At 40.4% G+C, this 57,671-nt stretch carries 54 protein-coding genes and 1 tRNA gene (2 of these 55 only partly in view); 27 read left to right on the forward strand and 28 right to left on the reverse strand.

The window, feature by feature from the left end; genetic code table 11:
* From ABJN95_RS11375 to ABJN95_RS11400, 6 genes are all read right to left on the reverse strand, one after another.
* Window positions 1–2,093: the 5' portion of a PIG-L family deacetylase gene (locus ABJN95_RS11375; RefSeq protein WP_348371730.1), read on the reverse strand. Its footprint begins 442 nt before the window's first position; the window shows 2,093 of its 2,535 coding nt (coding positions 1–2,093); its start codon is at window positions 2,091–2,093; its stop codon lies beyond the left edge, outside the window.
* A gap of 78 nt (window positions 2,094–2,171) precedes the next feature.
* Complete coding sequence (locus ABJN95_RS11380; RefSeq protein ID WP_348370521.1) at window positions 2,172–2,732, reverse strand: mechanosensitive ion channel family protein; 561 nt, start codon at window positions 2,730–2,732, stop codon at window positions 2,172–2,174.
* A 5-nt stretch (window positions 2,733–2,737) separates the two neighbouring features.
* Window positions 2,738–3,685: a septum formation inhibitor Maf gene (locus ABJN95_RS11385; protein WP_348370522.1), complete on the reverse strand. Its 948-nt coding sequence runs from the start codon at window positions 3,683–3,685 to the stop codon at window positions 2,738–2,740.
* A 37-nt stretch (window positions 3,686–3,722) separates the two neighbouring features.
* Complete coding sequence (locus tag ABJN95_RS11390) at window positions 3,723–4,310, reverse strand: Maf-like protein (protein ID WP_348370523.1); 588 nt, start codon at window positions 4,308–4,310, stop codon at window positions 3,723–3,725.
* Window positions 4,311–4,342: 32 nt separating this feature from the next.
* Entirely contained in the window at window positions 4,343–4,870 is a 528-nt protein-coding gene (locus tag ABJN95_RS11395; RefSeq protein ID WP_348370524.1) for an HAD-IIIA family hydrolase, read from the reverse strand.
* Window positions 4,871–4,966: 96 nt separating this feature from the next.
* Window positions 4,967–5,713 (reverse strand): DUF2520 domain-containing protein, encoded by a 747-nt coding sequence (locus tag ABJN95_RS11400; RefSeq protein WP_348370525.1) that lies wholly within the window; start codon window positions 5,711–5,713, stop codon window positions 4,967–4,969.
* A gap of 338 nt (window positions 5,714–6,051) precedes the next feature.
* Here ABJN95_RS11400 and ccsA point away from each other — a divergent pair, with 338 nt between their 5' ends.
* From ccsA to bshB1, 4 genes are all read left to right on the forward strand, one after another.
* Window positions 6,052–9,234 (forward strand): cytochrome c biogenesis protein CcsA, encoded by a 3,183-nt coding sequence (ccsA, locus tag ABJN95_RS11405; RefSeq protein WP_348370526.1) that lies wholly within the window; start codon window positions 6,052–6,054, stop codon window positions 9,232–9,234.
* Between the two features lie 244 nt (window positions 9,235–9,478).
* A complete protein-coding gene (locus ABJN95_RS11410; RefSeq protein WP_348370527.1) occupies window positions 9,479–10,888 on the forward strand; it encodes an MATE family efflux transporter in 1,410 nt (469 codons plus the stop codon).
* Window positions 10,889–11,006: 118 nt separating this feature from the next.
* On the forward strand, window positions 11,007–12,182 hold the full coding sequence (locus tag ABJN95_RS11415) for a PLP-dependent aspartate aminotransferase family protein (protein ID WP_348370528.1): 1,176 nt from the start codon (window positions 11,007–11,009) through the stop codon (window positions 12,180–12,182).
* Between the two features lie 29 nt (window positions 12,183–12,211).
* Window positions 12,212–12,934: a bacillithiol biosynthesis deacetylase BshB1 gene (gene bshB1, locus ABJN95_RS11420; protein ID WP_348370529.1), complete on the forward strand. Its 723-nt coding sequence runs from the start codon at window positions 12,212–12,214 to the stop codon at window positions 12,932–12,934.
* On the opposite strand, the gene ABJN95_RS11425 is transcribed toward bshB1, so the two are convergent.
* Window positions 12,931–15,027, reverse strand: a complete 2,097-nt coding sequence (locus tag ABJN95_RS11425) for a tetratricopeptide repeat-containing sensor histidine kinase (RefSeq protein WP_348370530.1) — start codon at window positions 15,025–15,027, stop codon at window positions 12,931–12,933. The genes bshB1 and ABJN95_RS11425 overlap by 4 nt on opposite strands.
* Before the next feature lie 296 nt (window positions 15,028–15,323).
* Here ABJN95_RS11425 and ABJN95_RS11430 point away from each other — a divergent pair.
* Window positions 15,324–15,399 (forward strand) — tRNA-His (locus tag ABJN95_RS11430).
* Between the two features lie 247 nt (window positions 15,400–15,646).
* Here the strand turns inward: ABJN95_RS11430 and ABJN95_RS11435 are convergent.
* Window positions 15,647–17,209, reverse strand: coding sequence for a M28 family peptidase (locus ABJN95_RS11435; protein ID WP_348370531.1), 1,563 nt, complete (start codon window positions 17,207–17,209; stop codon window positions 15,647–15,649).
* 131 nt (window positions 17,210–17,340) lie between these two features.
* Here ABJN95_RS11435 and ABJN95_RS11440 point away from each other — a divergent pair, with 131 nt between their 5' ends.
* Window positions 17,341–18,510 (forward strand): aldose epimerase family protein, encoded by a 1,170-nt coding sequence (locus ABJN95_RS11440; protein ID WP_348370532.1) that lies wholly within the window; start codon window positions 17,341–17,343, stop codon window positions 18,508–18,510.
* Window positions 18,511–18,542: 32 nt separating this feature from the next.
* On the opposite strand, the gene ABJN95_RS11445 is transcribed toward ABJN95_RS11440, so the two are convergent.
* On the reverse strand, window positions 18,543–19,385 hold the full coding sequence (locus tag ABJN95_RS11445; RefSeq protein ID WP_348370533.1) for an AraC family transcriptional regulator: 843 nt from the start codon (window positions 19,383–19,385) through the stop codon (window positions 18,543–18,545).
* Window positions 19,386–19,529: 144 nt separating this feature from the next.
* On the opposite strand from ABJN95_RS11445, the gene ABJN95_RS11450 reads away from it, so the two are divergent.
* The 7 genes from ABJN95_RS11450 to cydB all read left to right on the forward strand — a co-directional run bounded on the left by ABJN95_RS11450 (window position 19,530) and on the right by cydB (window position 27,100).
* Window positions 19,530–20,453: a dihydrodipicolinate synthase family protein gene (locus tag ABJN95_RS11450; RefSeq protein WP_348370534.1), complete on the forward strand. Its 924-nt coding sequence runs from the start codon at window positions 19,530–19,532 to the stop codon at window positions 20,451–20,453.
* A complete protein-coding gene (locus ABJN95_RS11455) occupies window positions 20,447–20,713 on the forward strand; it encodes a DUF1272 domain-containing protein (RefSeq protein WP_348370535.1) in 267 nt (88 codons plus the stop codon). Before ABJN95_RS11450 ends, ABJN95_RS11455 begins: the two co-directional genes overlap by 7 nt.
* Entirely contained in the window at window positions 20,710–22,293 is a 1,584-nt protein-coding gene (locus ABJN95_RS11460; protein WP_348370536.1) for an aldehyde dehydrogenase (NADP(+)), read from the forward strand. The genes ABJN95_RS11455 and ABJN95_RS11460 overlap by 4 nt, the downstream gene beginning before the upstream one ends.
* 9 nt (window positions 22,294–22,302) lie before the next feature.
* Window positions 22,303–23,310, forward strand: coding sequence for a 4-hydroxyproline epimerase (locus ABJN95_RS11465; RefSeq protein ID WP_348370537.1), 1,008 nt, complete (start codon window positions 22,303–22,305; stop codon window positions 23,308–23,310).
* A gap of 24 nt (window positions 23,311–23,334) precedes the next feature.
* The gene (locus ABJN95_RS11470) at window positions 23,335–24,585 is read left to right on the forward strand and encodes an FAD-dependent oxidoreductase (protein ID WP_348370538.1); all 1,251 of its coding nucleotides are present in this window, start codon (window positions 23,335–23,337) and stop codon (window positions 24,583–24,585) included.
* A gap of 92 nt (window positions 24,586–24,677) precedes the next feature.
* Window positions 24,678–26,057: a cytochrome ubiquinol oxidase subunit I gene (locus tag ABJN95_RS11475; protein ID WP_348370539.1), complete on the forward strand. Its 1,380-nt coding sequence runs from the start codon at window positions 24,678–24,680 to the stop codon at window positions 26,055–26,057.
* Window positions 26,058–26,062: 5 nt separating this feature from the next.
* Complete coding sequence (gene cydB, locus ABJN95_RS11480) at window positions 26,063–27,100, forward strand: cytochrome d ubiquinol oxidase subunit II (RefSeq protein ID WP_348370540.1); 1,038 nt, start codon at window positions 26,063–26,065, stop codon at window positions 27,098–27,100.
* Window positions 27,101–27,107: 7 nt separating this feature from the next.
* Here cydB and ABJN95_RS11485 read toward each other — a convergent pair whose 3' ends face one another.
* Window positions 27,108–27,542 carry a nuclear transport factor 2 family protein gene (locus ABJN95_RS11485; protein ID WP_348370541.1) on the reverse strand — a complete coding sequence of 145 codons (435 nt, stop codon included), beginning with the start codon at window positions 27,540–27,542 and terminating at the stop codon, window positions 27,108–27,110.
* Between the two features lie 92 nt (window positions 27,543–27,634).
* Window positions 27,635–28,342 (reverse strand): Bax inhibitor-1 family protein, encoded by a 708-nt coding sequence (locus tag ABJN95_RS11490; RefSeq protein ID WP_348370542.1) that lies wholly within the window; start codon window positions 28,340–28,342, stop codon window positions 27,635–27,637.
* 169 nt (window positions 28,343–28,511) lie between these two features.
* Between ABJN95_RS11490 and ABJN95_RS11495 the strand changes: the two genes are divergently transcribed.
* A complete protein-coding gene (locus tag ABJN95_RS11495; RefSeq protein WP_348370543.1) occupies window positions 28,512–30,095 on the forward strand; it encodes a sulfatase in 1,584 nt (527 codons plus the stop codon).
* A 42-nt stretch (window positions 30,096–30,137) separates the two neighbouring features.
* Window positions 30,138–30,968: a fumarylacetoacetate hydrolase family protein gene (locus tag ABJN95_RS11500; RefSeq protein WP_348370544.1), complete on the forward strand. Its 831-nt coding sequence runs from the start codon at window positions 30,138–30,140 to the stop codon at window positions 30,966–30,968.
* A gap of 9 nt (window positions 30,969–30,977) precedes the next feature.
* Here ABJN95_RS11500 and ABJN95_RS11505 read toward each other — a convergent pair whose 3' ends face one another.
* From ABJN95_RS11505 to ABJN95_RS11555, 11 genes are all read right to left on the reverse strand, one after another.
* Window positions 30,978–31,739: a hypothetical protein gene (locus tag ABJN95_RS11505; protein WP_348370545.1), complete on the reverse strand. Its 762-nt coding sequence runs from the start codon at window positions 31,737–31,739 to the stop codon at window positions 30,978–30,980.
* Between the two features lie 185 nt (window positions 31,740–31,924).
* Window positions 31,925–33,613, reverse strand: coding sequence for an NAD(P)/FAD-dependent oxidoreductase (locus tag ABJN95_RS11510; protein WP_348370546.1), 1,689 nt, complete (start codon window positions 33,611–33,613; stop codon window positions 31,925–31,927).
* Window positions 33,614–33,684: 71 nt separating this feature from the next.
* A complete protein-coding gene (locus ABJN95_RS11515) occupies window positions 33,685–34,815 on the reverse strand; it encodes a Gfo/Idh/MocA family oxidoreductase (protein ID WP_348370547.1) in 1,131 nt (376 codons plus the stop codon).
* A gap of 14 nt (window positions 34,816–34,829) precedes the next feature.
* Complete coding sequence (locus ABJN95_RS11520) at window positions 34,830–35,525, reverse strand: SGNH/GDSL hydrolase family protein (protein WP_348370548.1); 696 nt, start codon at window positions 35,523–35,525, stop codon at window positions 34,830–34,832.
* A 59-nt stretch (window positions 35,526–35,584) separates the two neighbouring features.
* The gene (locus ABJN95_RS11525) at window positions 35,585–35,998 is read right to left on the reverse strand and encodes a hypothetical protein (RefSeq protein WP_348370549.1); all 414 of its coding nucleotides are present in this window, start codon (window positions 35,996–35,998) and stop codon (window positions 35,585–35,587) included.
* 78 nt (window positions 35,999–36,076) lie between these two features.
* Complete coding sequence (locus ABJN95_RS11530; protein WP_348370550.1) at window positions 36,077–37,366, reverse strand: dienelactone hydrolase; 1,290 nt, start codon at window positions 37,364–37,366, stop codon at window positions 36,077–36,079.
* A gap of 133 nt (window positions 37,367–37,499) precedes the next feature.
* A complete protein-coding gene (locus ABJN95_RS11535; protein WP_348370551.1) occupies window positions 37,500–38,318 on the reverse strand; it encodes an EcsC family protein in 819 nt (272 codons plus the stop codon).
* Between the two features lie 19 nt (window positions 38,319–38,337).
* The gene (locus ABJN95_RS11540; RefSeq protein ID WP_348370552.1) at window positions 38,338–39,258 is read right to left on the reverse strand and encodes a carbon-nitrogen hydrolase family protein; all 921 of its coding nucleotides are present in this window, start codon (window positions 39,256–39,258) and stop codon (window positions 38,338–38,340) included.
* 118 nt (window positions 39,259–39,376) lie between these two features.
* Complete coding sequence (locus tag ABJN95_RS11545; RefSeq protein WP_348370553.1) at window positions 39,377–39,652, reverse strand: hypothetical protein; 276 nt, start codon at window positions 39,650–39,652, stop codon at window positions 39,377–39,379.
* Window positions 39,653–39,657: 5 nt separating this feature from the next.
* Window positions 39,658–39,927 carry a hypothetical protein gene (locus ABJN95_RS11550; protein WP_348370554.1) on the reverse strand — a complete coding sequence of 90 codons (270 nt, stop codon included), beginning with the start codon at window positions 39,925–39,927 and terminating at the stop codon, window positions 39,658–39,660.
* Between the two features lie 146 nt (window positions 39,928–40,073).
* A complete protein-coding gene (locus ABJN95_RS11555; RefSeq protein ID WP_348370555.1) occupies window positions 40,074–41,561 on the reverse strand; it encodes a carboxypeptidase in 1,488 nt (495 codons plus the stop codon).
* Between the two features lie 147 nt (window positions 41,562–41,708).
* Here ABJN95_RS11555 and ABJN95_RS11560 point away from each other — a divergent pair, with 147 nt between their 5' ends.
* From ABJN95_RS11560 to ABJN95_RS11575, 4 genes are all read left to right on the forward strand, one after another.
* On the forward strand, window positions 41,709–42,848 hold the full coding sequence (locus ABJN95_RS11560; protein WP_348370556.1) for a Gfo/Idh/MocA family oxidoreductase: 1,140 nt from the start codon (window positions 41,709–41,711) through the stop codon (window positions 42,846–42,848).
* Between the two features lie 354 nt (window positions 42,849–43,202).
* Window positions 43,203–44,756, forward strand: coding sequence for a phosphatase (locus ABJN95_RS11565; RefSeq protein WP_348370557.1), 1,554 nt, complete (start codon window positions 43,203–43,205; stop codon window positions 44,754–44,756).
* An 84-nt stretch (window positions 44,757–44,840) separates the two neighbouring features.
* The gene (locus ABJN95_RS11570) at window positions 44,841–46,703 is read left to right on the forward strand and encodes a cytochrome c peroxidase (protein WP_348370558.1); all 1,863 of its coding nucleotides are present in this window, start codon (window positions 44,841–44,843) and stop codon (window positions 46,701–46,703) included.
* Between the two features lie 93 nt (window positions 46,704–46,796).
* The gene (locus ABJN95_RS11575; protein ID WP_348370559.1) at window positions 46,797–48,374 is read left to right on the forward strand and encodes a fasciclin domain-containing protein; all 1,578 of its coding nucleotides are present in this window, start codon (window positions 46,797–46,799) and stop codon (window positions 48,372–48,374) included.
* A gap of 12 nt (window positions 48,375–48,386) precedes the next feature.
* Here the strand turns inward: ABJN95_RS11575 and ABJN95_RS11580 are convergent, their stop codons facing one another.
* The 3 genes from ABJN95_RS11580 to ABJN95_RS11590 are packed head-to-tail and all read right to left on the reverse strand — an operon-like array spanning window position 48,387 to window position 50,402.
* Window positions 48,387–49,151: a TIGR02757 family protein gene (locus ABJN95_RS11580; RefSeq protein WP_348370560.1), complete on the reverse strand. Its 765-nt coding sequence runs from the start codon at window positions 49,149–49,151 to the stop codon at window positions 48,387–48,389.
* Window positions 49,148–49,705 (reverse strand): CPBP family intramembrane glutamic endopeptidase, encoded by a 558-nt coding sequence (locus ABJN95_RS11585; RefSeq protein WP_348370561.1) that lies wholly within the window; start codon window positions 49,703–49,705, stop codon window positions 49,148–49,150. Before ABJN95_RS11585 ends, ABJN95_RS11580 begins: the two co-directional genes overlap by 4 nt.
* A 10-nt stretch (window positions 49,706–49,715) precedes the next feature.
* Window positions 49,716–50,402, reverse strand: a complete 687-nt coding sequence (locus ABJN95_RS11590; protein WP_348370562.1) for an ABC transporter ATP-binding protein — start codon at window positions 50,400–50,402, stop codon at window positions 49,716–49,718.
* Window positions 50,403–50,747: 345 nt separating this feature from the next.
* On the opposite strand from ABJN95_RS11590, the gene folE reads away from it, so the two are divergent.
* The 3 genes from folE (at window position 50,748) to ABJN95_RS11605 (ending at window position 52,306) form a co-directional block, all read left to right on the forward strand.
* Window positions 50,748–51,347, forward strand: coding sequence for a GTP cyclohydrolase I FolE (folE, locus tag ABJN95_RS11595; RefSeq protein WP_348370563.1), 600 nt, complete (start codon window positions 50,748–50,750; stop codon window positions 51,345–51,347).
* Between the two features lie 83 nt (window positions 51,348–51,430).
* The gene (locus ABJN95_RS11600) at window positions 51,431–51,934 is read left to right on the forward strand and encodes a DUF2807 domain-containing protein (RefSeq protein WP_348370564.1); all 504 of its coding nucleotides are present in this window, start codon (window positions 51,431–51,433) and stop codon (window positions 51,932–51,934) included.
* A gap of 69 nt (window positions 51,935–52,003) precedes the next feature.
* On the forward strand, window positions 52,004–52,306 hold the full coding sequence (locus ABJN95_RS11605) for a hypothetical protein (protein WP_348370565.1): 303 nt from the start codon (window positions 52,004–52,006) through the stop codon (window positions 52,304–52,306).
* On the opposite strand, the gene ABJN95_RS11610 is transcribed toward ABJN95_RS11605, so the two are convergent.
* The gene (locus ABJN95_RS11610; protein WP_348370566.1) at window positions 52,303–52,515 is read right to left on the reverse strand and encodes a DUF2892 domain-containing protein; all 213 of its coding nucleotides are present in this window, start codon (window positions 52,513–52,515) and stop codon (window positions 52,303–52,305) included. The two genes, ABJN95_RS11605 and ABJN95_RS11610, sit on opposite strands and share 4 nt — an antisense overlap.
* A 200-nt stretch (window positions 52,516–52,715) precedes the next feature.
* Here ABJN95_RS11610 and ABJN95_RS11615 point away from each other — a divergent pair, with 200 nt between their 5' ends.
* Genes ABJN95_RS11615 through ABJN95_RS11635 form a run of 5 tightly spaced genes read left to right on the forward strand, consistent with a single transcriptional unit; the run spans window position 52,716 to window position 56,640 of the window.
* Window positions 52,716–53,936, forward strand: coding sequence for a sulfite oxidase (locus tag ABJN95_RS11615; protein WP_348370567.1), 1,221 nt, complete (start codon window positions 52,716–52,718; stop codon window positions 53,934–53,936).
* 1 nt (window position 53,937) lies between these two features.
* The gene (locus tag ABJN95_RS11620) at window positions 53,938–54,339 is read left to right on the forward strand and encodes an ACT domain-containing protein (RefSeq protein WP_348370568.1); all 402 of its coding nucleotides are present in this window, start codon (window positions 53,938–53,940) and stop codon (window positions 54,337–54,339) included.
* A gap of 9 nt (window positions 54,340–54,348) precedes the next feature.
* Window positions 54,349–54,798: a monoheme cytochrome C gene (locus ABJN95_RS11625; RefSeq protein ID WP_348370569.1), complete on the forward strand. Its 450-nt coding sequence runs from the start codon at window positions 54,349–54,351 to the stop codon at window positions 54,796–54,798.
* Window positions 54,782–55,738, forward strand: coding sequence for a sulfurtransferase (locus ABJN95_RS11630; protein ID WP_348370570.1), 957 nt, complete (start codon window positions 54,782–54,784; stop codon window positions 55,736–55,738). The genes ABJN95_RS11625 and ABJN95_RS11630 overlap by 17 nt, the downstream gene beginning before the upstream one ends.
* A gap of 20 nt (window positions 55,739–55,758) precedes the next feature.
* On the forward strand, window positions 55,759–56,640 hold the full coding sequence (locus ABJN95_RS11635; protein ID WP_348370571.1) for a sterol desaturase family protein: 882 nt from the start codon (window positions 55,759–55,761) through the stop codon (window positions 56,638–56,640).
* A gap of 87 nt (window positions 56,641–56,727) precedes the next feature.
* Here ABJN95_RS11635 and ABJN95_RS11640 read toward each other — a convergent pair whose 3' ends face one another.
* Window positions 56,728–57,306 carry a type 1 periplasmic binding fold superfamily protein gene (locus ABJN95_RS11640; RefSeq protein WP_348370572.1) on the reverse strand — a complete coding sequence of 193 codons (579 nt, stop codon included), beginning with the start codon at window positions 57,304–57,306 and terminating at the stop codon, window positions 56,728–56,730.
* A gap of 15 nt (window positions 57,307–57,321) precedes the next feature.
* Window positions 57,322–57,671, reverse strand: partial view of a TonB-dependent receptor gene (locus tag ABJN95_RS11645; protein ID WP_348370573.1) — the final stretch only. It continues 2,047 nt past the right edge of the window; 350 of the gene's 2,397 nt are visible here — the last part of the coding sequence; its start codon lies off the right edge, out of view — the gene reads right to left on this strand; the stop codon is at window positions 57,322–57,324.

A 57,671-nucleotide genomic window follows, 5' to 3' on the forward strand; every position in this document is an offset into this window, starting at 1 on the left:
TTGCCTCCATCCTTGACGTAATCTAATATAAAGCGTTGTTTAAACTGCAGTTCTTTAACCACATTATAGCCGCGTATGCCAACCACCACCGCATCAAACTTATCTAGGCTACCTGCTTGGATGGTGCTCGGATCGACAGCAACAACATTGTATCCGATTTGTTTCAGACTTGTTGGAACATCATCGCCAGCACCCATAATATATCCTATATGCTCTCCTAAACGCTGAATATTTAAACGAACAACCTTTGCTTGAGCAGGCAGTAAAACCGACTGTGTGGGCACGTGGTCGTAGGCAATGGTTACCAATTCTTTGGTGATTTGTTTGTCATCTATTTTAATGATGGGGGAAATGTAACTCTCATCCTCATTGGTGGGAGGCGTCAAGGTAAACAGTAAAATTTGCTCGTCATTTTTCTTGGCAATTTCAAAGGGCTTGGTTTCTTCATCAACGGTCCAGCCTTTAGAATAACTAAATTGCACATCACCTTTTACATTGTCTTTATGAGCTTTTACAGTAATCGCAATCTGTTTGGGTTTTCCATCGGCAAAAATCACCACTTTATCATCAAAGCGCGCTGTGGCTTCTGGCAGTACTTCAAAAGGTTGGTATAGCTCACCCTTGTCATTTCGCGCATATTTGTACACCACGGGTTTCTGAAACGTGATTTCATAACCATCAAAATTCAAAACAAAATTCGCATGAAAGGCTCTCGGGGTCTCGGGTTTGCCAATTAAGCTTTTGTTCGCAACTTTGTATATGCCTAGTGTACCTTTCTCATTTAACCAATACGGACTCGTAAATTCTGTCGTTTCTGGAACATTCAAATCAAGCTCGAAATTATGCTTCTTATTATTTTCGAGGATGATGTTTTGATCAAGGCTTGCATCTACTTCAGTTAAACCAACTGACTTCAGCCTGATCATAGAGGCGCTCCGATTCAAAACATCAATCTTCACCTTGGTGCTGTTTCCAGGATTGGTTATGGCCGTTTCGGCGGAAGCTTCCAAATACAATCCCGCTACTCCCTGTATGATATTTTCAATTTCTTCAAGTTTGATGTCTTTCCAATGCACATCAGAAAGTGAATTGATAAGCTTATGTGCTTCTAGTAGTTGTGGAAGGTGTTTTGAGGGATTCTTAAAATCAAAATCTGCCTCCACCTTGGTGAGCAATTGACCTATAGCTTCTCCGCCCTCGATTCTTGACCAAGTTGTATTAATGCCATCAAAAATGTTTGTTTTGTTTTTGGGTAAATCACCCTTTAGTAATTCGATGTACTCGTTTTCACTTCCACGCGACGTAATTCGACCAAAACCTTGACATAAATGTTGACTACTAGCCCAAGAAGCAATTTCATTATTGGAAACGCCAAGGGTAGGGTAAAAGACCCCAACATCCATACTCATCATTGCCGACTTATCAGCCTTTTCAAAATTTTCTCTGCTTCCGTAAAACCACCAAGAAGTGTTAAAAAATAAACGTTTGGGTTGCCATACTGCTGTTGAAGTCAATTGTTCAGGATATGCTTTTGGATCATTGACCAAATCAAAGGCTTCATAACTCAACATGGCCGATGAGGTATGATGCCCATGTGTTGAACCAGGCGACCTGTGGTCAAAACGATTTATGATTACATCGGGTTTAAATGCTCGTATTATTTGTACAACATCGCCTAATATTTCCTCTTTATTCCACAATTTGAGCGTTTCATCAGGATGCTTAGAATAACCAAAATCATTGGCGCGACTAAAAAATTGCTGCCCACCATCTACTCTTCTTGCCGCCAAAAGTTCTTGAGTTCGAAGAACGCCAAGCAATTCACGTAACTCAGGCCCAATTAAATTTTGGCCACCATCACCTCGTGTAAGAGATAAATACGCTGTGTTTGCTTTAACCTTATTTGATAAATAGGATATCAGACGCGTGTTTTCATCATCGGGATGGGCGGCAACGTAAAGCGCTTTTCCCAAGAAATTGAGTTTTTGAATGGAATGATATATTTCAGCTGAAGTCTCTTTTTTAGGGGCTTGAGCTAGAATCTGTGAAGCAAAAAATAAAAGGGTAATGAATAATACAAGGTATTGACGCATCATTATAATTGTAAGTTGGCGCTCAAATATAGAAAGATAAAGAGCGAACCCTTGTTTTTTTACAACTTCTTTAACAAATCAAATTGCATCTGAACCATCGTCTGATGTACCCGGAGTGGCTATCAAAGCAATAGCTTTTTGAAGCATCATATTATTTGGATACGTAATTAATTCTCCAGTACTCCTTCTTAGATGTACATGGAAGGCCTTGATATCTTCAATGACGAATATAGGATCGCTTTCTTCTTGCTCGTCTCTTATTTCTTTATCCATGATTTTAATGCGATCTCCAATTTTAAAAGGAAAGGAGAAAAAAAGTATAACACCTGAGGTAACATTACTTAAGATAGACCATTGGGCAAAAAGTGCTACCCCGATTACTGCAAAAATCGACGAAAACAATAAGCCAAGATCTTGGAAGTTTACCCCCCAAATAAAAGTAATGGCACCTATTCCTAAAAAGTTTAAAATAGCATAGATGTACTTCGTAATCAGAACAGTTCTTGCTTCCGCTATTCCACTGATACGTCCGATTCTGCGTACTGTGGTACTCCCAATAACTCGCGAGATTACAACAATAAGAACGATAGCTGACGTCCAAATCAGTTCTTTTTGATAGGTAACAAAAAAATCTTCCATAAAACTTACAGTCCTAAACTATCACGCAAAGGTAAATATTCATTGCTATTTTTTTGCCAATACGGACTCTTAATGGACTTCAATTTAGTTGCTGTTGATGTCAATAATTTGGCTTTTGGTCCGTAGCCATCTTTAAAAGTATCAGACCAGCTCTCAATGGTATGAGGGAAGGAAGTACTAAAACTAATTTTCAGGCTGCGGCCTAGCTCAGGATAGTTGATATTATAGGTGGTGATACCGTTATTTTTAGTTAAACTAACATCTGCATTGTATGACTTTAACTCTTTATGAGTCAATCTAATATACTCCATAGAAGGAATGATTTGCATATTTCCTGTAGGTAGGCCCTCTGGGTTGATTCGAATCTTGTTCCAGAGCTCGTTTTCTAATAAGGCTTTTTCTAGATTTAAGGCAACATCTGCTTCAGATTCAAAGTACGAATGCGACATAATTTCAAAAGCTTCCCTATTGTTCAATTGGGCATATACCTGTCCACACCATTCTTGTGAGGAAAACGAAACTTTGAGAGCATGCTGATTATCATGAACGGGGTAAAAACTGCTGCTCATTATAGAGTACGGATAAATACCAGTTAAGTATTTTTTAGTACTGTTTAGCTTTAAAACAGGAATGTTGTCAGGGTTATTGCCATCGGCCTTCACCTGTTTTTGATTATGAAAAGGTTCGGTCACATAGATCATCACCGCATTTCCTTCGCGTATCTCACCATATCGAGCCTGTTCGAGCTTGTAGGATGTAATTTCTGCTTCCCCGGCATACCAATAGTGTTTGAACTCTTCAGATAATGGTTTTTTGTCTGCAGCGCTTGTAATCGCCGTACTCATAGCCAAATTGTTCTTCTGAGCAGCAACTTGTTCATTACAAGATTGGAGAAACAGCGTTAGAGCAGCAAAAGTCAACAGGCTAATTACAACTTTGAGGTAATTTTTCATAGTACGATTTTCTTTCTATAAAGTTACTTAAAACCAACTAGTTTACCATTTCAATTAACGTTTTGTAGACTAAATGTGTAGGTAAACCAACGACATTGGTGTATGAACCTCTTATTTCTTCAATGGCTATGAGTCCAATCCATTCTTGAATGCCGTATGCTCCTGCTTTATCAAAGGGCTGGCATGTATTGATATAGAACCAAATTTCATCGTCTGATAATTCCTTTAGCTTAACCTCAGTGGAATGGTGTACCGTTTTTTGCCCCTGATGCGTAGTAAATGTAACTGAAGTAATAACCTCATGCCAATCACCCGATAATGTTTTTAGCATTTGAAAGGCTTCGGTAGCATTGGAAGCTTTGGCCAATGATTTGTCTTTATGCCAGACGACCGTATCGGAGGTTATTAGTATTTCTTGAGGTAACAAACCGCCTTGAAAAGGGGTTGCTTTTAAAGCCGCTAAATAGTCAGATATCTCACTTCCCTGAAGTTCTTTTGGGTACACTTCATCAACAGGTTTCAAGCGTACTTCAAAATCAAGTTGCAATTCTTTGAAAAACTGCTGCCTTCTGGGCGAACCAGATGCCAGAATGATTTTATAGTCAGCTAAATTGTTCTGGAGCATGTTTTATCTTTTTTACAAGCTATGAACTGCCATCAATCATTCGCAGCACTGAAGTTACCATACCAATCACCTCTTACCTTGAGTACCTGTTCAATAACATCGCGAACACAGGCATTTCCGCCATTTCGATGCGATATGTATTTGGCGACTTCCTTTACCTCTTGAATGGCGTCTTGAGGACAAGTCGGAAGGCCCACTACTTTCATAGGTGGAATATCGGGCATATCATCACCCATATAGAGCACATTTTCGGGCGCTATATCGTGTTTTGATAAATATTCTTGAAGCGGCACCTCCTTATGGTGGGCTCCCAAATAAATATCGGTCACACCTAAGCCGGCAAGCCGCAATCGTACCCCTTCGTTTGTACCTCCAGTGATGATACATACATTGTATCCTTTTTGTAAAGCTGTTTTTAGCGCATAGCCATCTTTTACGCTCATTTTGCGCAACATTTCGCCTTGGGTTGTGATCAATAAAGTTCCATCTGTAAACACGCCGTCTACATCGAAAACAAAGGTGGTAATATGCTTTAGGTATTCTTTATAGCTTTTCTCCAAAGTATCTGATTTTGTTGGTTATTTTACAATAGCCCATAATAAAGCAAAATAGGCTGGTATTTTTATGCGTTTCCTTTGTCATCTGTGTTTTTATGTCTACTGCTTACTTTCGTAAGTTTCTTTGATTGATTTGGTTAGCATGCGATAGACCTCTTTATGTGTTTTGCTTTTTAATTGACTTAGATGGCTGTCAATGGTGCTATCATCATTGCGTTTTGCTGGCCCCGTCTGTGCGTCGATAGGAGAGAGCGTATTTATTTTATGAGCCGTTTCTGTAATAAGTGGCTTCAAAGCGTCAAACGGAACTCCGTTTTCTAGGCAAATATCGTTTCCGATCTGGTAGATGTGATTGGTAAAATTATTTACAAAGACGGCAGCCAGATGCAGTGATTTTCTTTGTTTGGAGGATAGCTCGTAAACGGATTGTGAAATGGCCCTTGCCAGTGTACGAAGCAACTCAAGATCGTTCTTATGTTCTGCTTCAATGCAAAGCGGAATTGTTTGGAAATCTACTTTTCTTCCTTTTGAAAACGTCTGTAAAGGGTAAAAAACCCCTCTGCGAACTTCCTTGGGTAAAGCGTGCATTGCAACACTTCCTGAAGTATGAACAAGCAATGCATTTGACTTTACAAAGTGTTCTGAAACGGTGGCAATAGCATCATCACTTACAGCGATAATATAAATATCGACTTCCTCGTCGCGGCTTCGCATCCTTTCTAACGCCTGCGATAATTGGTCTCCTCGACTGGCTATTTGTAACACCGCAACACCATTCGTATTAGAAAAGACATCCAATAAGTGGTTGGAGACCGCGCCTGTGCCAACAAGGGTTACGTTAATCATGCCGTAAATTTAGGCATATATTCCATGTAATGAAATATCAGACTGCACGCATGTTTACGTATCGAAGGTGAAAGTTTGATTACAAAAGTCTAAAGAACACGCTGAAGGCGTTGTGTTATGAAATAACCACCATGAATAGGAGTGTATTGGCCTTAGGAAATTGCAAGTGCAGTGCGATTATAGATGCTATCATTTGAGTAGTTCTTTAAAGGACGACATGGCTATACCTTGCTCCGCTTGAATATTAACAATTCTGTTTAACTTTTTAAGCGTTTAGAGCGTCGTAAAAACCATAAAAAGGTGGTATTTTTGCATGCTGAAAACCAATTCATCTGCTGATGACAGAATTGCTCAAGAAATTTTTCTTCTCCACCCGCTTAATGGCCATTTTGTTTTTGGTGTTTGCACTTGCCATGGGTATCGGCACTTTTGTAGAAAGCAAGTATAGCACGGAAACGGCCCGAATTTGGGTTTATAACACCACCTGGTTTGAAGCGATAATGGTCTTTTTTGTTATCAATTTTATCGGAAATATGTTCCGATACAAGCTCTTTACCTGGAAAAAATGGCCCGTACTCACCCTGCATCTATCATGGATTCTTATTATAGTTGGGGCCTTTGTAACCCGATATATTAGTTTCGAAGGCATGATGCCGATACGTGAGGGCAATTCAGAAAAGGTTTTCTATTCTGATAAAACCTATTTAACAGCGTTTGTTGATGGGGAGATTAATGGCGAGCCCAAAAGAAAATTTTTAGAAGATGATTTAATCGTTACACCCGAAGCCTTAAAATCGAATCTTCCTTGGAATTCAGATTATAACGGACAAGACTTCTCCGTAACCTACGTAGATTTTCTAAAAGGAGCTAAAGAAGGTTTAATTCCTGATGAGAACGGAAAGGAATTTTTAAAAATAGTAGAGGCGGGTAGTGGTCAGCGTGAGGAGCATTATCTTGAGAATCATAAAGTGAACAATGTTCACAATGTTCTTTTTGCTTTGAACCTTCCAACAGAGGGCGCTATAAACCTTTTTACTACCGATTCTACCTATCAAATCAAATCACCTTTTGAGGGCAACTTTATGCGTATGGCCGACCAATTTCAAGGGCAGGTCGTTAAAGATAGTTTGCAAGAATTTCAGTTGCGATCGCTATATGCCATGGCAGGAATGCAGTTTGTGATTCCTGAACCACTGATAAAGGGTGCTTATGGGGTAGTGGAAGTGCCAGAGGAAGAAATCAACGAAGCTACGGCTTCCGCCTTAGTAGTTGAAATTACTTCCGAAGGGCAAACGGTTCAGAAAAAGCTTTTAGGCGGTAAAGGCATATCAAACTTCACCGATAAGTTTTCGGTAGGCGGTCTTGATTTCTCTTTGGCCTATGGTTCTAAAGTATATGAACTGCCTTTCAGTATTAAACTGAATGATTTTATCGCAGAAAAATATCCGGGTACCGAAAAGGGCTATGCTTCATTTATGAGTAAGGTAACGGTTGAAGATGGTCGCCCATTTGACTATGATATTTTTATGAACAATATTTTAGACCATCGCGGGTATCGATTTTTTCAATCGAGCTTTCACCCAGACGAAAAAGGAACGGTACTTTCGGTTAATCACGACCAATGGGGAACATGGATTACCTACTTGGGATATTTTCTGCTTTACATCGGACTCATGGGAATCATGTTTTTTGGAAAAACCCGTTTTAAAGATTTAACCAAATCACTTGACAAGCTCAAAGCCAAGAAAGCTGCCCTTTCCATTCTATTACTTCTAGGGTGTTTTGTTTCAGCTTCGGCCCAAGAACATACTGCCGATGACGGCCATGACCATAATCTAAAACCCACGCAAGCGCAGATTGATTCCATTTTACAAACTACCATCGTTTCGAAAGAACACGCCGAAGCCTTTGGCAAGTTGGTCATACAAGATGAAGGTGGTCGCATGAAGCCTATCAATACCTTTTCGTCTGAATTGTTACGAAAATTGAGTTTGAAAGACAAGTTCCAGAACATGAACTCTGACCAAGTGTTCTTGTCTATGATGTTGAATGCACCTGCCTGGTACAATACAGCGTTTATTGCCGTAGATAAGAAGGGCAAGAATGATAGTATTCGCAATGTATTGGGTGTACCTAAAGGACAGGAATTTATCAAGGCTACCGATTTCTTTGATGATAAGGGCGGATATAAATTGGCGCCCTTTATAGACGATGCGACAACTGCTTTGAACCCTAATAAATTCCAACAAGATTTAAAAGATGCACATATTCGATTGTCATTATTAAATCAAGCTCTAAGTGGTGATATTGTGAAGATATTTCCGTTGCTCGATGATGAAAATAATAAATGGATCTCTGCCTTGGAATATCGCGGCGGACAATTTCCGGTTTCTGATTCGCTATACGGAAACTTCGTAAAAAATGCGCTGCCATATTACGTAATGTCACTCCGTAAATCTATAGCAACTGGTGATTATGCGGAGGCGGATAAACTACTTGGAGCATTTAAAAAGAACCAAGAAAATCATGGTAGTGAGGTGCTGCCTTCTGCGGAAAAGATTAACACCGAGGTGATTTATAACAAATTGGGAATCTTTAATTTGTTATATCGTTTGTATGCCTTGGTTGGTGTGCTGCTGTTTTTTGTAGTTATCTTCCAGATATTTAAAGAGCGTGAAATATGGAAAGCGGCGTCCTACGTTTTGAAAGGAACCATTATCATTCTTTTTCTTTGGCATACCACCGGCTTGATCTTACGTTGGTATATATCTGGTCATGCGCCATGGAGCGATGCCTATGAGAGTATTCTTTACGTTTCTTGGGCCACAATGGGAATGGGTATGTTATTTGCGAGAAAAAGTACAATGACGCTAGCGGCTTCGGCCTTTGTGGCATCGATGCTTTTGTTTATTGCCCACCAGAACTGGGTTGATCCTGCAATCGGTAATTTGGTTCCGGTATTGGATAGTTATTGGTTGATGATTCACGTAGCGGTAATTGTAGGCAGCTATGGGCCGTTGACCGTGGGTATGATTTTAGGCGTTGTTTGTCTACTCCTGATGATTTTGACTACCAGTGAGAACAAGAAACGTATGGAGCTCAATTTAAAAGAATTGACCATCATTAACGAGCTAGCATTGACTGTTGGTTTGATCATGTTAACCATCGGCAATTTCCTAGGCGGCCAATGGGCAAACGAAAGCTGGGGGCGCTATTGGGGTTGGGACCCCAAAGAAACATGGGCTTTGATTTCGATAATGGTGTACGCCTTTGTCATTCATACACGATTGGTGCCAGGGCTTCGCGGTCGATGGACCTTCAACTTCCTCAGTGTAATCGCTTATGCCAGCATTATGATGACCTATTTTGGGGTAAACTATTACCTGGTCGGCCTACACAGCTATGGACAAAGTGGGGCAGCGGCCATTACACCAGATTACATATGGTATATTGCGCTGGCGGTAATAGTTTTGGGCGGAATTAGCTTCTGGCGATATAAAGCGAACTTTTCTAAGGTTTAGAAATTTCTAAATATTCTGGTTGTCCGATAGAATCAAGCTAAGCTTTTATCAGCATATGATATGTTAAATAAGGCTTCGACACTCAGAGATTAAAATAATTTCTGCATATTTGCAGCATCATGAAGTTATAAGAATTATGTTTTCAATAGATGTCATCGGGTTCTTGCCCAGGAAGTAGTCGACTTTGAGTCCTGCTTTTTGACACTATTATTTGCCTTCTTTTTTCACATAATTCTATTTCATAATGACACAATCCAATACCCTTTCAATAAAAAAACTATTCAATTATTTTATCCAAGCCGTTACAGGTAAGGAGAACGAATTTACCACCGGAAGCATTCGTAAGGCGATCTTTATGCTCTCCATTCCGATGATTCTCGAGATGATGATGGAATCTATTTTCGCCATTGTCGATATTGCCTACGTATCTCAGGTCAGCGTAAACGCTGTGGCTACAATTGGTCTTACCGAATCGGTTATCACCCTAGTCTATGCCGTAGCCATTGGTTTAAGTATGGCGGCCACCGCCGTAGTTGCGCGTCGAATTGGTGAAAAAGATGTTCAAGGTGCTAAAGAGGCCGCCGTACAGGCAATCGCACTTGGTGTTTTGGTTTCGCTTGTTGTTGGCGTGATCGGCTTTTTATTTGCCAAAGACATACTGGCGCTAATGGGGGCCGAACCCGAACTTATTGCCGAGGGCTATGGCTATACCCAACTTTTACTTGGTGGGAATATTACCATTCTCTTGTTGTTTCTGATTAACGCCATTTTTAGAGGAGCCGGTAATGCATCAATTGCCATGTGGACCTTGGTACTCTCCAACGGCTTGAATATTATTTTAGACCCAATTTTCATCTTCGGATGGGGCCCTGTTCCCGAATACGGGGTGATGGGGGCCGCAATAGCTACAAATATTGGTAGGGGTACGGCGGTGCTATTCCAATTGGCCATTTTGTTTTTTGGATGGAGCGCGATTCAAATCAAGCTTAAAGATATGGTTATCCGGTTTAACGTAATGCTAAACCTAATCAAGGTTTCCATAGGAGGGATAGCCCAATTCTTAATAGGAACCTCTAGCTGGGTTTTCTTAATGCGTATGATGGCCGAATTTGGTAGCGAAGTACTGGCGGGTTATACCATTGCCATTCGAATTATGTTATTTACGCTAATGCCTTCTTGGGGCATGAGCAACGCGGCGGCAACCTTGGTAGGGCAGAATCTCGGTGCAAAAAAACCAGCTAGGGCAGAAACCTCCGTTTGGAAAACAGGTAAGTATAATGCCTATTTTATGGGTATTGTATCTATCATTTATCTGTTTTTTGCACATGATCTAGTGGGTTGGTTTAATGCAAACCCAGTGGTAATAGAAAATGGAGGACTTTGCCTGCAAATTATCGCCATAGGCTATATTTTCTATGCTTACGGAATGGTAGTAACCCAAGCCTTTAATGGAGCGGGGGATACAGGTACACCAACAAAAATCAATTTGGTGTCCTTTTGGATGTTTCAGCTTCCCTTCGCGTATTTGGCTGCGATTACCTTTGAATTAGGAGCGCTGGGGGTATTTATGGCCATAACGGCAGCTGAAGTTCTCTTGGCTATTATTTCTATTATTTGGTTTAAAAAAGGAAATTGGAAAAAGGTTGAGGTTTGATACGAAGACTGTACACACCTAACGCGCCTTCTAGAGAGATAGGGCGTCACTTTATAGAAATAGATTTCTCATTATAAATCCGATTTTAGTAACTTTAACATACGATAAAATTCGAATGATGAGCGATATTAAAAAAGGCTTGAACACCATTTGCACCCATGTTGGTGCTATAGAAGACAAAGAGTTTAAAGGGGCGGTTTCTCCCTTGTATATGAGTAGTTCCTATGCGTTTGAGGACGTTGACAAAAAGCGCTATCCAAGGTATTTCAATACGCCCAATCAGGAAGGTCTTTCAAAAAAAATAGCTGCCTTAGAGCATGCGGAGACGGCATTGATATTTGGTAGCGGCATGGCAGCAGTAAGTACTTCCTTGATGGCCTTTCTTCGTGCAGGAGATCATATTGTTCTTCAGCAAACCTTATACGGAGGTACTTATAATTTGGTAACAGAGCAGTTTGACAACTACGGAATTTCCTACTCTTTTACAGAAGGATGGCGAGCTGAAGATTTTGCGGCAAAGATTAAAGAGAACACCAAAGTTATTTATATCGAAACGCCGTCTAATCCTTTATTGACTATTACCGATTTGGACGCCATTGGAAAGCTGTCAAAAAAGCATGGCATTGTTTCGATGATTGACAACACTTTTGCCAGCCCTGTGAATCAAAACCCCATTGATTTTGGCATTGATGTGGTGATCCATAGTGCTACAAAGTATATGGGCGGACATTCTGATATTTGTGCTGGTGCGGTTGCATCATCACAAACCCATATAGAGCGCATTTATCAATTGGCAAAGAACTTTGGAGGTAGTCTTAGTGATTATACCGTTTGGCTTTTAGAGCGAAGCATTAAAACCATGGGGCTACGTGTTAAAGCACAAAACGCAAATGCGCAGCGAATGGCTGAATTTCTTTATAATACCCCGGCTATTGCGGCGGTATATTATCCGGGTTTGCCTTCGCATCCTGATTATGCATTAGCAAAATCACAAATGCGTGGTTTTGGCGGTATGTTGTCTTTTGAATTGGAAGCAACTTATGATGCCAAGCAATTTAGGAAATCGCTTCAAATGATTAAGTCATCGATGAGTCTAGCAGGAGTTGAGAGTACCGTAATTTCGCCTGCCGAAACCTCACATGCCGGCATGAGCCCAGAGGTTAGAGCTCAGCAGGGAATCAAAGACGGACTCATTCGTTTTTCGGTAGGAATTGAGGAACCCGAGGATTTAATTGCCGATATTGAACAAGCATTAGAAAAAGTAAGGTCTCAAGAGGTAATTACGACTCACTAAACCTACTTTCAAAACCAAACTTAAAATACATGAAACTAGACATATTGGCCTTTGGCGCTCACCCCGACGATGTTGAATTAGGAGCAGGAGCGACGATCGCTAAAGAAATTTCTCTCGGAAAAAAAGTGGGTGTAGTAGATTTGACTAGGGGAGAATTGGGCACCAGGGGTTCCGCAGAAATTCGAGATCAAGAAGCCGCTCGATCTGCTGAAATTTTAGGACTTTCCGTACGTGAGAATCTTGAATTTGCGGACGGTTTTTTTACGAATGATAGAGAACATCAGCTGGCAGTAATTCGCATGATACGAAAGTATCGTCCCGAAATCGTGCTGTGCAATGCAGTTGAAGATCGCCATATTGATCACGGCAAGGGGAGTAAATTGGTAAGCGATGCCTGTTTCTTGAGCGGTTTGATTAAGTTGGATACCAAATTGGAGGGTGATGACCAATGGCAAGACGCATGGCGACCAAAACGAGTCTACCATTATATACAATGGAAAAATCTAGAACCAGATTTTGTTGTTGATGTTAGCGGGTTTATAGATAAAAAAGTAGCTTCAATTTTAGCGTATAGCTCTCAGTTTTATGACCCAAAAAGCGACGAGCCTGAAACACCAATTAGTAGTAGAAATTTTATTGATAGCGTAACCTATCGTGCACGTGACTTAGGAAGATACATCAATAGCGAGTACGCCGAAGGTTTTAACTCAGAACGATATCCTGCAATACGAAGTTTAGACGATCTTATCTAGCTTGCTTGCTGTAATGATTTTTTTTTTGCTGTTGGCACCGTAAAGTAAAAACAAGATCCCTTGCGTGGAACGCTTTCTACCCAAATTGAACCTTTGTTGTTTTCTACCATTTCTTTGCATAACGATAAACCAAGACCGGTACCTTTTTCATTGTCTGTACCATAGGTGGTAACATTTGAGTTTTGGGCAAAAATTTTATCTTGTGCTTCTTGGTCTATACCAACACCTGTATCGCTAACCGAAACCTCCCAATATCCCTCCTTTTCTTGGGCATCAATAGTAACTAATCCGTTTTTAGGAGTAAATTTTAAGGCGTTGCTCATCAAATTGCGAATGACAATATCGATTTGATCGGCATCAGACCATGCTAAGGTATTTTCACTGAGTCGACTCACCAATTTAATTGCTTTATTACTGGCAATTTCCGATAAGAGCTTAATATTGTCCTGAACAAGATGTTCTAAAGAAACCACTGAGGGTTGGGTTATAGTGCCATTCATTTGTGTTTGTCCCCATGAAAGTAAATTGTTCAGGGTAAACGAAATATTGTCGATATCCATCCGCAATTTCGGAACAAATTTCATAAACTCGGTTTGGTTAATCTCCCCATTTTTTAAAAGTTGCAATAAGCCCTGAAACGCACCTATTGGTCCCCTCAGGTCATGTCCAATAATGGAAAACATTTTGTCTTTCGTTTGGTTAATGGCCCGAAGTTCAATTTCATTGTTTTCAAGATCAGCCTTCTTTGAATGCAACTCTCTATTAAGTTTTTTCTGTATTTTCTCGCTTCTTCCTACCAGTAAGGTAATTATTGCGAGGATTAATAAAATGGCAAGGGAGGCATAAACGTAATTTTTTTGTTTTGTCAATGCCTTTTCATTGGCTGCAATTAGGCTTTGCTTTTGTTGCTCATGGTTCATTTTAGTTTTGAGCATCAAAAGATTCTTTTCACTGCCGTTCTTGGCAATCGTATCCGATAATCTTTGAAAAAGTTCATGGTAATTTAGCGCACTTAAATAGTCCTTCTTCTTTTTACTTATTTTATAAAGTATTTCGGCGCTCTTTTGAATACCATTATTTTCGTTTAACCTCGAAGAAATTTCTAAGGCTGACAAAGCATATTTTTCAGATATATCATCTTTTTGAAGCCCCATATGGGCTTCCGCTATTCCATTTAGAAGGCTAATTTCACTTCTCTCATCTTCTACACTATTATTATGTAGCGCCTGGCTTTGGTCATACCAAAAGATGGCCCATTTGTATTTACCCTGCTTTAAATAGGTTTTTCCTTTTACCTCATAGCCAAAAGCAAGCCAGTCCATCAATTCTTCCTTTTCAAAAACAGCAATGCTATTGGTAATATGGTACATTGCATACTCAAGATTACCTATATCTGCATATATAGAAGCCATATTACTAGTACTGTAGGCCGTAAATACTTCGTCGCCGATCTCTTCGTTCAGTTTTTTTACGATTTTAAAATAATACAAGGCCTGTTCATAATCTTTTTGCTCGGCATAGAGTAAGGCAATATTTTCATTGAGCACAGCGAGCATGCGTTTATGTTCTGTCTCGGTAGCTATTTCGATTCCCTGCAAATAGACCTCCAGTGCTTTTGCATAGTCGCCATGGAATGTATACTGATTTGCCAGTTGGTTTTGAGCAGCCAGTAGGAGAGCGGTTTCATTTTTTTCTTTTGCTATTTTTAAAGCGGCCTGGTAATTTTGAATGGCTTTTTCATGATTGCCCTTATCCGAATAGTAATCGCCTATATTGCCAAGTGCCTCTATATGCCCGATAGTATAATCAATGGCAATACTGTGCGTATGGGCTTGTTCAGCAACAAGTAGGAGACTGTCAGCTTTATAAAACCTCAGGTTTTCACCGAGTTGGTTTAGCAGGTTTACATGAACGGTGTCTTTTTCATTGAAACTTTTGTTTGCCTCGGTTTTTTGTAGCAACCGTATAAGACTGTCTCGTACGTTCTGTTGGCCATGGGAGACGTTTACAAAAAATAATATTCCAAAACACAACATAGACAGTGCCTTTACCGGAATTTTTAAAGTAAAAAAGTTGGTCTTGGTTAAATGCATTCAAATAGGTAAGGTTCGATCTATAAATGTAGGCCATTGTATAACCCACTAATAATTTATGTTGTGAAATGATTTAAATAAGATGTAAGACCCTATGATCATGTATTTTGCGTTGATTTTTCAATCCAAGACCTGCGAGTTTATATGTTGCATGTTGCTTTGCGATATTGAGGAAATATGATCTAAATGATGCCTTACCCAAGGCTGCATCATGACACTACAATGCAAAGTTCTTTTTAGAAGGTTTATTTTGAAAGATTAATTAAAAAAAATTACCTTTGCAGTCGCTTACAAATGGTGGTTGTAGCTCAGCTGGTTAGAGCGCTGGTTTGTGGTACCAGAAGTCGCCGGTTCGAACCCGGTCTTCCACCCTAAAATAGGTGTAAAGGTCCCTTCGGTAAAACGTTGGGACTTTTTTATTTTGAAACTAAAGCTAGGGTGAGAGGCCTGTGTCGAGCGTGTCGAGGTGAACCCGGTCTTCCACACGTATATAAAAGCTTTGGTTTATTGACATTGATTATTTATGCCCCGCTTCCCAATTGCTACTTCTCGTGAGTAAAATAACATCCAAAAAAAAGTCTCGCTACTAGCAAGACTTTTGTAAATGATACTTTTGCTATTACCTACTTACCTTATCAACTATAACGCGTTGATTTCTATTGGCCACCTCCCAGGCGGTATGAAATATCAATTGTGATCTATTTTTTAACAAATCATAGTTTATTTTATCTGGGGTATCTGTAGGTCTGTGATAGTCATCATGTGTTCCATTGAAATAAAAAATGATGGGAATATTATTTTTAGCAAAATTGTAATGATCACTTCTGTAATAGAAACGGTTTGGATCATTCTCATCATTATACGTATAATCTAGTTCAATATTCATGTATTTCGAATTCACTTCTTCAGAGAGGGAATGCAAATCTGTGCTTAACTTATCGGAGCCTATTAAATAAATGTAGTTGCGATCACCATCTCGTTTTGGATCAATGCGACCTATCATGTCAATATTTAAATTTGCAACCGTTTTTGCCAAAGGTACTATAGGATCGATGTCAGTATAATATTGCGATCCTAACAAGCCTTTTTCTTCACCCGTAACATGTAAGAACACAATAGATCGTTTGGGCCCATTGCCCGCGTCGGCTGCCTTTTTAAAGGCTTCTGCGATTTCTATAACAGCAACGGTACCAGAACCATCATCATCAGCTCCGTTATTAATTTCACCATCTGAATTCACACCTATATGATCGAGATGTGAGGAAATGATGATATACTCCTCCGGTTTTTCCGAACCTTTCAAAATAGCGGCTACGTTTTCTGAACTAACTTCATCATTACTACTTTCAACTTGAAAATCTATTTTTGCTGAAACAAGTTTAGCCACATCATCAGTTTCGATTTCTGGCAGAAGGTTTTTTGAAAAGTTAGCGTCAATAAAGAAGCTTGTAAAAGTTTGACCTGTGGCCTCTTTTAGTGCCATACTACCGCGGTCTTGCCCTTTCATATAATCAAATCGACTTTTGAAGCGCGGATAATTGTTTTGATCAAAGTACAGTATTCCTTTTGCACCTTTATCTTTGGCCAATGCAATTCTCTTATTAAGCGATTCCGACAGGTTGCTCCATAAAGATTTTGTGCTTGTTCCTGACAGTTGGTAGGTGCCATCTTCATTTTTGGGCTCTCCTGCCTTCACCAAAACATATTTACCTGTAACATCAAGATTCGCATAATCGCTATAATCGCCATCTTCAATGCCATAACCTGCATAGGCAATGGTTTCAAAAGACTCTGCAGCAGGGGAAAATGAAAGTATGTGCTCACCTATAGTATAACTGGTTCCATTGAGTTTTACAGTTCCAGTTGGCAACTTACCTATCTCTAAGGGTACTTTTTGAAAATAATCTCCGTCGGACTTTGCCGCTGGAATTCCTAATTTTTCATATTGGGCCTTGATGTAGGCTACGGCCTTTTTTTGACCTGGGCTGCCCGTTTCTCTACCTTCATATTCATCTGAGGCATACACATACAGCAGCTCTTTTAATTCAGCTTCAGTGATAGTCTCCGCATAGGTGGTAGCACTTACGGCTGGGGCCTGGGCAGTTGTTGTTTCGGTAACCGTTTTTTGGGAGGTGTTGCAGGACATGGCCAAAGCAAGGCTGCAAAGGAGGATTCTTTTCATTTGAGAGTTTTCTTGAGTTAGAAATTCTCCAAAAATAGTGAAAACTTAAGGAACTGGGCCTTGTAATAGAATTTCACTTTTTTCATTACCTTGTAACTTCGAGTAATGCTAACTAAAAGCAAATCACAATAATGAGAATTTTATTAACCGCACTTTCTTTAATGCTTTGTCTATCCGCTTGCAGAGAAGAAAAAAAGAAGGAGGTCGAATCGCAGCAAATGACAGCGCTAAAAACCAGTATTTCACCGGAAGATTTTGAAGGGGTAGTTGAGGGAGATTCTATTAAATTGTACGTCTTATCTAATAAGAACGGACTTGAAGTAACCTTTACCAATTTCGGTCAGCGTTTGGTTTCTTTACATGTGCCTGATAAGTTTGGAAACTTCGAAGATGTTGTACTTGGATATGGAACCTTAGACCAGTTCGTTAATGGGCCAAAATCATATTGGGGTTCCATAATCGGTCGTTATGGCAATCGCATTGCAAAGGGAAGATTCAAGATTGGAGAAAATAGCTATGAACTGGTTAAAAACAACAATGATAATCACCTGCACGGCGGAGATAAAGGCTTTGAAAGTGTGGTTTGGAAGGTAGAAAATGCAACTACAAACCGCATCGATTTTTCAAGGGTTTCCCCAGACATGGAAGAAGGTTATCCAGGGAATCTGTCAGTTAAAGTGTCTTATACCTTAACAGATGATAATGAGTTGAAAATCAGTTATAAAGCGAGTACAGACAAGACTACTGTGGTAAATCTCACACATCACTCTTTTTTTAATTTAAAAGGCGAAGGAAATGGAGATATTAACGATCACATTTTAATGATCAATGCTGATAGTTACACTCCAGTTGATTCAGGACTCATTCCTACAGGAGAGATCGCCATGGTCACAGGAACTCCTTTTGATTTTACAATACCAAAGGCAATAGGTAAGGATATAGATGCTGACTTTGATCAGCTCAAAATTGGTAATGGTTACGACCATAATTTTGTCTTGAATGATTCCCCAAAAAATGCAGAAGGTTTGGTTTTGTGCGCAAAAGTAGTCGAGCCTGCTAGCGGTAGAACAATGGAAGTGTATACTGACGAACCCGGTGTTCAATTTTACGGGGGCAATTTCATGGGTGGTAAAACCATTGGAAAAAGTGGGAAACCTTATGTATTTAGAGGATCTTTTTGCCTAGAAACCCAGCATTTTCCTGATTCACCCAACCAAGCTGATTTTCCCAGTACCCTGCTGCAACCAGGCGAGGTCTATACCTCGAATTGTGTGTATAAATTCGGTGTTGTTGAAGATTGAATTTCTTTTATACATCGTTAATTGTCGGTTAATTACAGCGATTTTCTATAGCGTGACGGCACCGTGCCTTTAAACAACTTGAATTTGCGATTGAAGTTGGATATTGACTTAAATCCTGAGCGTTCTGAAACTTCAGCTATAGAGACATCCTCCTGGTTGTTTCTCAATAATTGACTTGCATGCTCTATTCTTAACTCGATTAAAAACTGAAAAAAAGTTTTGTTGGTGCGCTTTTTAAAGAATTTACAGAAGGCATTCGGAGTCATGTGAACAAGATCTGACACCACCTCAAGCTTTACTTCCTTATCAAAATTATGAAGTACATAGTCAAATACAAGCTGCATTCTTTTTCCGGCCAAATTCCCGATTTCTTTAGGATAGGTAAAGCTGGTCAATGATTTTCTGTTTGCCTTCACTAGCTGCTGCAGCAACGCTATAAATAAGACCACGCGGGTCGTTTTAGAGGCCTGGGAAAACTCTAATATCCGATCGCCAATTTCTTGTTGGCCCGATATTATTTGAAAACCATCCTGAACAAAGTCAAAGAAAGGTCTTACTTCCGCCAGATCGGAAAGGGTAAAAAATTCTTTACCAAAGGTTTCCGGGGTAAAGAATAAGGAAATCATGTGTACGGTACCTTGCGCTCCTTCAGATTTAAAAAGGTGAGGGCAATTTCCACCGATTGCAAAAAAGTCGCCATCTCGAAATTGATGAACGCTATCACCTACGATCAGTTTTCCAAATCCTTTTACGACAAGGCTGAGTTGTATTTCATTGTGCCGATGCAAGTTGTTGTAAAACCCCTTGCCCTTATCAATTTGTACAATTAGGTTCTCGTGTAAGGGCTTTACAATCTGAAAAGGCTGGACTCTCATTTAACAAGATATAGGCGAATATTATACTACAATACTCAAAAGTATTGATTTATTGGATAATAAAATCTCAATTTTGGATAAAATGAAAGTAACCACACTATGGTTTTTCATTTTATTTTTGTTGAAAATAATAAAGAATAGGCTATGAAAGTAGAATGGACCGGTGTCATGCCGGCAGTAACCACAAAGTTTACAGAAAATGATGAACTGAACATGAAGATGTTTGAAGTAAACATTAATGCACAACTTGAAGCGGGTGTTAATGGCATCATTCTAGGAGGTACGCTTGGTGAAGCAAGCACCCTTACCGATGATGAGAAGCGAATTTTAATAGAAGAAACCGTTCGTATCGTCGAAGATAAAGTACCCGTTGTAATCAATATTGCAGAACAAACGACAAAAGGAGCGGTGGAAGCGGCTCATAAAGCGGAACGCTATGGTGCCCATGGTCTTATGATGCTTCCGCCAATGCGTTATAAATCAACTGACTATGAAACGGTACAGTATTTCAACACCATTGCAAAAAATACTGAGTTACCAATTATGATTTACAATAACCCAGTAGATTATAAGATAGACGTAACTTTAGATATGTTTGAAGAGCTGCTGGTGAATGATAATATTAAAGCAGTTAAAGAATCGACTCGCGACATATCGAACGTCACCCGAATCCGAAATCGATTCGGCAACCGTTTGAATATTCTTTGTGGGGTCGATACCTTGGCTTTGGAGAGCATTGCTGCTGGAGCAGATGGTTGGGTCGCCGGATTAGTTTGTGCTTTCCCTGCAGAAACAGTTGCCATTTGTAAGCTCGTCAAGGCAGGAAGAATGGCCGAAGCATTGGAGATCTACAGATGGTTTATGCCCTTGCTTGAATTAGATATAAGCCCACAGTTGGTGCAAAATATTAAGCTCGCCGAAGTAGCTACTGGTTTGGGAACAGAAAATGTACGAGAACCGCGTTTACCATTACAAGGAGCCGAACGTATACGGGTGCAACGTATAATTGAAGAGGGACTGCGAACCCGACCTACCTTACCTGAATATAAATCTTTGGAAGTGTGTTAGAAATAAGGCCCACTTGTGAAAATTGTAATAAATCGTTGCCATTTGATTCTGAAGAGGCAATGATTTGTACATTTGAATGTACTTTTTGCGTAAGCTGTGTTGAAGAACTATTGCATGAAGTTTGTCCGAATTGCGGTGGAAATTTTGTGAAGAGACCTATTCGGCCAGCAGCACTGTTGGAAAAATATCCGGTTTCGCAAAAAGTGGTCCATAAACCGGTGGATATTGAAGCACATCTAAAAAGAATTCAAGAAAGATGATTACAGGAAAAAATTACGTTGGGAATAGATTGGCGGGTAACGGTACAAAAACCTATACCACCTTTAACCCCTTGTTAAATATTGAAAACGAGAATGAGTTTGTAGAGGCGAGTACCGAAGAGATCAATGAGGCAGTTTTTTTAGCCTCAGATGCGTATATAGCTTACAATCAGAAATCAGGGAAGGAAAAAGCTGCTTTTTTAAATGCAATAGCAGATAATATTTTGGCTTTAGACGATACGTTGATACAAACGTATTGTTCAGAATCAGGCTTGCCGGAAGGAAGGGCAAAAGGAGAGCGAGGAAGAACCATGGGTCAACTCAGAGCATTTGCCGCTTTATTAGATGAAGGTTCATGGGTTGATGCAACCATCGATACCGCTATTCCCGATAGATCACCAGCCCCAAAACCAGATTTAAGAAAAATGTTGGTTCCACTCGGCCCTGTTGTTGTATTTGGGGCAAGTAATTTTCCATTAGCCTTCTCTACGGCGGGAGGCGATACTGCGGCAGCTTTGGCCGCCGGTTGCCCGGTGATAGTGAAATCACACCCTATGCATGCCGGAACAGGAGAATTGGTAGCTTCGGCCATAATCAAGGCGGCCGAAGCAACCGGAATGCCTAATGGCGTTTTTTCTAATTTAAATAGCAGCGGTATCGAAGTAGGGGTACAGCTCGTAAAACATCCACAGGTGAAAGCCGTTGGCTTTACAGGAAGTATAGTCGGTGGCCGGGCGCTTTTTGATTTGGCGGCTCAACGCGACGAACCTATTCCTGTTTTTGCCGAAATGGGAAGCATCAATCCGGTTATCATACTGCCGGAAGCTTTAAGAAATAGAGCTGTTGAGCTAGCAAAAACCTATGCGGGCTCTATTACGGTTGGGTCAGGACAGTTTTGTACAAATCCAGGACTGCTTTTAGGCATAGCAGGTGAATCACTTACCCAGTTTGTTCAAAACCTATCCGATGAAATCGTAAGAATCGAGCCTTCTTGCATGCTTCACCCAAAGATTGTTGGTGCCTATGAAAAGAATAAGCAGACCGCTATTGATCAATCTGGCTTAGTGGTGGCGGCCGACTATGGGTCGGAGGTCAACGTAAACTACGCCCGTCAGGCTGTTGTTACCGTTGAAGGGAAAACCTTTTTAGAAAATACAAAACTACACCACGAGGTCTTTGGGCCGTTCTCAATGGTTGTACAGTGTAAAGATGCTGCAGAATTACAAGAAATCATTAACAATCTCGAAGGGCAATTAACAGGTACTATTATTTCAGATACGAATGAAATAGCAAAATACCCTCAAGTAATAACCGCTTTACAGAATAGGGTGGGGCGCATTATTTTTAACGGCGTTCCCACAGGAGTGGAAGTCTGCCCTTCAATGCAACATGGCGGACCGTATCCTGCTTCTACCGATAGTCGTTTTACGGCTGTCGGCACTCAATCTATCAAAAGATGGGTACGGCCATTTAGTTTCCAAAATTGGCCTGATGATCTCTTACCTAATGAATTAAAGAATGCCAATCCGTTAGCAATTAATAGATCTGTAAACGGAAAACTTAATAGTGATGCGATTTAATAATTATTGATGGGAAGGCGCATATTCACTTGCATCGATGCTCATACCTGTGGAAATCCGGTAAGGGTAGTAAAGGAGGGAGGCCCCGATTTACAAGGCGCTACCATGAGTGAAAAACGGCAACATTTTCTCAAGGAGTACGACTGGATACGCAAAGGATTAATGTTCGAACCCCGAGGGCACGATATGATGAGCGGTAGTATTTTTTATCCTCCTTCAGCGCCCGAAAACGATTTTGGAATTCTTTTTATAGAAACCAGCGGATGCCTTCCCATGTGCGGGCATGGAACTATTGGAGCCATTACAATTGGTATTGAAGAAGGTTTGATACATCCAAAAATTCCAGGTAAAGTGCGCATGGAGACCCCGGCGGGGCTGGTACAGATTGACTACCAGCAAACGGCCAATAAAGTAGATTGGGTAAAACTTACCAATGTAAAGGCGTATTTAGCGGCCACAGCACTAACAGTTCATTGTGAAGCATTGGGTGAGTTAGTTTTTGATGTTTCCTATGGAGGGAATTATTATGCCATTATCGATCCACAACCAAATTTTTCTGGTATACAAGATTTTACCGCTAGCGAATTGATTCAATATAGTCAAGAAATCAGAGCGAAGATTAATAAAAAATACCCAGACAAATTCATTCATCCAGAAGACAGTACCATTCGTGATGTCAGTCATATACTATGGGCTGGCGACACCATTTCGTCTGAAGCAACGGCACGAAATGCTGTGTTTTATGGTGATAAGGCCATAGACCGTTCGCCTTGTGGTACAGGAACCTCAGCGCGTATGGCACAGTGGTATGCCAAAGGAAAATTGAAAATTGGCGAAGCGTTTATTCATGAAAGTTTTATTGGTTCAAAATTTATAGGTCGCGTGGAGTCAGAAACCAGTTTGATGAATATCAGCGCCATCACCCCAAGCATTCAAGGTTGGGCAAAAATATACGGGCACAACACCATAAGCATCGACGATGACGATCCATATGCACATGGATTTCAAGTGATTTGATTTTTTAAAATTGTTTCCTGAAAAATGAGTAAAAAAATTATCATTATCGGCGGAGGTATCGTAGGATTAAGCTCAGCCTATTTTCTACAAAAAGAAGGCCACCAGGTAACAGTAATAGACAAATCTGATATTACTTCTGGCGCCTCCTTCGTAAACGCAGGTTATTTGACCCCTAGCCATATCATCCCCATGGCATCTCCAGGTAAAATAACTCAGGGACTTAAGTGGATGTTTGATTCTAGGAGTCCGTTTTATATGAAACCGCGCTGGGATGTCGATTTTTTCAAGTGGTCTTGGTATTTCAAAAAGTCGTCTACAAAGGCCAAGGTCGAAAAAGCAATTCCGGTTATAAAAGATATTAACCTTTTAAGTCGAGATCTGTTCGAAGCAATTAAGGCCTCCGGTGATCTTGGTGATTTTCAACTTGAACGCAAAGGTTTGTTGATGATCTATAAAACCCAGGCTTCTTACGAGCATGAAATGGAAGTTGCCAGAAAAGCGAGCTTTCTAGGGTTGGAGGTGAATGAACTCGACAAATCACAACTTTCTAAACTTGAACCCAATATTGAAATAGACGCAGAAGGTGCCATTCATTATGAGTGTGATGGCCACACAACGCCCACTGAAATTATGCCCAAGATGCTGCAGTATCTCAGCAGTGTGGGAGTGGATATTAGAACCAATGAAGAAGTCTTGGATTTGTACGTAAACAACGGTCAGATTAATACGGTTAAAACATCTAAGGGTGAGCTTTCGGCTGATGAATTCATTTTAGCAGCCGGTTCTTGGACTGGAATTTTGTCAAAGCGGTTGAGTATTAAGCTACCACTACAAGCGGGTAAAGGATATCGAATTAATGTTAAACGACCATTGGGTATTTCAATGCCTGCAGTGCTTATGGAGTCGAGTATGGCTGTAACACCAATGAAAGGATTTACGCGTTTTGCAGGTACCATGGAGTTTTCGGGAATTAATGATACCATACGAAAAGAACGGGTTGAAGCCATTGCGGCAGGAGCCCAAAAATATTATCCCGAACTGAAAATAACTACCGAAGAAAAATCACAAGCAAAAGCGGGTATGCGGCCAGTCACCCCTGATGGGCTTCCGTATATTGGCCGGTCATCTAAAGTAAAGAATCTGATTTTTGCTACAGGTCATGCTATGATGGGCTGGAGCTTGGGTCCGGCAACAGGAAAATTGGTTTCTGAAATCGTTGATGGAAAAAAAGCTTCTATGGATATTTCTCCCTTTCTTCCTCATAGAAAATTTTAATACAATTATTGCAAAAACGAGTGGTAATTCGCATGTTTTTAACTCATAAACCGGACCTTGTGCCGTATCTTTGATATGTAAAATTTCGTATCATGGATGTTGAAATTCTCGCCCGTCTACAGTTCGCCTTCACAATTGCTTTTCACTACATTTATCCCCCTCTTAGTATCGGTATTGGTTTATTGATGGTCGTCTTCGAGAGTCGTTATATCATCACTAAAAATAAAGAATATCATACGCTAGCAAAATTCTGGACTAAGATATTCGCACTAACATTTGGTATCGGTGTGGTTACTGGTATTGTGATGGAATTTGAGTTCGGTACTAACTGGGCAGTGTATTCAAGATATGTAGGCGACATATTCGGTAGTGCCCTGGCTGCTGAAGGGATATTTGCTTTTGCTTTAGAAAGTGGATTCCTTGGAGTGCTGTTATTTGGGTGGAATCGGGTTAAACCATGGGTGCATATGGTTTCTACCATTGGTGTCTTTTTGGGTTCGATGTTTTCGGCAATATGGATTGTGGTTGCTAATAGTTGGCAGCAAACTCCGGCCGGATATCATATCGTTGGGGATGGTCTAAACGCCCGTGCCGAAATCACTGATTTTTGGGCTATGGTGTTCAATCCGTCTAGTGTTGATCGCATCATGCACGTTTGGTTGGGCGCTTTTTTAGCAGGCGCTTTTCTGATTTTAAGCGTTCATGCCTATTACATTATTAAAGGAAGGTATGTTGAAATTTCTAAAAAGGCCTTCAAAATTACCTTGGTTGTTGCTACCATTTTTTCGTTAGCACAGCTGGTGTCTGGCCATAGTTCCGCAGATGGGGTTGCCAAAAATCAGCCAGCAAAATTGGCTGCCATGGAGGGCCATTTTGCGCAATCGGCCCCTGCCGATATGTACCTGCTGGGATGGGTTGACAAAGAAAAACAAGAAGTAAATGGACTTAAAATTCCAGGAGGGCTTTCTTTTTTAATTGATTATGATTTTGAGGCTCCGGTCACTGGGCTCAATGCTTTTCCAGCAGAAGATCGCCCGTCGCAGATTAATGCCGTATTTCAATTCTATCATATTATGATTAGTATTGGTATGTTTTTAATAGCCTTATCACTATATGGTTGTTATGCATGGTGGCGTGGAAAACTGTTTGATAAAAGGTGGTTGCTATGGACTTTCGTATTTGCAGCCTTCCTGCCTCAAATCGCAAATCAAGTAGGATGGTTTGCCGCTGAAATGGGGCGACAACCATGGGTTGTTTATGGCCTCTTACGTACCTCAGACGCTTTTTCACAAGCTGTTACCGCAAACCAGATACTGTTTTCATTGATTCTCTTTATGGTGGTGTATGCCATTCTTTTTTTATTGTTCGTATATCTGCTCAATAAGAAGATTAAGCATGGCCCTTATGAAGAAGGAGATGCAAATAATAGGCCCTTAACACGTGAAATAACCAATGTAGTAACTGGAAAATAAATACTATGGAAACTTTTTTAGGATTGGATTACCCAACTTGGTGGTATTTGGTAATAGGCGCTTTGTTTTCAGGTTACGCGATTTTAGACGGCTTCGATTTTGGGGCTGGGGCATGGCATTTGTTTTTTAAAAAAGAACAAAGTCGTAGAATTGCTTTAAATGCAGTAGGTCCTGTATGGGATGGCAATGAGGTTTGGTTGGTCATTGGCGGTGGCGCTTTGTTTGCTGGATTTCCTGTGATGTATGCCACTTTGTTTTCTTCTATGTATACCCCTTTTATACTTTTCTTGGTTTTTATCATTTTTAGGGCCATATCTATTGAGTTTCGAGGGAAGGAGGAAATGAAATGGTGGAGAAAAACGTGGGATATTGGCTATAGCGTTTCTAGCATTATGCTGGCCTTTCTTTTAGGAGTGGTTTTAGGAAACGTACTTCAGGGCATCGCTCTTGGTGCCGATTATCAGTATCAAGGTGCTGGCTTCTTTGAGTTTTTAAACCCGTATGCCTTGCTGACCGGTTTGACTACACTTTCCCTTTTTATGGCTCACGGTGCCATTTATTTATTGTTGAAAACAGAAGGAAAACTCTACGAAAAGTTGACCTTGTTACTAAAGCGAGGAATAATCTTTTTTATCATTTGTTTTAGTATTACCACCATTTATACCCTGTTATATATTCCCCATTTATCAGATGCATTCAAAAACAATCCTACCTTATTTGTTGTTCCTGTTGCCACTTTTTTGAGTATAGCGAATGTGACCCGTTTGGCAAGTAAAAAGAGGTATCGATGGGCATTTTTCTTCTCCGCGCTGACCATAAGTTTTTTGCTAGCGTTGGTTGCTATCGAACTGTACCCCACCTTATTGTTTTCTACTATTTCGCCTGAATATAGTATTGATGTCTACAATGCCGCTGCATCTACCAAAACACTCAAAATTATGATGCGCATGGTTGCCATTGGCGGGCCTTTGGTATTGGGGTACACCTATTTTGTATACCGTACCTTTAAGGGCAAAGTGATTTTAGATGAAACAAGTTATTAAGTGTTGCTCAACAAGAAGAATCTCCGATGATCTTCCATTCTCCGTTAATCCTTTTAAAAACGATCATAAAGGTTCCGTTGGCATCTCCCGCTTCTCGGCTTAAAAAATAACTTCCCATTACCCAATAGGCATCGGCATTGATCTTGGTGATGTTTGCGATTTCAAAATTTAGCGTACCAGTTTCCTTTGCAGTAGGGTAGTTTCGTTTGTAGTTGGCCAAAGTGGTCTGCCAGCCTTTCGTAATTTTCCCTCCGCTGTAATAGGTTAGTTCTTCAGACTTCCAGTAACCCGACATAAACCCCTCGATATCGTTTTCCGACCACGCTTTCTGCTGTTGGGCAAGAATCGACCGTATAGCAGCTTCATCATCAGTTGCGGTAGGTTGGGTTGTTTTGCAGGAGAATATTAAAAAAAGGGCAATTATGGGTAGTATGGTTTTCATAAGATTGTATTTTAGATGCATTGAAAGTACGAAATCTCACAAAAAAAGCCCTGATCATGTATCAGGGCTTTGAATTTATATGGCTAGGCTTGTTAATCACTTGATAGTATACTGAGTATGTACCAGAATAACAACATTAACGAGGCGAATAGGCCTAAAGAGGCTGCCACATGTTGGTCTTCTTGGTACTTGTGAATCATATTTGAAGTTTGGTATAGAATAGATCCAGAGGCTAGTATTACCATTCCGGCACTGAACCAGAGTCCGAGATTAAAACCAAACAAAGTTCCAGCTACTATCAAACCTATTGCGATAAAACCACCGAGGGTTAAGGCCGACTTTAAAAATGAAAAATCCTTTTTGGTAAGAAAAACAATAGCTGAAAGACCAGTGAATAAGCATAAAGTCAAAATAGCGGCTTGATTCAGAATATCAAAAGCTCCATCTTCGGCCATCATCATAGCTATAAAGATGAGCGGAATAAAGATAAAGGCCTCTGCTATAACATACAGAATAAGACCCGCATAGTGCATATTGGTATTAGTACTACTAAGGGCCATTTTTTCAGCATAGTTGGTAACCAACATAAATCCGCCCAAAAGCAGCAACCAGCTAACACCACCGGTTAGCGACAATGCGAAATTAACGATGACATCAATTTGAAAGAATAAGGTCTCAACAAGAATAAACAAAAGTACCGCTCCGGCTAAGTGGGCATAGGTTTTTTTGTAAAACGTAACTCTTGCTTCGTCAGTTAATTGACTTACCATTGGTGAATTGGGCATCTGATGATTTTCCATAGGAATAGGGTTTAGGGTTTTATTGTTTAAAAGTGGAAAACGTCGGTTTTGGGTATTAAATTTTAAAACTCAGACGAACAACCTGTTTTTTCGATTTAAACCCCGGAAAAGCATAATGCGCTACATTTTAACAGATTTCTTTAGTATCTTGTTTCATCAACCAACTGTAATGAATTTTTTTTATCGAAAACCAAAAAACCTAATTTTTCTTTTTCTTGGAACTCTTTTTTCGATATCCGTAGTGCCTCAAACGGAATCAAAATCTGACGACAGACCCAATGTTTTGTTTATTCTATCTGATGATCATACGTCACAGGCGTGGGGAATTTACGGTGGAGCATTGGCTGACTATGTTCAGAACGACAATATCAAAAGGCTTGCCAATGAGGGCACTGTGTTGAATAATGCATTTTGTACGAATAGTATTTGTACACCCAGTCGCGGAAGTATTTTGACAGGGCAATACAGTCACATCAATCAGGTATATACCTTGAACGAACCGCTACCTAAAGGGCATCCCAATATTGCGAAAACACTTTCCGAAATCGGATATCAAACGGCCATTATTGGTAAATGGCATTTGGTAGATAAGCCAGAAGGGTTTGACCATTTCAACGTGCTACCTGGGCAGGGACGGTATTGGAATCCGATACTTAAAACAGAGGAAAACTGGCAAGACGGCCGTAATAGTCAGTTAGGAAAGGAATATACAGGATTTTCGACTGATGTAATTACCGATTTAACGATTGAACATCTAGAGCAACGTGATACTTCAAAGCCCTTTTTGATGTTCTGTAATTTCAAGGCTACCCACGAACCTTTTGATTATCCCGAACGTTTTAAGCATTTGTATGTCGATGTGGAAATTCCTGGGCCTGAATCTCTTTTTGATTTTAAGCCTGAAACTACGGGAAGGACCTTTGTTGGTCAAAAACTTGAAAAATTGGGTATCCGCTGGGACAATGCTACAAAAGATCCAGAGAATTGGTGGACGACATACCCGGGACTGCCATATCCTCTAGATGGCTTAGATAGTATTCAAAAACGAAAAAAGATCCACCAGAAACTGGTGAAAGATTTTATGCGTTGTGGCGCGGCCATTGATGATAATATTGGTAAGCTTTTAGACTTTCTTGAAAAAGAAGGCATTGCCGATAATACTATTGTAGTCTACACGGCTGACCAGGGTTATTTTTTAGGAGAACATGGTTTTTTCGATAAACGCATGATCTATGAAGAATCGCTTCGTATGCCTTTTGTAATTCGTTATCCAAAGGAAATCAAGGGAGGGCAACGCATTGACGATATTATTCTCAACATAGATTTCGCTGCGCTACTAGCCGATTATGCAGGCATTGATAGACCGGCGTACATGCAGGGTCAAAGTTTTCGTGAGAATTTAAAGGGGAATACCCCCGATAGTTGGCGCAAACAAATGTACTATCGCTATTGGTTGCATCATCCTGAACGCCCGGCACACTTTGGAATTCGCAATGAACGCTACAAGCTGGCCTTTTTCTACGGTCAAGATTTAGACAAAAAAGGAACATCTAAAGTGATTTCAAAACCCGCATGGGAGTTCTTTGATTTACAAGAAGACCCAAAGGAGCTGCACAATGCCATCTCTGATCTTAAGTATTCGAAAATTATCGCTAGTATGAAATTAGCACTGAAAGAAGAACGAATGAAGTATAAAGACCTCGACCAAGATTCGAAGATCATGCAGACGATTCTAAAAACAGCATTTAAATAGCGTTATTGTCAAACCATCTAACGAGCCAACAATCCGTATTCAATGAAGGTATATAAAATAAGGGCCGGAGCCGTAATCGAGCACGAAAATCAATTTTTCACCATGGAAGTTGATGATTGGGATAACTTTCTCAACCGTTCAAACTTGTATCAATGGTTATTGAACGAACTGGTGGGCTTAACCGAGGTTGACGATGTCAATTTAGATGTTTTGGAAATTCCAATGGGAACCCAAGAAATTTGGGCATCTGGAGTAACCTATATGCGTAGCAAAGAAGCTCGTATGGAAGAATCTAAAGATGCGGGTGGAGGTACTTTTTACGATAGGGTGTATGATGCCGAACGACCTGAACTGTTTTTTAAAGCAACAGCCCAGCGGACAGTACCACATAGAGGTGCCGTTCGTATTCGAAAAGATTCTGATTGGAATGTTCCAGAACCCGAATTAGCACTTTTGGTGAGTGCCAAAGGAACTATTGAAGGATATACCATTGGTAATGACATGAGTTCGCGCAGCATAGAAGGGGAGAACCCGCTATACCTTCCACAGGCAAAAACCTATGAAGGTTGTGCCGCCTTGGGGCCTTGTATTTATGTTTGTGAAGGATCAATTGATTCCAATACCATGATTAGCTTGGAAATTCTACGTGATGCACAAACTGTCTTCTCAGGAGAGGTATCTATTAATACCATGAAACGCGAACTTCAAGATTTGGTAGACTATTTGTTTCGGGAGTGCAATTTTCCACAGGGTTGCTTTCTAATGACCGGAACGGGTATTATTCCACCAGACGAATTTACGCTGCAGGTGGGCGATGAGACACGAATTGCCATTGAAGGAATAGGAACTTTGGTGAATTTTGTGGCGTCTTAACACTTGCCTTCAAGGTTTCGCTATGGCTTTTATCAAGTTTGCCTTTGCGATATTCAAAATTTCATGAAGCTCTTCTAGTGTTACTTCTTGTGCATTGTTGAAGTCGACGAGTACGTGATCATATTTTTTTGGATATTTTTTTTGAATCGCATCTCGTACAAATTTTACGGCTGGTCTTAAATGGCGGTACTCTTGATCGACTTCAATTGAAGATTCGTATAGCGCGCAGAAGAGGCTGTAAGAAGCACTTTGTTTACAAACCCTATTGTCATTTTTGTTCCAGTGTTCATCACTATCTATAAGCTTAAGGACGTTTTCTATAATCTTTACCTCCGTCTGACTTGGTTTGAACCAATTTCCCTGCAACTGGGCATCTTGAAAATTAAACTGCTTTATGACAATTGGAAGTATCGACGTACCATCTTCAAAATTTCCAGCATAATAGCCATCTGTATATTGAATTAGTGTGGCAACCCTTGTAGGCTTATCTGGCCAAGAAATTTCCACAAATCTTTGTGTGGTATCATTCTTTATTACTGTAAACTCCATAGGCGATTTACCATAGGGAGCAAGTTCGATCTTAAGTAACGCCCTTCCTTCCTTGATAATGTTGAATCTCCCTTGCTGTACTTTGCCTAGATCATCGGTATAGGTGCCGAACCAAAGTTCTTCTGCCTGAGCAAAAATAGCCGTGTTACAGCTCATGATAATGGCCATTAGAAAAACATGGAAGAGAGCAGGTATTTTAATTTTATTGATTGTAGCCTTCATAACTTATATTTAACGCGTGAACTACATAAGAGAGTCTGAAAAAATTAAATAGTTACATCAATACCGGGTTATTTTTTAGGTCTTTGCTATTTCGGTGCATATTGACTGACCTGTTGACAAAGCTGCTATTACAGAAAGCCGAGTACTGTTGGTGTAGGGATTAAAATTTAGAAACATCGCTAAGACTATACTATTGCCTTTTCCTTTGAAGCCAACCTTGCCTTGCGAACTTCAATTTTCTTTAGCATCCAATCAGGATAATCGGAGGAGTCTTCGGCCTCGTAAATTCTTAAGTGTTGATCTTTCTGTGGTTCTTTGAGTTCGTCAGGGTGACAGTTTAAAATTTGGGCGGCGGTATCAACGCCTGAATGACTCGCTCCTGCGACTCCGTGTGAGAGTATGCTTGCCCCGCAGAGGTAGAGGTTTTCGATCTCACTTTTGGCCTTAAACGCAAACGGCCCGATATGCTTTAAACTCTTTTCTGTTCCGTAGACATTGCCCTCAGTCGTATTGATATAATATTCGTTCGTAATGGGTGTGCCCAATTCTTGATGCACAATATGTTCGCTAATGCCAGGCACTGCTTTTTCCAAACCGTTGAGCATTTTTTGGCTTAGGTGTTCCTTAAAGGCTAAGTATTCAGCAGAACGTTGAGCATCCTCACCCTTGTATTTTTCAAAAGCTTTATAACCGATAAAAGTGATCACTTCTAAGGTATGGTGCTTGCCATCAAAACTTATAGGGTCTTTCAAGGTGGTACAACTAATGAACATGCCCTTAAATGGGGTGTCAGAAGCCAAATCATCGCTCATTGCCTCATCATAATACGCATCTTGGTCTTTGTCAGGCATCATCCAAATATTCCCTGAATCTAAGCCGGCAGCGGCAACATCCATGTCTACCGTCAGAAATAGCATTAGGGAAGTACAGGAGTAAATCGTCTTTTCCAATTTTTTTTGCAATCTTTTGCTTAGATATGCTTTTCCAATGAGGTTGTTATAGGTAATACCCACATCGGCATTCGATATAATTTGATGGGCAAAAAGTGACTGCCCGTTTTCCAATTCTACACCTACCGCCTTTTTTGGGTTGGTTCCTTCTATAAGAATGCGTTTTACGCCTTTACTTGTCCAGATTTCACCATGGTGTTTTTTCACAGCATTGGTCATGGCCTTAATGAGTGCACCACCGCCTCCCATCGGATAATATCCCCCATAAAAATAGTGGAACATTAAAGCGGAATGCAGTACAAAAGCTGCTTTTCTAGGTTGTACCCCATGATCACCGCATTGAATATTCAAGATGTTCTTAAGCAATGGGTCCTTTATATGCCAATTGATAACGCGGCGTAGATTAAACAATCCGTATTTGCCAAAGTGTCTTGTTTTAAAAGGCATACTAAGTTTCTGCCAAAATCCTTTGAAATAAGGAAGTGCATATAATTCTTCACTTACTTTTCGAATGAGACCTAGGTATTTTTTGATGTTTTTGGCTTCCCTCGGAAATTTTTCACTTAAGCGTACAACAAGCTTTTCAGGATCAGCTGGAAAATCAAAACGATGCTCCCCAATATGAACATGTTCATAGGCATCAGGGTTCATTCTAAAAAAAGCCAAATCATTCGCGATGCCCAAACCGCGATAGAGATTGTTCGTAGCTTCTCCTTCGCCACAAAGTCCTACATAATGAACTCCTGGGGTAAAACGATGTCCGTTTAGGTAAAAGCTATGACACCAACCCCCGGGTACATCATGCTGTTCCAAAACCAAAACCTTCTGTCCGGCTCTTGAGAGACATATCGCAGCGGCGAGACCACCAGCACCTGAGCCTATGATAATGGTATCGTATGTTTCGTGCTGGTTTTCTAGTGGCATTCCATTTTCTTTTTCAATATCGAAGATAAAAAGAAAAAGAATAGCTTTTTGAAACTCAAGTAAGTGTGGTGTTATTCAGCAATGGGATACAACTCAGACCAAAGTATGGTTTTACCTTGTTCGGCTGAGCGTTTCGCAGCATCTAAAATCTGAATTACAAGGCTATTGTTCTCTAGCGAAGTGACATCAAAAGCTTCAAGGCTATACCCATCATGAACTACTTTCTTTAAGATGGAAAACGGGTCATTTAAACCCTTTGGAAGTGGTTTAGCAGTTAAATCAATTGGCTTTTTTTTGCCATTCTCTAGCAATACCAAATCCGATTTATTCTTACAAAAAACATAACCTGTAGTACCATATACCTCCATATCCTTTACATTATGGGGCCAGTTCCACGAGGCCTGAATGATTACTTCTGATTTTTCATATTTAACGACTATGGTGGCATCATCATCTACTTTGGGGTATTTCTTGGGTTTGAGGTTTTGGGTAATGCAAGTGATCGACTTAGGAGACTCTCCTCGCATCAACCAGGTGGACAAATTGGCTCCGTAACAGCCGAAATCAGTCAATGCTCCGCCGCCATTCAAAACCGGGTCGGTAAGCCACTCTAAAAATTCAATGTTACAACCGATTTCTATCGGACCCTGATGCCCGGTGTGAAAGACCATACGTTTTATTGGACCAATTTTTTGCTTGGAGTGTATCAGCTCATATGCTTTTTCATTGCTTCCGTACCACGAAGTTTCGTAATTGGTGAGCAGTTGAACCTTGTGTTTTTTGGCTAATGCCACCATTTCTTTGGCATGTTCCCAATTCACGGCCAATGGTTTTTCAACCATAATATGTACGCCTTTTGGAGCGCAATAGCGCACCGTCTCTAAATGTTCAAAAGTGCTATTGAAAGCAGCAACCGCCTCGGGTTTGACTGCAGAAATCATTTCGTTTAGGGTAGGGTAGATCAGATCGCTTGAGTACCCATACTGTTTTGTGAGCCTTTCGGCCAAGTCTCTATTCGCCTCTACAAATCCTACAATTTCAATATCGTCTGCGCTTTTTCCACGACCTAAAACCTGATGCACATGACCATGGGTCATACCGACCACCGCAAGTTTTAGTGGTGTTTTTTTGATTTCATTCGTTTGGCTACTACTTAGCGCGGTTTGCAGTACGAGAACTAAAAAAAGCCAGGTATTTTTCATACGTTTTTATAGGACTATTGCTTTATCAAAGCCTGGGCAATGGCAGCTTCCACTAAAGGTTCCATTACTGCATAGCCTGCTTTGGTTGGGTGCACTTCGTCAGCCGCATATTTTTTTGGAAGCCCTCCACGATCATCGACCATGGCCGAGAAATAATCGAGATACACATGCCCAGTTACTTCGCAATAGGCTTTGATCATTTTATTGAGCGCAATTATTTTCGGAGCCGGTTCCAATCCTGGTTTCCATGGGTAATCGTAGGCAGGAAGGGTAGAGGATAGTACCACTTTGATGCCATTGGCATGTGCCATTTCGGCCATTCCTTTCACATTATCCATAATCATTTCTAGGGTTGACGGCCCGGTATTGCCCGCTATATCATTTGTTCCAGCTAGAAGAACAACAACCTTTGGTTTTAAATCGATTACATCTTGACGGAAACGTACTAACATTTGAGGCGTAGTTTGACCACTTATTCCTCTGTTGATCCAGGGCTTACCTTCAAAGAACTCAGGCCGAGAGTTAATCCACCCAATGGTAATGGAATTACCCATAAAAACTACTCGGTCATCATTTGCGGTAGGAGCCTTCAAGGCTGCGTTTGCCTCTTGAAATTGTGCAAGATTGGGCCAGTCTTGTGCCTTTATTGAGTTCGTTAAGCCTAAGGCTGTTAGTATTCCGATCATAAAGAGAAATTTGATTTTTTTCATATATAGCGTTTTATTGTCTTTCTCACGAAGACTTGAATCGTTTCTAGGTACAATATTGTTTACCGGTTTAAAGTATCAAATTCTTTTTCATCCTCCAAACTCAATGGGAGCTCACTTTTCAATTTTTCCAAAGCTGGTCTTTGAAAGAATAAATAGATCATCAAGCTAAACCCAACAACCAAATACAATGCATTTCCATCAAGGTAGTAGATGCCTAATGCCAAAAAAGCCGGACCTTCTAAAAGGGCATATTTAACAATAGTAGCAATTTGATACCGCTGTAATTTTTTGGCAAGTGGTTCATTTTTGGGAAGATTTCGAATCAAATTTTGAGACACAAATTTGCTGCCAAAATACCCAGCCATGGCTATGATAGGGATAAGGTAAATAAATAGATTATTACCATTAGCCACTGTGAAAGTTCTAGTTTGCACAAAGGCAAAACCAGCAAAAACAAATAAGCCTATGCACATTGATGCATGAATAATGCTGAGGGTTTTTATGAAAGATTTAGGCCGCATTTTTGATAATTAGGTTCTTCGTCTCTGAAATTATTCCGTGGGAGAAGCATGTAAAAGCTCCATTCCGGTTGAGGATCTTGGTTTGAATCCTTCCCAGTTTTTTTCGTTAGAATCGGAGGGTACATCAAGATACTTTTTGTAGTCTTTCTGCTTTAGGTGTGTACCTATAAATGCGGTAACAAAATGTTGATTTACATTGTTAATTTTTCGTTGGTCCCAGGTAGAATCGGCATAACGGTAGTATTCGTCTATATGCAATCCCGGTTGTAGTGTTTCGGCAGGTGGTGGGTTTGGAGCTACATTGTGCCGCGCACCCATATAGGTCAAAAGATAGCGGTCTGCATTGATCGCACCTTCATAGATCGCCTTGATCCCTTTTTCGTAACCAGATATATCATCTTGGCTTCCTGCCACAAATAGCGTAGGTGTTTTTAGACCTTTCAATCCTTCGGCATCCCAAACGCCACGTTCCATTCCCCATGGAGCAAAGGCAACAACAGCTTTAATGCGGGGGTCAACCATTTTTTGATATTCCAGATTACTTGCTGAATGAATACCGATAGCCTTACTTCCCCCAGTCATTCCAACGGTAAACCCAGCGAAAGCGTCGCTATAGCCTGCACCTGCAACATTAAGTACACCAAATCCTCCCATAGAATAGCCAATAATTGCGGTATTATTTGCATCAATGCGCCCTTTCAAGGCATCAGAACTAGAAGATTTTCCAAGGGATTCCATTTCATTTAGTACAAAGCGAATGTCTAAAGCGCGATTCAACAAGGTGCTCTGAAAGGCATTCGCGTCCTTGAAAGTAGAATCGGTATGATCGATTGCAGCAACGACATACCCTTTTGATGCTAGATTTTCGGTGAGGTATGTCATGAGATAGCGCGAGCCAACATACCCATGTGAAACGACAACCAATGGAAAAGCTGCGCCTTTTGTAACCGGTTTGGCATCGCGCATGGCGCGCCCTTTAAATGTAAAAGGGGTCAAAGGGCGTAGGGTATCACCGTGTGTTCCCATAACCTCTTCATAGATAACAGAGGCCTTGGTTTCAGCGGGCAAATCAGCAGGATACCAAACTTCTACGGTAAGTGGTCGGTCGTACAACGGATCTGTACCTCCTTTGGAATTTAAAATATCTACCTGCCCTTCATTCACAAGACTTAAGGTGCGAACGCCGACTTGAAAATCTCCACGCGCTGATAGTTCAGGAGCATCTGGTAGGGGATCGCCATACAAGAAATCTTGGGCTCGGCTAGTGATTGAACAAAATAAGAATGCAAGTAAAACAGCAATAGCGTAGTTCTTTTTCATAAAAGTATGTTGAGTGAACTTTAAAAGTAGGGAAAAAAGTTGGATGCAGCGTGTTGCTTGTGCGATGCCCGCGATGGTTTTCATATGACATCAAAGCGCTTATCAAAAATTGGTCTTTTGAGAATGCTATATATCAATTGAGCTGAATGCTCTCATAGGCTCCTTTCACCATTACTTCTCCGTATTGTCGCTCAAGCCTACGGATGGTAAAATGCGCTTTTGCCATATGCTGAAAATGATTGATAAAAGCCAAATTGATCGAACCGCCACCAGCAGCGCCGATGACAGGTATGGCTTGAGCCACAAATTTCTCCGATACCTGAATACTGAATCGGGAAGCTACGGCACCAATTAATTTTAGCAAGGCGTTATTACTACCCTGTAAAACACCACCTACACCATGCTTAGATGCATAGGCTGCTGCATTTTTTACTGCCGAACTTAAGGCTACTCTAGTTGCGTAATAACCGGTGTCAAGATTGTCATCGTGTTTAGATTTTCCACCTAGCGCTAGTACTTGCAAACATGCCAATTGCGTATCGTAGGAACTTAAATCTTCTCCTTCACTTCTGGCAATATCCATGATAGAACGCATCATAAATTTAGTGGCCACGGTTAAATCAAGCGCAAAAGCAGTCGCTCCAAAGGCGCCGCCCACGATTCCAGACGAAGTTACAAGTGCTTTATAGGTTCTGTTCGAAGGAGCAGCATTTGTTTTGGCTTTGTTCATGGTTTTCAGGTTTGCTTTTACCACGGTATGCAATACCTTGTGTGCTAACTCTTGCAACCACTTTTGCTGTTTTTTTGGAAGTTTATCGATTCCTGTTTCCAACACACCCCCAATACGGTTTAGGCCTTTCATGGCCCAACTGATGTCTTCCATTTTCTGTTTGGCAGACTTTAGTTCAATTAAATCTGCTTCCGATAGGGTCGTAACCAAAGAGGTGCTCATTCGTATACCTTTTTATAACCTAAGACTTTTTCATCTCAGGCTGATTGTTGACTTTTAGTTCAAAAATATCGTTACGGGCATAATGGCCGATGACATCAAAATCGAGTTTGCTCTTCGCAACATCCTCCAGATCGAGTTTTGCTACTAATACACCTGCTTTATCAAACAAAGGGCCTGCAATAATTTGGCCAAGAGGAGAAACAATCATGCTTCCACCAGGGCACAAATTCTCGGGTTCATCTTTAACACTAAACCTGTACTTTTCTGGATACATTGATTTTGTATAATACTGATTACATCCCAAAACAAAACACCGACCTTCAAGCGCAATATGTTGCATTGTGGATGTCCATTCCGGTCGGGAGTCTGCCGTTGGAGCAATATAGATTTCCACACCCTTCTGGTACATGCTCATTCTAGCCAGAGGCATATAATTTTCCCAGCAAATGAGTCCCCCAAGTTTGCCAATAGGGGTTTGGAAACTCACTAGAGATTCGCCGGCTGCCTCAGCCCAAATAAGGCGTTCGGTGCCCGTAGGCTTTATTTTTCGATGCACCCCTAGTAGACCGCGGGTAGGGGAGATATATACCATAGAACAATAAAGGCTACCATTTGTATTTTGTTTTTCGGTTATCCCGATGACGAGGAATGCATTTTGTTCTGCAGCTAGTTTTTCCAAACGGGTGCGGTCGTCACTTTCCAAATCGATACTATGGGCAGCAAAGTCGGCATACAGCTGTCTTCCCGCCTCAGATCGACTGCCAATTTTGGCCCCAAAATCAAAGCCTCTGGGATAGCCAGGTACAAAGGACTCTGGAAAAACCATCAGTTCACAGCCTTGTTTGGCATAGGTTTTTACAAGTTGCTCTAGTTTAATAAGTGTTTTTTCTTTATTGAAGAAAACCGGACTCTCTTGTATAACTGCTACTTTGACTTTCATAAAAAATTATATGGAATCTAAGATACTTTTTTTATACTACTATAATCGCTTACGGCAGCGTACACTGCAACGCTATGCCGGTGTGAGGTTCTTTGCTACTTTAAAGATGACCAACTGCCTAGCCATAAAATAACCAGAACAAGAAACTCAATGTGAAAACTGTACATCCAACATAAATTGCAATTTCAACTTTCGCAGCCTGTTTTGCCTTAGTTCGAATTTCTGTTTTTATGCGACGCAACTCTTCGGCAGATACTTGCTTAAATTGTACTTCAGTCTTACCTGAAGTTTCATAAAGCAAGGTTTTTAAATCTTTTAGTTTTCGTTTTTTTAGAAGCGCTCTATTCTCTCGTAAACTGGTAATAGCCGCTGCGATTGTTCCTGCTGAACTCATATCTTTTAAACAATATAAAATAACCAATACAAGCCATAAAACACGACCATGGTACAAAGAGTGTATAGGCCCGCCTCTTTCCAAGCATCTTCCTTTGCCTTTCTACGAATCTCAGCTTTGATTTGGGCTAATTTTTGAGGAGAAACTTCTTTGAATTCTAATTCGGTTTTACCAGAAGCTTCCAGAACTAATTCTTTGATGTCTTTAAACTTTCGTTTTTTTAGCAAAGCTCTATTTGCTTTTACCACTAACATTGGTTGACTAGCTGATCCCATAACTTCATCTTTTAATTATGGGTAGTAAGAAATCGGATTTCGTTACAATAAAAAGGTTTAACTGCTCGTAAAATCAGACTAGGCAACCAAAAAATATCCTAGATTTCCAAAGGAGCTCTAGGATATTTATAGCTATGCTGTGCGCTTTAATATTTTGCACTCTTCCCATTCGCCATGGTTCTTTTTATAAAGTCGCGAATATCATTATTGGCATTTTGCAGGTCTTCCCTTCGCAAGTACATCATATGCCCTGAGCGGTAACCTTTAAAATCAAAACGATCTTTCATGCGACCACTAGGATCTGTTTGCCACATGGTGTATTTGGCCTGAAAATAGGTAGTAGCGCCATCGTAGTAACCCGATTGAACCAAAACGTTTAAATAGGGGTTCTGCGCCATGGCCTGACGCAAATCATCTCTAGTGTTATCATCATCATTATTCCAAGGATGCACCGGACCGAACATATTGTATTTGATATCGGTTTTGAATTTTAGTTCTTCCTGTAGATAATAATTAATCGCTGGGGTGAAGCTGTGCAGCCAGGAGGTTAACTCTGCACTGTAATCTGGACGTACGCCTGTCAGTTGGCGATCGATTCCTAAATATCTCGAATCAAGTCGCCCAATAGTATTCCCTCGGTCTTTGAGTAGATTTTTCCAAAAATATTGCACCGGCACTACCAGATTCTGATCTAGAATTTCTTCCTTGGATAAGCCCGAATAGTAGGCCATTTTTTCAGCCACGGCATTCTTTTCCGTTTCCCCAATAAAACCTCCTTTGGCCAAAGCGGGAATCAATGTATTAACGGCATAGGCCTCAGATTCTGGAAGGATAGCTAACAAATCTTTGCTTTGCAGATCTGCAGGCAAGGCCTTATGATGCCATGCCGCTGCAGTATAGTATGGTAAACTAATGGCATGTTCAACTGCACCGCCTGTATTGTATAATTTGTAATCTGCCGGAGAAACCATGATCACACCATTCAAGTACATCCACTGCTGATTTTGCAATGCTAGTGATAGTCCCATTACCCGGGTACCACCATAACTCTCTCCAACGATATACTTGGGCGAACGCCAACGATTGTTTCGGGTTACAAAAGTGTTTAACCATTCTGCCAAGTATTTAATATCTGCATTAATTCCGAAGAACGTTTCACGATCTACCTCCTTGCCTGATTCTGGTATAGTACGACTATAACCTGTATTGGCCGGGTTGACGTACACAATATCGGTAACATCTAATACCGAATACGGATTTTGTTTTACACCGTAGGGTTGCACCGGATAGCCTTCATCATCTATCTTCAAAATACGGGGACCCGTATAGGCCAAATGCATCCAAACAGAGCCGGAACCAGGTCCACCATTAAAGGAGATTAGCAGCGGACGGGAAGCCCGGTCTTTTACATTATTACGGGTATAATAAGTATAGTGTAGGGCGGCAATCGGTTTGCCCATTTCATCCCATACAGGTTGTGTTCCTGTTTTTGCCGTATAATTGATAGGCGTACCATTGATGGTTACACTATGTTGTGTGGTAATAACAGTATCAACTGGAAGCTTGCGTTCTTGAGCAGTTGCACATTGAAAAGCGAAAATCGAAAGTGTTAAAAAAAGAGTAAGTTGTTTCATGATTTCATTGAATTAGTCAGTTGCTAAATGTAGCGAAAAAAGATGCAAGTTTTGCGCTCCTAATAAAGCGTTTTATGTAACAAAAAATTCAAATCATCGATTAAAAATAGTTGTAGCTTTAATAAGGAATTCAAAAAAATGAACATCATGTCAAATATCAGCAGAAGGACTTTTAATAGAAAACTCACTCAAGGAATGGCGGGTTCGGCCTTGTTAGCCGGAATGCCTTGGGCCTGTGGAATGGGAGAAGAAGCACAAGAAAGGAAACTGGGTATTGCCCTTGTTGGGCTCGGGAGTTATAGCGCGGGGCAACTGGCACCAGGATTAGTGAATGCCAAACACTGTTATTTGGCAGGAATAGTAACCGGAACTCCTGCAAAAGAAAAGCAATGGATGGAAGAGTACGACATACCTAAAGACAATGTTTATAATTATGAGAATTTTGATAAGATAGCTAACAACGATGCGATTGACATTGTGTACGTTGTCTTACCGAACAGCATGCATGCTGAATTTTGCATTCGTGCCGCCAAGGCTGGGAAACACGTGATCTGCGAAAAGCCCATGGCGGTTAGTGTTTTGGAGTGTGATGCCATTATCGAAGCTTGCAATGCCGCTGGGGTTAAGTTGAGTGTGGGGTATCGTATGCAGTCTGATCCTTATACCAATGAAATTAAGCGGTTGGTAAGAGAGAAGACCTTCGGCGATGTGCATTATGTTTCCTCAGACGCCGCTTACATTTCCCGTGGGAATCCCGATCAATGGCGATTGAACTATGCACTTTCTGGAGGCGGTGCACTCATGAATATGGGTGTTTATTCGATTCAAAGTAATATTTATGGTACAGGAACGAATCCGATTTCGGTTTCTGCTCAAGAATTCAGTACAATACCTGAGTATTTTAAGGATACTGATGAAAGTATAACCGCTCAAATGCAGTTTCCCAATGGAGTGGTAGGTCATATGTTTACGAGCCACAATGCGAATGCCAATCGTTTGTTTGTAAACTTTAGAAGGGGATGGGCAGAATTGAATCCGTGTCACAGCTATGGCCCTTTGGCCGGAAGAACTTCAGAAGGAAAGGAAATTAAATACCCACATCAAAGCCAACAAATGGTGCAAATGGATGATTTTGCTAAGCATATCAAAACAGGAAGTACCAATTTTGCGCCTGGCGAGATGGGCAAGCGTGATATGATTATTGTTGAGGCCATTTACCAATCGATAAAAGAAGGTGGCAAGACCGTTCCTTTGGATTTAGGTAATATGGGAATTGTTAAGTCGTAAGAAGTACCTAAATTAGCTTCTAGGAGGCCGTAAAACCATGCATTCACTTCATCTTATGTTAAGTCTACAATTTCTTAACATACACTCTTCTTTTTAAGCCGAGCTACATTTTAAAAAGAGAAATGCCCGCATCTATCTCTATTTCTGCTGCTTAGCATTTGGGCGCCTCATGATTTATTAACTGAATGTTTTCTTACCGTAATCTAAATTCAACCAAAACCTTAACTTTTTGTAAATCGCTTAACCTACAATTCAATAAAATTTAAATAAAGGGCTACATCTAGTTAATATCCTCTGCGCATTCGCTCTCTAGTTTTGTTAAAGAAATTTTAAAACCTAAAAACAGTTAACAAAATGAGAACACTTAAAAAATTGCTTTTTTGTGCTGGGGTAGTAGCCACAGCATCTTCTTGCGACCGAATTGATGATTTTATTAGTGATGGGGGTGATGATGGTGACGAACCCAAGAAAGAAATGACCCCTTTAACAAGCTCTGTAGTACCCGATGGGGTATTCAGCTTGAAAGGAGAATTCGCCAGTAGTGCTGATTTGAAAATGGTAATGACGTCTGCTGACATTTTACCGTCAGATTCTACTTTTGTTTATGGTTCATTTATGGATGGTGCTGCACTTTATCCGAACGGAGACGGAAGCTATGCATTCATCAATAATTTAGAGTCTGACTATTCCATAGCCAGAATTCAAATGAATGCTGATTTGCAGCCCATGGAAGGCGACTACATCGTGAATGCCACCGCTACGGCATTTACGGCACAGTGTTCTGGTTCTTCCATTACGGTTGAAGAACATGGTTTTGGTCCCCTGTATCTTTCAGGAGGTGAATGGGGCGGTAATGCCAAAGGCGTTTATAAGGTGAATCCTTTTCGTCCTACAGAAGATAGAGTCGAAGCCGAAAGATTACCCGCGCTTGGTGAATGGTCTACAGAAAACGCCGTAGTAATCGGCAAAAATGCATTCCCTGGGCAAACTGTAGTTTTTATGGGTGATGACGATAGCAACAATGCCTACCCAGAATCACACTTTGCTATGTATGTGGGTGCACTTGGTGACTTATCAGGTGGAAGTCTTTATGTGTTAAGAGGCAAGAACCCAGTAGAGTCTGGTATTGGTGAAGGCGGACAACTCTTTGAGATGGGAATGGCCGAAGGAACAACCTATGATGTAGAATGGGTTGAAGTTTCAGAAAGAACAATAGCTGAGTTGAATCAAGAAGGTATTGACTCCTTGGCCATTGGTTTCCAAAGAATTGAGGATATCGATTGGAGAAGAGGTTCAGCAGAAGCAAATAGAGAAGTGTATTTCAATGCAACGGGTAGGTATCGTTCTGATAACCCTGACTTGGCTAACAGAGGTACTACTTTTGGGCGTGTTTACAAACTAACCCTGAATCCTGATGACCCAACAGCCGATGCAAAAATAGAGGTGGTAATGGATGGTGATTTGAAAGGTGGTAAGGCAGATGGAATGCACTCACCTGATAACATTTTGGTCACCGAAAACTATGCTTATGTTCAGGAGGATCCAAACGGATATGCTGACTTAAATCCTGCTATCACAGGCTTTGCAAAAATGTGGCAGTACAATTTGAATACAGGAGAAGTAAAAGAGGTAATGGAGTGTAACCAACAAGGCGCGGCGGCACTTGGCTATGGGGTTACTGATAGCAATTGGGAAATTACTGGAGTCATTGACGTAACTGACATCATTGGAGCTTCCGAACCCACTTTTCTGGGCGGTGCACAAGTTCATGGTTGGAACTATAGTACAACGCCTGAAACTGCTGTAAGAGCTGACGGATTGAAATTTGTTGATCCTACTGCTATTTCTGAAGACCTAGCGCGATTAGAAGGTTCTTTCTTATTTAAGATTACCGGTCTTCCAAGATAGTCTGTTCCTAGTAACTTTTTAACTAACGGAGGGTTCCTGAACTATTAGGAACCTTTTGTTGGTTGCTAATAAAATCTATTTGCTATGAAGTTAAAGTACACCTTTATATTACTACTAGTTTTTCTTATGCTTTCATCGTGCAGTAAGGAAGACAAGAAATTGGCTCTCGTCACCTCATCAAATTCCGAATCAGTATTCAACCAGGCGATCAGAAATCACTATTTCAAAACCTTAGATAGTGCTGCGTTCTACATTCAAAAAGTAGATACGCTAAAACTACTGGGTGAAAACAAAACCAACTTTTTGATGAGTCGCAAATGGTATAAACGCGCAGAACCAATGTTGATGGCTTATGACTATGAAAACTACTTGTCGATGAATGCGCCCAACCTCTTGAAGGTTGAAATTGATGATTACCAAGATATCAAGGTGCTTAAACCAAAAAGCTATCAGGTACTAGAAGAGCTGTTGTATGCCGAAGCGGGTTTTGAAAACAAAGAAGTGCATCGCGTTGCTGAGTATTTAAAGGTTCGTATTCCTTACATTCGGAAGAATCACATTCTTATCCGACAACGTGATAGACATCATTTAAAAATGATTCGCGATGCAATAGTCAATATTGCAACCAAAGGAATTACAGGTTTTGACTCACCAATGCTATCAAATTCACTACAAGAAGCTATATACAACTATGAAACCATTCGTGAAATTGTAAGTATTTATGAACCAGCGTTTGCCTCCAAAGCCTTATACCTGTCTTGGCTACAGGAGATAGAAGCAACTAAAGGAAATTTGAAAGACGAAGACTTCGATAGTTTTGACAGATATTCTTTTATAAAAAACCATACCAACAAACAACTCGATCTAATACATAAAACAGCCGAAGATTGGCGTATAAAATTAAATACTTCACGCCCCCTAAATCCTACAGCGACTAACTTGTTCGACAAGGATTTTTTCAATATGAGGCTGTTTTCGGCACCACGTTCACCTGAGATTACTGATGAAAGAATTGAACTTGGACGAATGTTATTTAATGACGAATCGCTTTCAAGTACAGGAAATATTAGCTGTGCGTCCTGTCATCACAAAGACAAAGCCTTTACCGATGGACTCAAAAAGGCACAGGGAATTAACAAGGTTGAACTACAGCGCAATACCCCTACATTGACCTATTCGGTGTATCAAAAGGCAATGTTCTATGACGGCCGTGCGACTGGACTTGAGGACCAAATTGTAAATGTGGTCAATGATAAAAATGAATTCCACCTTGACTTAAATACCATGGAACAGCGAATTAAGGCAAACCCTTTGTACACCAAGCATTTTGATTCTTTATATGCGGGTACTGTTTCTAATGGCAACGCACGTCATGCCATTGCTACTTACATTCGAAGTCTTGCACCCTTTGATTCTAAGTTCGATAGAAATATGCAAGGTTATGAAGACAGCTTGAACGAGGAAGAAATTTTGGGCTTTAATTTATTTATGGGAAAAGCGGCCTGCGCCACTTGTCACTTTCCACCTGCCTTCAATGGTTCGGTACCCCCAAAATACATGGAAACTGAATTTGAGAATTTAGGTGTTCCTAAGAATGCCAGTTTTGAACATCCGGTATTAGACGATGACCCCGGGCAATATGAACCGTATGAGGTTGAGGAAAAACGTAATTTTTTCAAAACCTCCACCGTTCGAAACGCGGAGCTTACTGCACCCTATATGCACAACGGTGTATACAAGACACTTGATGAAGTGATCACCTTCTACAATGTAGGAGGAGGCCAAGGTATGGGGTTGGATGTACCCTATCAAACCCTACCATCAGACTCCCTTAATCTTTCTACTCGTGAATCTAAGGCATTGATTGCATTTATGAAATCATTGACAGATGAGGAATTCACCTTAAGGGAAGAGGATACCGCTCTTTTAGCAGATTCTGATAGATAGAAAGCTATAGACAAGATGCAAGACGGCAAGCTGCCATGAGCAAGCCTAAAACAATACGTACCGACTAGAATACGAATATTTAAAACCCATGAAATGAAAAAAAGTTTATTGAAGCTTACGATCTGTTTAAGCGCGTTATTTCTTTGCGTGACTTCTTGTACCAAGAATGAAAATATAAGCTATGATGCTATTAAAGACAATATAGAAACAAAAGAAGAAGAAGTTATAGAAAACCCATCAGATGACACCACACTAGATTTGATAGAACTCATTGCCCAAGATGAAACATTGTCATCACTATCACAGGCCATAATTCAAGCGGACTTTCAAAGTGTTTTGAATTCGGATGATGCATTTACTGTTTTTGCTCCTACCGATGAGGCTATACAAGAACTTTTTGACCTATTGGGTGATGCATATTCAAGCGTTGACGATTTTGACAGTGCAATTGAGCGCGAGTTACTGAGCAGAATCCTTAAATTTCATGTGATTTCAGGAGCATTTGATTCGGCAAGGCTTGAAGCGGGTAGTGTAAGCACCTTATATGAGGAACAAACCTTTGAAATAGTAGCTGATGGTGATGGCTTCATTATTTCCGATGCTTCAACCGTCGATGCCAATTTTGTGTCAGTAGACCATAGCGCGACCAACGGTATCGTTCACACCATTGATAAGATTTTAATCCCGGCAGATGTGGCAGAAGCCTTAGGCCTTTCCACGGAAACTGTTGATAGTTCACAACGTACCATTAAGGCACTAATTACCAAAAAAGAAGGCTTTGCGTTCTTCAAAGAAGCTTTATTGCTAACGGGGCTTTTAGACGCTTTAGATGAGGACGGACCCTTTACCGTTTTTGCCCCTTCTGACGGCTATTTTACAAATCTGTTTGCCTTGTTAGGAGAAGAATTTGGAAGCCTTGAAGATTTTGATACCGAATTAGAACTCGACCTACTGCGTGAAATCTTATTGTTTCATGTAGTTCCCGGTAATTTTAAATCCACTGATTTTACCACCGGACCTTTGGTTACGCTTTCTGGAGAAAATACGCTTGGTGTTGTTGAAGCATCTGGAGAATTGGTTTTGAAAGATGCTACAACCTTAGATATCAACCTCATCATGACTGATATTACAGCCCAAAACGGAGTGCTACATGTGGTGGATCGTGTATTGATTCCCGAATCTGTAATTGCGGTTGTTGAGCGTGCTGTGCATGCTGCTTTTGAAACTGTTATGTCGAACGAAGACCAACTCAAATTAGCGCTTGAATTTTTTAATATGGCACGAGAAAGAATGCACCTTGAGGCATTGGCCGAGAAAAAGTTCACCTTCTTTTTTCCTTCAGATCAGGCCTTCTATGATTTATTTGACGAAATAGGATACGGTACCATTGAACAATTTAATAGTGAAGAAGGTCTTCAACTTCTAAAAACCATACTTGCTTATCATTGTGTTGAGAATGAGAGTCTGAAAGCGGCAGATTTCACAAACAACCAAATATTAAATACCTTTCAAGGCGAAGAACTAGGTGTGTTATTAGACTCTGGTATTTATATTTTAGACAAAACAACAGCGACGTCAAAAGTGATCGATATAGATTTAGAAGTACTTAGTGGCGTGATACATATTGTCGACAAAGTATTGTTGCCACAAGAAGTATTGGATGCGCTTTAGTTGGTGCCATTTTTAAAAATTTTCGAAAACACCAAGACCGAAGAGTGCAAAGTCATATTTGACTGGATCTTTTGGGTCTAGTTTTCGAAGATTTTTATCTAAGGCCGTCACAGCTCTGGCATCGTTTTGTTTGCGTTTAAGCAAGTTCAACTTACGGGCGACATTGCCAGAATGAACATCGAGTGGGCAAGAGAGCATTGCAGGCGATATGGATTTCCAAAGTCTAAAATCTACCCCGCTCGAGCTGTCGCGAACCATCCACCGTAAAAACATATTTATGCGCTTGGCAGCCGAACCCTTTAAAGGGTCACTGACATGTTTTGTAGTTCGTTGTTGGTGAGGTAATTCGAAGAAGATTTCTTTAAATGCTGAGATAGCAGGTTGCATCGATTGCAGATTGTTGTTGGCTGCAAAAACACCTTCTAGTCCCTTATGATTTAGGTATATATTTTTTAAACTTCTGATAAAGTATTTGAAATCTAAATCATTAAACGTTCTATGAACAAAACCCGAAAGCTTTTCCAAATCAAGCTCGGTATGGTTGAGCACATAATCATGAGGAGAATGGTCTAAAAGCGCCATCATCCGCTGTGCATTATTGATGATACTTTTGCGATTTCCCCAAGCGATAGTCGCGGTAAGAAAGGCACTTATCTCAACATCTTCCTTTTTTGAAAAGCGGTGCGGGATTTGTATGGGGTCGCTTTCGAGAAATCTCGGGTGGTTGTATTGTTCCACCTTGGCGTCTAGAAATTCTTTGAGTTCACCTTGGGTCATTCTAATGAGATATCTAGAATTTGCAACACTAAAATTGGCCCTACCAAAAGTAGATTATATGCTGCGTGCAGAAAAATTGCCCACCATAATCCGAAACGTACGCGAATAAAACCAAGCAGGGCACCTACACTAATTTGAGGGGCAACTAACAAAGGTGAGAGCAATAGAATGGTGGTTGTTATTTCAAAATTGGTAATGTGATAAAATCCAAAAATTAGGGTCAAGCCGTAAAAGATATATCGAAAATAGGGCTGGTCTTTAAAAAATATCATGGGTCCTCTAAAGATAAATTCTTCTAGTAGGGGGGCGAGCACCACAGCAGCAAATACCAAGAACCAAGGAGAAAATTTTTCCAGGGCCCCTTCGATAGCATGTTTTCCAAAATCGAGACCAAAGGAGGTCTCCACTACGCCAATAATTCCCCCTAAGAGGATGCTGATAACCAAAGCAATCATCAGCAATCTAGACATCACTAGTATACGATACTTAGAGTCTTTGTTTTCATCTTCTTCGTAGATTGGATTTTTAATAAAGTTCCAGACTTCTAGCAGCATAAAAGGATATCTAAGTAGTGGCTACAACTTTTTCTTTGCCCGTGATCAAGCCGTCTACCATCACCAGTTTACGGTCTGCCAAATCAGCCAGTTGCTCATTGTGGGTAACAATGACAAAGGTTTGCCCAAATTTATCACGGAGCTCAAAAAACAACTGATGCAGCCTATCTGCGCTTTCAGAATCTAAATTTCCGCTGGGCTCATCAGCAAAAATTACCGAAGGGCTATTGACCAAAGCCCTTGCAACAGCAACACGCTGCTGCTCGCCACCAGAAAGCTCGTTGGGTTTATGGTCATATCGGTGCGAAAGCCCTAAAAAATCTAGCAGTTCCTTAGCTCTGGTTTCCGCTTTGCTTCTTGGCGTTTTTTTAATAAAAGCAGGAATACATACGTTTTCTAATGCCGTAAACTCAGGAAGCAATTGGTGAAATTGAAAAATAAAACCGATGTGTTCGTTTCTAAACTTAGCTAATGCTTTGTCAGAAAGATCGGTTACTTGAGTGTTATCAATAATTAATTGACTCTTATTCTTATTGGTTGGTACATCTAAAGTTCCTAAAATTTGAAGTAAGGTGGTCTTGCCAGCTCCTGAAGCTCCAACAATAGATACTACTTCACCCTTTTTGATATGTAAATCAACTCTCTTTAAAACTTGGAGTTCCCCATAAAATTTTTCAATATTTGAGGCTTTTATCATGCTTCCGATTTTTCAGGGATGAAAGTAAACATTAGGGTTGACATAGCAAAATTGAGAAATCTATTGGACCCGTGAATGCCTTGATAATGTATTAGTTTTAACCCTTAAAACAGTATCGATTTTGTAACCTATCTTTAAATTGCCCATCAAACACCTGCTATTGTCAGACTTAAATAGCGTAAATTCAATTGAAATAGATGTTGCAGCATGCTTTAGCGTTCCATATGGTATAAGAAGCTTGAAAAACTGCCCATGGGTTAATTAAATCATAATTTTATGGAAACAAAAGAATATTGCTTAAATTTGTTTAGCTATTATAGAAAAAGAATAAACAAAATACATTAGATGGCACCATACCAAAATTTAGAAGAATACAACTTAGAAATAACCGATGAAGTTAGAGAGCGCTACTCCTCCATTATAGAAGAAATAGGAGAAGACGTAGCCCGAGAAGGTCTCTTAAAAACACCAGAACGGGCAGCAAAAGCGATGTTGTTTTTGACCCAAGGATACCAACAAGACGCTGCTGAGATTTTGAGAGGTGCCATGTTCAAAGAAGATTATGACGACATGGTAATCGTAAAAGGCATCGAATTATACTCCTTGTGTGAGCACCATATGCTTCCCTTTTTTGGCAAGGCGCATATTGCCTATATTCCGAATGGGCAAATAGTAGGCCTTAGTAAGCTACCTAGAATTGTTGATGTTTTCGCCCGTCGCTTACAAGTACAAGAGCGGCTCACGCACGACATCTTAGAATGCATCAATGACACCTTGAAGCCCAAAGGTGTCGCCGTAGTAATCGAAGCTGCTCACATGTGTATGATGATGCGTGGCGTGCAAAAGCAAAACTCCGTAACGACTACTTCTGGTTTTCGAGGGCAATTTGAGAAAATTGAAACGCGAAATGAATTTTTAAAATTGATCAGTTCAGATTTAGCGTAAATAATTAAAGGCAATTTTTTTTCTTGGTGTAACCTTTGATCAGATTTTGGGTCTCTATGATACAGAACCTAAAATCGTGTGTTATGACAAAATTATCGATTGCCATTTTTCTATTTTTTTCTGTTTGCTCATTTAGCCAAAAACCGCAGCTATTCGATCGGTTTGAGGGTGTAAAGAGCACTATCAACGCCAAAATACATATTGTAAAATCCGAATCCTATAAGGCGGTGGTGACTGGTGATTCTTACCTGAGCTCCACCATACAATTAGACCTAGAAGATTCAACCTTAAAACTTAGATCAGCAAGTATAGACCGCAATTACGAGGGCATTCTCGTTACAGTTTATATGCCAACAATACAAGTGCTTGCATTAGTTAATGGTGGAGAATTGACAATGGATGAAGAATTTTCAAGAGTACCAACACTTGTCGTTTCTGCTGAGAACAAAGCGCTCGTAAATTTATCAAATATTGACTTCAATACCCTGATTATGAGTACTACGAAAGGCAGTCAGGTCTTGTATAAATCGGTGCAGACGGTAATAAAAACATCCAACAACGGCGCTGGCGTACGTGTTAGCAACTGATTTTGGCCCAGAAAATTATTTTTGGCATTGGAATTGATTCTATTCTGCAAGGAATACTTAATTTTAATTATGTCAAAAACAAAAGACTCAAAATACAAAAACCTCTTTTACGGACTGTTATTTGATGCCATAGGGATGCTTTCTTTCGCCATTCCATTCATTGGCGACTTTTCCGATATTATATGGGCGCCTATCGCCGCGTGGCTAATGACACGAATGTATAAAGGCAGAGCAGGTCAGGCCGCGGGGGCGGTGACCTTTGTCGAAGAAATACTGCCTGGTTTAGATATCATTCCGATGTTCACGATCATGTGGGTGTACACCTATATATTCAAAGGTGCCAAGAAAGAAAGCATCATAGATGTAGACTAGTTCTTCGCCTTTACTTTGCAAGTGTCTAATCCTACCAAGGCGTACAAAGGGCAAAAACTTACAAAGCTTGTCAAGACAAATACTCCTGCAAGGGCAAGCAATACGTATGCCAGCGTACCTTCAATGATGTTCATGTAAAATAATACGCCAATTATGGCAGCAACAATAAAACGGATAATGCGGTCTGTACCGCCCATATTTTTCTTCATAATTTTAATTTAAATGTTCTACGGCCAAAACGATGACTGTTACTATGGAAGCACATAGTATACATACCAAAAGCAGTTTGAAAAGTTTTGACCTCATATATCAAATGTAAAAATTGTATTTTTCAGGTATTGTAACATTAGTTACCGACTTGCTTACTATTTGATTGTAATTTTAATTCAACTAACTGGAAATTGAAGATATGAAAAGACGCTTTTTTATTGAAAAAACAGTTTTGGCATCAATGACAACCCTACTGGGAACCGATATTGTTTTGGGTGCGACTATGCCTAAAGGTTACACACCTTTGGCGCTTCAAGAACCAGATCCTTTCCAATTGTTTTCTAAGGATACAAGAATGACGGTTTTAAATAATAAACCTTGGAATATCGAAGCAAAAGCCCATTTGTTGGATGACAAGATTACCCCCAATAAATACATGTTCATTCGTAATAATGGAATTATTCCTGACAAGCCGGATGCGAAAACATGGACCTTAACTATCGATGGCGAATCGGTAAAAGAGCAGAAATCGTATACCCTTGAAGACTTGAAATCTAAGTTTGAATTGTATACCTATCAGCTGACCTTGGAGTGCGGAGGAAACGGTAGAAGCGAATTCGACCCTCCAGCGAAAGGGAATCAATGGACTATAGGGGCTGTTTCCTGTGCCAACTGGACAGGGGTTCGACTGCGTGATGTTCTTGAGGATGCTGGTATAAAAGCCGATGCCGTATATATTGGCTATCACGCTGCAGATATTCATTTAAGTCGTAACCCAGAGAAAGAACCTATTTCAAGAGGGGCTCCTATGGCAAAAGCATTGCAAGATGAAACCCTTTTGGCTTTCCAAATGAATGGCGAAGATATACCATTGGCACATGGCTATCCCTTGCGATTGGTTGCCGGTGGATGGCCCGCTTCTGTTTCTGGAAAATGGGTAAATCGAATTAGTATTAGAAACAAAGAGCATGATGGACCGAAGATGGGAGGCACGTCATATCGCGTTCCTTGTAAACCTGTTGGACCAGGAGAGAAGGTTGCCGATGAAGATATGTGTATTATAGAATCAATGCCGGTGAAATCATTGATTACCTATCCGATGTCGGGTGCCATCTTGAAAAAGGGCAAGCAATTGAATATTCGAGGCCATGCATGGGCCGGAGAATTGGAAGTAGCAAAAATGGAATACTCCATCGACTTCGGTTCGACCTGGAAGCGTTGTGCTTTGGAAAAACCTTCAAATCGACTAGCATGGCAACATTTTTCGGCATCTGTGAGTTTTCCAAAAGAAGGCTACTATGAAGTATGGGCTAGGGCTACTGATTCACGAGGTACGGCCCAACCGATGTTATTGCCCGGATGGAATCCGAAAGGGTATCTGAACAATGCCTGTCATAGAATAGCGATAAAAATTACTTAGGTTGAGCGGCGAAGTTAATCTTACAAAGCTGATACAACGAATGACCCCAAAACTAAATTTGGGAGATTATGTATTTGTAACGATCAAAGACGCTAGTAAATTAGACAGCATAGAAACCATAGGTTTGTTTAAAGAAGAAGAGGGTACTACGCTCATTTTAGAACGCACTAAGGCAGACGCACTGAAATTAGAATATGAGTTCGTGGCATCATGGATTACATTACAGGTGCATTCGTCATTAGAAGCAGTAGGCTTAACCGCTTTGTTTTCAAATGAATTGGCGAAACACGGTATTGCTTGTAATGTAATTGCCGGATATTATCATGACCATATTTTTGTAAATAAAAAGGAATCAGAAAGGGCAATAAAGGTTTTAACCCAATTGTCAAAAAGCTATAAATAGGTATTATCAATGGACGAGGAAAATCTCTCAAAAGGCATTAGGGGCTCTTATCGAATAATCATAGTTGTAAGTGCATTGGTAGTCATAGCTGCAATCACGAGCATTTATTTTTTTGGTGAGCCAAAAACCGATTTGGTAGAAGTCGAACTAGACCCAGACGACCCAAATCGAATTGAAAACGGAATCCATGTGCGTACCGGTTTCATTGACGCCCCCGGCATGCAGGAAACCGTGAATAACTGCACCAGCTGTCATTCTGCACAACTCGTCATTCAAAATCGAATGGATGCCGATCGTTGGAAATCGACAATAGATTGGATGCAGAAAACCCAAAACCTATGGGATTTGGGCGATAATGAAGCAATCATTATAGATTATCTGGTGAAGAACTATCCCATTATTGACAAGGGAAGAAGAGCAGGGCTAAAAGATGTAGAATGGTATGAATTACAGAACTAGCATAGCTATTGTTTTAATTTTTACCCTGTTTTCCTGTAAAGAAATATCGGAAACAAAAACGCTTTCTCAGCCTTTAAATTCCTTAGGCTATCACAGCACTAAACATTTAATTGAAGTAGCAGACTTACAGCCCATTTTACATGACACGGAAATAAAAGTCATCGATTTCAGAAAAACGGCGGACTACAAAAAAGGTCATATACCTGGCGCTTTACATCTTTGGCGACCAGATATTGAAAATAAGACCTACCCTTACAAGGGCATTATGGCCGATAAAGAAGCGCTTGAAGCGACCCTTTCCAATTTGGGAATTCATCGAAGTGATATCGTAATTATCTATGATGATAGAGGTTTATGTGATGCTGCTCGCTTGTGGTGGGTTTTAAAAACACATAACTTCGATAATGTGAAGCTGCTGAATGGCGGCTTATCGGCATGGAACGAAAACCAAGGTCTTTTAGACGAGGAAATACCTAAGGTTATACCTTCGAAATTTACATTTCCTGCTGCGCCTTCAAGAAGCTATTGTATTGATAAAGAACAACTTGAATATTATTTAAATGAGCTGAATTTGGTTCTGATAGATGCCAGAACGGTTGACGAGTACATGGGAAAGCGACAGAAATTGGGTGCCCAAAGAGCCGGAAGAATCCCAAACAGTGTGCATATCGACTGGATGCAGGCCATAGAAGCAAAAACTACTAAAAAATTCAAATCAAGGGCAGCCTTAGAGCAAATTTATGCTAGGGCAGGGACGAATATGAATAATTTAGTGGTTACCTATTGTCATACAGGTGTTCGCTCTGCGCATACAACTTTTGTGCTGACAGAGTTGTTAGGCTATACCAACGTAAAAAACTATGATGGCTCATGGTCTGAGTGGAGTTATTTTAAAGATTTACCTATTGAAAAAGACAGTGTTACCTCAGTGATGAAGTAGTAGCACAACTCATATTAGCTATGGAAAGATATATAGAAGCCTTTGCAAATTCATTTCTTGGAACCCTAAATTGGACCTGGAAATCCATCTTGTTTGAAGTACCCTGGTATACCAACTATTTCTGGGGGTTGATATTGATTTCCCTTATTGTATGGGGGCTAGAGATTGCATTCCCTTGGAGAAAGGAGCAATCTATTTTTAGAAAAGATTTTTGGTTAGATGCATTTTACATGTTCTTCAACTTCTTCATTTTTGCTATTGTGGTAAGTGGTGTTTACAAACTTTTAGAGTTGTTGTTTGCAGATATAGGTATTACTTCAAAATCTTTGGCAATCATTGATTTGGCATCCTTGCCAGCCGTTGTGCAATTGGTGATTTTCTTTATCGTATTAGATTTTGTGCAATGGTTTACACATACTCTACTGCACCGCTTTGAGTTCTTATGGAAGTTTCATAAAGTACATCATTCTGTTAAGGAAATGGGTTTTGCGGCGCATCTACGATATCATTGGATGGAAAATATTCTTTACAAACCCTTAAAGACCTTCGGAGTTATGATTTTAGGAGGTTTTGAGCCAGAGCAGGCCTATATAGTTCATTTTGCAGCCATTTCAATCGGACATCTTAATCACGCCAATATCAAACTCACATTTGGGCCGCTGAAGTATGTTTTGAACAACCCGGTAATGCATTTATACCATCATGCCTATACACTTCCTGAAGAGCGGAGCAAGGGTGTAAATTTTGCTATTAGCCTAAGCCTATGGGACTATATTTTCAAAACGAATTACATTCCAGAAGATGGTGGCAAAATTGAACTGGGTTTTAAAGGAGATGATAAATTTCCAAAAACCTTTGGTCAGCAGCTTATTCACGGTTTTTGGCGCACTAAGGGGAGGTAACCCAACAACTTATTTCTGAAATAAAGAAAGGGTAAAGATTCACTTGGTTCTTTACCCTTTTTATAAAAATACAATTTTTGGTATTGACTACTCTACGGTCAAAGAGAAGCTCTGAGCAATATCCGTTTCCCCACCAGCATCAGTAAGCGTACCATCATTTGGTTTTTTAGGCTCGTGACGTAATGTAATCTGTAAGCTACCACTACCTGCATCTCCTGTGGTAAGTTCGAAACTGAGGCCTAAAGGATTTCCATCTCCATCTTGATCGGAATAGGTAACTGCGGTTACCGCACCCGATGTAGTAAAAAAGAACTGGTGCTCATCATCTTCCTGGGCTACCTCAGCAGTGATATCCTCTGCCGGACTTTCTGTTTCATTCAACAATTCAATGGCACCTGAATAGGTGGTATTTGCAGCTAGATTTCCAGAAATATCTATTACAGGGGCGTTAGGTCCGTCACCATCCAAATCTTGTGATTGAAGTGTAATTGTGGCGGCTCCAGTAGCTGTGAGTGTAACGTTCATTGTGGTTATCACTTCTTCTTCGTCTACCGCAACAGGATCGTTATCATCATCTGAGCAGGATACTTGAAGGAAAAAAAGGCTTCCCAAAAGCAGCAATGATTTAAAAACTGATGGGTTGATAAATAATAGGGTCTTTTTCATTTTTAAAAATTTAAATTAATAGTTATAAAGAATTCGTAAACTTATGTTTCTGCCCAAATCATCGACAAAATAGCGCTGACGATTTAGGTAATCACGATAATTAGTATTTAGTAAATTGGTGGCTCTGAGCCCTACACTAAGGTCATTATCCTTGAATAGGGTCAACTTATTTGAAATATCTAGAGATAATAAATGATAGCTGGGTGGAGGGGTGTTGATATCCAATGCTATTTCTTGTTGTTGCTGGGGGGAGAAAACGGTAATATTATCAGGGAAACGCCCCTGTTCAAAAACAAATTGGCTTTCTAGGCTAATGCTAAAGTCATTCCAATCTGAATTTGTATAAGAAATGCTATTACGCGTAC

The organism is Maribacter sp. (assembly GCF_039974175.1).
Taxonomy (GTDB): Bacteria; Bacteroidota; Bacteroidia; order Flavobacteriales; family Flavobacteriaceae; genus Maribacter_C.

Coding starts and splice junctions, on each gene's coding strand:
- ABJN95_RS11640 (WP_348370572.1), bottom strand. CDS start 57,306: ATGAAAAAGACCCTATTATTTATCAACCCATCAGTTTTTAAATCATTG.
- ABJN95_RS11605 (WP_348370565.1), top strand. CDS start 52,004: ATGTCAAAAACAAAAGACTCAAAATACAAAAACCTCTTTTACGGACTG.
- ABJN95_RS11465 (WP_348370537.1), top strand. CDS start 22,303: ATGGGAAGGCGCATATTCACTTGCATCGATGCTCATACCTGTGGAAAT.
- ABJN95_RS11490 (WP_348370542.1), bottom strand. CDS start 28,342: ATGGAAAATCATCAGATGCCCAATTCACCAATGGTAAGTCAATTAACT.
- ABJN95_RS11445 (WP_348370533.1), bottom strand. CDS start 19,385: ATGAGAGTCCAGCCTTTTCAGATTGTAAAGCCCTTACACGAGAACCTA.
- ABJN95_RS11630 (WP_348370570.1), top strand. CDS start 54,782: ATGAATTACAGAACTAGCATAGCTATTGTTTTAATTTTTACCCTGTTT.
- ABJN95_RS11545 (WP_348370553.1), bottom strand. CDS start 39,652: ATGAGTTCAGCAGGAACAATCGCAGCGGCTATTACCAGTTTACGAGAG.
- ABJN95_RS11415 (WP_348370528.1), top strand. CDS start 11,007: ATGAGCGATATTAAAAAAGGCTTGAACACCATTTGCACCCATGTTGGT.
- ABJN95_RS11500 (WP_348370544.1), top strand. CDS start 30,138: ATGAAGGTATATAAAATAAGGGCCGGAGCCGTAATCGAGCACGAAAAT.
- cydB (WP_348370540.1), top strand. CDS start 26,063: ATGGAAACTTTTTTAGGATTGGATTACCCAACTTGGTGGTATTTGGTA.
- ABJN95_RS11460 (WP_348370536.1), top strand. CDS start 20,710: ATGATTACAGGAAAAAATTACGTTGGGAATAGATTGGCGGGTAACGGT.
- ABJN95_RS11485 (WP_348370541.1), bottom strand. CDS start 27,542: ATGAAAACCATACTACCCATAATTGCCCTTTTTTTAATATTCTCCTGC.
- ABJN95_RS11390 (WP_348370523.1), bottom strand. CDS start 4,310: ATGCTCCAGAACAATTTAGCTGACTATAAAATCATTCTGGCATCTGGT.
- ABJN95_RS11380 (WP_348370521.1), bottom strand. CDS start 2,732: ATGGAAGATTTTTTTGTTACCTATCAAAAAGAACTGATTTGGACGTCA.
- ABJN95_RS11530 (WP_348370550.1), bottom strand. CDS start 37,366: ATGAAAAAGAACTACGCTATTGCTGTTTTACTTGCATTCTTATTTTGT.
- ABJN95_RS11615 (WP_348370567.1), top strand. CDS start 52,716: ATGAAAAGACGCTTTTTTATTGAAAAAACAGTTTTGGCATCAATGACA.
- ABJN95_RS11580 (WP_348370560.1), bottom strand. CDS start 49,151: ATGACCCAAGGTGAACTCAAAGAATTTCTAGACGCCAAGGTGGAACAA.
- ABJN95_RS11385 (WP_348370522.1), bottom strand. CDS start 3,685: ATGAAAAATTACCTCAAAGTTGTAATTAGCCTGTTGACTTTTGCTGCT.
- ABJN95_RS11550 (WP_348370554.1), bottom strand. CDS start 39,927: ATGGGATCAGCTAGTCAACCAATGTTAGTGGTAAAAGCAAATAGAGCT.
- ABJN95_RS11440 (WP_348370532.1), top strand. CDS start 17,341: ATGAGAATTTTATTAACCGCACTTTCTTTAATGCTTTGTCTATCCGCT.
- ABJN95_RS11600 (WP_348370564.1), top strand. CDS start 51,431: ATGACAAAATTATCGATTGCCATTTTTCTATTTTTTTCTGTTTGCTCA.
- ABJN95_RS11510 (WP_348370546.1), bottom strand. CDS start 33,613: ATGCCACTAGAAAACCAGCACGAAACATACGATACCATTATCATAGGC.
- ABJN95_RS11570 (WP_348370558.1), top strand. CDS start 44,841: ATGAAGTTAAAGTACACCTTTATATTACTACTAGTTTTTCTTATGCTT.
- ABJN95_RS11450 (WP_348370534.1), top strand. CDS start 19,530: ATGAAAGTAGAATGGACCGGTGTCATGCCGGCAGTAACCACAAAGTTT.
- bshB1 (WP_348370529.1), top strand. CDS start 12,212: ATGAAACTAGACATATTGGCCTTTGGCGCTCACCCCGACGATGTTGAA.
- ABJN95_RS11475 (WP_348370539.1), top strand. CDS start 24,678: ATGGATGTTGAAATTCTCGCCCGTCTACAGTTCGCCTTCACAATTGCT.
- ABJN95_RS11470 (WP_348370538.1), top strand. CDS start 23,335: ATGAGTAAAAAAATTATCATTATCGGCGGAGGTATCGTAGGATTAAGC.
- folE (WP_348370563.1), top strand. CDS start 50,748: ATGGCACCATACCAAAATTTAGAAGAATACAACTTAGAAATAACCGAT.
- ABJN95_RS11400 (WP_348370525.1), bottom strand. CDS start 5,713: ATGATTAACGTAACCCTTGTTGGCACAGGCGCGGTCTCCAACCACTTA.
- ABJN95_RS11625 (WP_348370569.1), top strand. CDS start 54,349: ATGGACGAGGAAAATCTCTCAAAAGGCATTAGGGGCTCTTATCGAATA.
- ccsA (WP_348370526.1), top strand. CDS start 6,052: ATGACAGAATTGCTCAAGAAATTTTTCTTCTCCACCCGCTTAATGGCC.
- ABJN95_RS11425 (WP_348370530.1), bottom strand. CDS start 15,027: ATGCATTTAACCAAGACCAACTTTTTTACTTTAAAAATTCCGGTAAAG.
- ABJN95_RS11505 (WP_348370545.1), bottom strand. CDS start 31,739: ATGAAGGCTACAATCAATAAAATTAAAATACCTGCTCTCTTCCATGTT.
- ABJN95_RS11575 (WP_348370559.1), top strand. CDS start 46,797: ATGAAAAAAAGTTTATTGAAGCTTACGATCTGTTTAAGCGCGTTATTT.
- ABJN95_RS11555 (WP_348370555.1), bottom strand. CDS start 41,561: ATGAAACAACTTACTCTTTTTTTAACACTTTCGATTTTCGCTTTTCAA.
- ABJN95_RS11410 (WP_348370527.1), top strand. CDS start 9,479: ATGACACAATCCAATACCCTTTCAATAAAAAAACTATTCAATTATTTT.
- ABJN95_RS11565 (WP_348370557.1), top strand. CDS start 43,203: ATGAGAACACTTAAAAAATTGCTTTTTTGTGCTGGGGTAGTAGCCACA.
- ABJN95_RS11535 (WP_348370551.1), bottom strand. CDS start 38,318: ATGAGCACCTCTTTGGTTACGACCCTATCGGAAGCAGATTTAATTGAA.
- ABJN95_RS11435 (WP_348370531.1), bottom strand. CDS start 17,209: ATGAAAAGAATCCTCCTTTGCAGCCTTGCTTTGGCCATGTCCTGCAAC.
- ABJN95_RS11635 (WP_348370571.1), top strand. CDS start 55,759: ATGGAAAGATATATAGAAGCCTTTGCAAATTCATTTCTTGGAACCCTA.
- ABJN95_RS11515 (WP_348370547.1), bottom strand. CDS start 34,815: ATGAAAAATACCTGGCTTTTTTTAGTTCTCGTACTGCAAACCGCGCTA.
- ABJN95_RS11610 (WP_348370566.1), bottom strand. CDS start 52,515: ATGAAGAAAAATATGGGCGGTACAGACCGCATTATCCGTTTTATTGTT.
- ABJN95_RS11585 (WP_348370561.1), bottom strand. CDS start 49,705: ATGCTGCTAGAAGTCTGGAACTTTATTAAAAATCCAATCTACGAAGAA.
- ABJN95_RS11525 (WP_348370549.1), bottom strand. CDS start 35,998: ATGTGCATAGGCTTATTTGTTTTTGCTGGTTTTGCCTTTGTGCAAACT.
- ABJN95_RS11520 (WP_348370548.1), bottom strand. CDS start 35,525: ATGAAAAAAATCAAATTTCTCTTTATGATCGGAATACTAACAGCCTTA.
- ABJN95_RS11590 (WP_348370562.1), bottom strand. CDS start 50,402: ATGATAAAAGCCTCAAATATTGAAAAATTTTATGGGGAACTCCAAGTT.
- ABJN95_RS11560 (WP_348370556.1), top strand. CDS start 41,709: ATGTCAAATATCAGCAGAAGGACTTTTAATAGAAAACTCACTCAAGGA.
- ABJN95_RS11540 (WP_348370552.1), bottom strand. CDS start 39,258: ATGAAAGTCAAAGTAGCAGTTATACAAGAGAGTCCGGTTTTCTTCAAT.
- ABJN95_RS11495 (WP_348370543.1), top strand. CDS start 28,512: ATGAATTTTTTTTATCGAAAACCAAAAAACCTAATTTTTCTTTTTCTT.